Genomic DNA, 57,553 nt, shown 5'->3' on the forward strand with positions numbered 1-57,553 from the left:
ATTAGCTATCGCCAGTATTTTATTAGCAGGATGCGGAATGAACCTCGGCAAGCATGCAGTGACTCCAGTGACCGCTGAAGACCTACAGCACCATAACTTTGTATTGCTCAGCGTGGATGGCCAGACACCGAAAAATCAGCAAGGCAATATGCCGAACATTGAGTTCGGAGAAAAAATGCATATTTCCGGTGCCATGTGTAACCGCTTTATGGGTCGCGGTGAGTTAAATGACGGCATACTGAGTGTAAAAGCGCTGGCTGGCACGCGTATGATTTGCGCTGATCCGCAACTGAACCAGTGGGACTCTCTGATTGGCGATGTTCTGAGTAGCGGCGCAAAAGTCACTCTGAATAAAGGCGAGTTGACGTTGAATAACGGCAAACATACGCTGGTTTATACTAGCCGGGACTGGGTTGGCTAATTAGCCGCTACCCTTATTCAGATTATATAGGATAATAATGACACGGCAGTGGTTAGCGCTGCCATAACCTTAACTGGCCGGACAGGCACCACGCATTAACGCCCATTCTTCGCAACGCTTGCCATCCGGTAACTGACACATCCCAATGGTTCCACCATCCAATTGTTTGGTCAAGGTTAATACCCCTCCTACATTGGCACAATTTACCGAAGCCGGATTGGCCATGCTGACCTGGTGAACATTGGCACTGGTGCCCTGCTGTTCGGGGATATTTTTGGAATTACTGCCACAGGCAGATAAAAATAATACGGTACCGGCGATCAGCCAAGATGATACTTTCATTGTAACGCTCCAAAGCAAAAAAACAGTGTGGCGATGACGAAGATGACGCGGCTATGCTATCTGAGCCATTCCATCCGCGTCGCGCGAATTAATCAAGATTGGGTATAATTCAAACTTAGCCAAATAAAATTAATGCCAAAAACAATTAAATGTAGCTGTTATTTACATAAACAGCCTAAAAAAATATCCAGTAGCGTATTAAGATAATTATTATGATGTTCCTCAATGGGATAATATCACACAAAAAATATAACAGGAAAAATGATGATTACAGACTTATTACTACGGATCGCGTTGGCTGGTGCCTTGGGTGGGTTAATTGGCATTGAACGTCAATTACGCTTCAAAGAAGCCGGTTTGCGCACGCATATTTTAGTCGGTATCGGCAGTGCCATGTTTATGATCGTCTCTAAATATGGCTTTGATGACTTACTGGCTCTAGGTCATGTCAGTTTCGACCCCAGCCGCGTGGCGGCGCAGGTGGTCAGCGGTATGGGTTTTCTCGGCGCCGGAACGATCATGATCCAAAAACAGATGGTAAAAGGGCTCACCACCGCCGCCGGAATGTGGGTGACGGCGGCCATCGGTTTGGTTATCGGTAGTGGTCTGTATGAGATTGGTATTTATGGCACCCTGATGACGCTGGTGGTGCTGGAAGTCTTTCGGCAACTCAGTAATCGACTGATGGGTCATCATCACTATGTATTGATTAAACTGTTGCCAGAATCAGTACCGCCGGTACTAGTGACATTACAGAAAATGCGGATTCGCCCGGTTAACCTTTCAGTGACGCAGAAAGACTCGGAAAATAATGACTGTGAATTAACGCTGGAAGTGACGTTGTCACCAAGAAGGACTCTGGATAAACTCTATGAACAATTACTCAGTATTCATGGCGTACATACACTGAATATTCGCTAAACGCCTCCCCCACGTTAATAGCGCTATGTGGGGGAAGGAAAAATGGATTAATGCAAGGTGGTTTTAGACAGGAGATTAATCACCAATACTCCAGAAATAATCAGTGTCATGCCAAGAATCGCTGCCCAATCCAGCTTTTGCTGATATAAAAATGCGGCGGCGATAGACACCAACACAATCCCCAAGCCAGACCAAATAGCGTAAGCAATCCCCAACGGCATGGTTTTTACTACTTGGGAAAGTCCCCAAAAAGCAATAGCGTAGCCAAGTACCACAAATATTGATGGTACCAGACGGGTAAAACCTTCCGATGCTTTCAACAATGTGGTGGCAATCACTTCGGCGACAATCGCCATAATCAAATAAATAAATCCAGTCATGATTCTATTCTCATTTCAATGTTCAGCATCAATGTTTATGCCAAGTATGCCACGGTTAAATCAACGCCGGTTAAATACGTATTTGAATTAACCATTATTTCACCTGAACCTTAGCCGTTAGACGAACCATTTTATCAGTCATAAAAAGTCATCTGTAATGAAAAGTTTTCTAAATGTAATAATTATTGTCACTCAGACATTAATCATTTGCCGTCTTTAATCATATAAGGCTATTGCTACAGTTAGATTATTTTCCCCATTTCTTTTAGACACACAAATACGATAAGAGGCTAAAAAGCTCTCTGCTAGACTTTCTCTAATAACAGAAGTCAGGGGTAGACCGTTATTTCCCCAGTCTCAGCAATACGAGCAATGTAAAGGTATCATTAATGGCCACAACTGATGTAATGATCACAACTGACGGCAACAGCGCAGTCGCCTCCGTGGCTTACCGCGCCAGTGAATTGATTGCCATCTACCCTATCACTCCCAGCTCGACAATGGCGGAACTGGCGGATGCTTGGTCGGGCAACGGCAAAACCAATATTTGGGGTGATATTCCCAGAGTCATAGAAATGCAGTCTGAAGGTGGCGCAATCGCCACGGTACACGGCGCGTTGCAAACCGGTGCCTTATCGACTTCATTCACTTCTTCCCAGGGTTTGCTGTTAATGATTCCAACCCTGTATAAATTAGCCGGTGAATTAACCCCCTTTGTCTTGCACGTCGCCGCCCGAACTGTCGCCACGCATGCTTTATCGATCTTTGGCGATCATTCCGATGTCATGGCCGTTCGTCAAACCGGCTGCGCCATGCTTTGCGCCAGTAACGTGCAGGAAGCTCAGGATTTTTCGCTGATCTCACATATGGCGACCCTGAATAGCCGCATTCCATTTATCCATTTTTTTGATGGTTTCCGCACCTCTCACGAAATCAACAAAATTGTCCCACTCAGTGATGACAAACTACGCCAATTGTTACCACAAAAAGGTATTGATCAACATCGTAGCCGGGCACTCACACCGGATCATCCGGTAATCCGTGGTACATCGGCCAATCCCGATACCTATTTCCAGTGCAGAGAAGCCAGCAATCCCTGGTATAACCAAACCTATCAGCATGTAGCTGATGCCATGCAGGCCTTTGCTGATGCCACTGGTCGCGAATATAAGCCATTTGAATACTATGGCCATCCACAGGCTGAACGGGTGATAGTTTTGATGGGTTCGGCCATCGGTACCTGTGAAGAAGTGATTGATACTCTGCTGACTCGCGGGGAAAAAGTCGGGATGGTAAAAGTTCGTCTTTTTCGGCCTTTTTCTGCTGAACACCTGCTCAGTGTATTACCGGTATCAGCCAGTAAAATCGCGGTGCTGGATCGCACTAAAGAACCGGGAGCCTTAGCCGAACCGCTCTATCTGGATGTGATGACCTCGCTGGCTGAAGCCTACAGTCGGGGAGCGCGTGCCAGTTTGCCAAAAGTCATTGGCGGACGTTATGGATTATCCTCCAAAGAGTTCGGCCCAGACTGCGCGCTGGCTATCTTTAAAGAGCTCAACCTTGCTATGCCACGGCCACGTTTTACCGTCGGTATTTTTGACGATGTCACCGGTCTTTCCCTGCCATTGTCCCATGAAAGCATCCCACAGCGCGCCACACTGGAAGCGCTTTTTTACGGGCTTGGTAGCGATGGATCGGTTTCTGCCACCAAAAACAACCTCAAAATCATCGGCAATAGTACCTCAATGTATGCTCAGGGTTATTTTGTCTATGACTCCAAAAAAGCCGGTGGTCTGACGGTTTCTCATTTACGCATCAGCCCTACGCCGATTAATTCCGCCTATCTGATTAATCAGGCCGATTTCGTCGGTTGCCATCAACTGCAATTTATCGATGTTTACCCCATGGCTGAACGCCTGAAGCCGGGAGGTATTTTCCTGCTGAATAGTCCATTTGATCGCGAAGAGATGTGGCAGCGCTTACCGCAGGAAGTTCAGGCCGTACTCCACCAGCGCCAAGCCCGTTTTTATGTGATTAATGCCGCAAAAATCGCCCGAGAATGTCAACTGGGCACCCGTATTAACACCGTCATGCAAATGGCATTCTTCCATTTAACCCAAATCCTGCCGACCGAAGTGGCCCGGCAGCAGTTACGCGATGCGATTGAACGCAGCTATAGCAGTAAAGGTCAGGATATCGTTGCACGCAACGGACGGGCGCTGGATGCCACGTTGAATGCTTTGATGGCAATCCCGCTGGAACCCATTGATGCCAATAGCCCGATGCGCCCATCGATCGTGTCTGATCAAGCACCTGATTTCGTGAAAACCGTCACCGCTGCGATGTTGGCCGGTTTGGGTGATGCGCTACCCGTCTCGGCCTTCCCGCCTGACGGTACCTGGCCGCTGGGAACGACTCAATGGGAAAAACGCAACATTGCGGAAAATATACCCATCTGGCAGCCAGATCTGTGTACCCAATGCAACCACTGCGTGGCGGCCTGCCCGCACTCAGCCATTCGTGCCAAAGTGGTGCCACCGAGCGCGATGACCGATGCACCCGCCAGTTTGCACGCTCTGGATGTCAAAGCGCGCGATATGCGTGGGCAAAAATATGTCCTGCAGGTGGCTCCCGAAGACTGCACCGGCTGCAATTTATGCTATGAGGTCTGCCCAGCCAAAGATCGGCAGAATCCCGCCATCAAAGCCATCAATATGCAGCCCCGGCTGGCACATCTGGTGGAGGAAAAAGCCCATTACAACTTCTTCCTACAGCTGCCGGAAATCGATAAAACCCAGCTTGAACGCATAGATATCCGCACTTCTCAGCTGATTTCTCCGCTGTTCGAGTACTCTGGTGCCTGCTCTGGCTGCGGTGAAACACCTTATATCAAATTGTTGACTCAGTTGTATGGTGACCGATTGCTGATTGCCAATGCCACTGGCTGTTCTTCTATCTATGGTGGCAATTTACCAACCACGCCTTACACCACCGATGCCGCAGGGCGTGGCCCGGCCTGGGCAAACTCGCTGTTTGAAGACAATGCTGAATTCGGTTTGGGCTTCCGTCTGACGGTAGATCAGCACCGCCAGCGTGTGCAGCGTCTGCTGACTACCCTGGCACCGCAGTTACCGCCAGAATTGGTAACACAATTAATGAGCGACGCCAGCACGGAGGTTCGCCGCGATCAGGTCACTCAATTGCGTCAACGGCTGGCAAACATGACGGGCCATGATGCGAAGCAGTTAGCCACCGACGCCGACTATCTGGTGGATAAATCCATCTGGCTGATTGGCGGGGATGGCTGGGCCTACGATATTGGTTTTGGCGGATTGGATCATGTACTTAGTCTGACTGAAAACGTCAATGTGCTGGTGCTAGATACCCAATGTTACTCCAATACCGGTGGCCAGCAGTCTAAAGCCACCCCATTGGGCGCGGTGACCAAGTTTGGTGAGCACGGCAAACGTAAGGCACGCAAAGATCTTGGCGTCAGTATGATGATGTACGGCCATGTTTATGTGGCTCAAATCTCACTGGGTGCGCAACTCAACCAAACGGTGAAAGCGATTCAGGAAGCCGAAGCCTATCCGGGACCATCGCTGATCATTGCCTACAGCCCTTGTGAAGAACATGGCTATGATTTGGCTTACAGTCATGAGCAAATGAAGCAACTGACCACCACCGGTTTTTGGCCGTTGTATCGTTTCGATCCTCGTCGTGCTGAAGAAGGCAAAGCGGCATTAGCGCTGGATTCTCGGCCTCCGGCTAGCGATCTCACCGCCACCTTGCTTAACGAACAGCGATTCCGTCGCCTGAATACTCAAGAACCGGAAATTGCAGCCAAGTTGTATGCCGATGCAGAGAAGGATCTGAAAAAACGCTACAACTTCCTCAGTCTCTTAGCCGGTAAAGCCGAAAAAGACACGGCGGAATAAGCCGCAAGCGGATAATAGCAGGCTAATTGCCTAGCAATTGCTGAGAATGATGTGCTGAAATCGATAAAGTGATCAGTCAGTGATTATTGATCACTTTATCTTTTTGGTACTAAAAACTAGAGATTAGTGACATCGATATACATCGACTTATCAATGTTGGTAGCAGAAACTGTTGCTTCGGCAAACAGGTATTCTTCCCTGTCACCTTCACGTTTTAAGGGAAGATTATTGAAATCGAAAAGATTTCTGTCAGCCAATTGGCTCGGGCTGACGTTCTGAATAGATTTAAACACGCTTTCCACGCGGCCTGGGTCTTTCTTATCCCACTCAATGAGCATTGACTTGATCGCCTGACGTTGCAAATTCTCCTGCGAACCACAAAGATTGCAAGGAATGATCGGGAAATCTTTATGTTCCGCATATTCAATCAGATCTTTTTCTCTGCAGTACGCCAGTGGTCTGATAACAACATTGCGACCATCATCAGAGCGCAATTTGGGTGGCATTGCCTTCAAGCGCGCACCATGAAATATATTGAGGAACAGCGTCTCAACGATATCATCAAGGTGATGACCTAACGCAATCTTGGTCGCGCCAATTTTTTCGGCAAAAGAGTACAGCGTACCGCGACGAAGTCGGGAGCATAGCCCACAGGTGGTTTTGCCTGCCGGAATTTTTTCCTTCACTACCGAGTAAGTATCCTTGTCTACGATATAGTAAGGAATGTTCAGACTCTCGAAATATTCGGGCAAGATATGCTCAGGGAAACCCGGCTGTTTCTGATCAAGATTGACCGCGACCACCTCGAATTTAATCGGTGCAACCTTCTTGAGACCCAATAGGATGTCTAACATAGCGAATGAATCTTTACCGCCACTCATACATGCCATGACCACATCATTTTCTTCAATCATGCTGTAATCGATAATGGCATTACCAACATTTCTTCTTAGGCGCTTTTGGAGTTTGTTGAACTCAAGGGATTCTTTTCTTGTATCAGTTTGATTCATGTCTATTTTCATACTGTCGATAGCACCGACTACTGATGCCCGAATTGGAGTCATATAAGGCGTCGGATTATACGGGTTTTTCTTGATGGTGGAAATGCGTTCATCCCTGCTTTCATCCAGCCCTCGTGGTGGAAAAGAAATCAGTTAATGCATCGCTATGCTGGAAAACAGGAATTTTTTATCGGCGGGTCGTTTGATGGATAAAAAAATGCCGGTGTCTATTCAACACCGGCATCGTAACAATTAATGTGCTATGCAGTAATTCAAAATTAAAAATCTTACAAATATGGAGCACAACGCCCATCGCTTGACGTTGCATTCACCTGCGAGAGAGATAATGCCTGAGCCGGTTAGTGCAAACGTTGATATGGCTCAATATTGGCGTCATTAGCACGCTTATTACCTACTTATTTAACTATCTCCATCTCACTGACTTACAACCACTTACTGCGTTTTAACGCCCAAGCAACACCTAACACCAGACCGACTAACATTATGCAAAAGAGCGCAAAACCGAAGCGCGCTTCATTGCCGGGGATCCCGCCAAGGTTGACACCAAACAGGCCAGTTAAAAAGGTGGTTGGCAAGAAAACCATCGCCAATAGCGACATAGTGTATGTTCGTCGGTTCATCGCGTCAGCCATCAACGAGCTGATTTCATCCGCCAATACCGCCGTGCGGGCAATACTGGAATCCAAGTCCTCCAGCCCTCGCCCCAGTCGCTCGGAGATTTCCTGCATCCGCCGCCGATCATCATCATGCATCCACGGCAATCGTTCACTGGCCAAGCGGGAAAACACGTCCCGCTGGGGTGCCATATAACGACGTAAGACAATAAGTTGCTTACGCAGTAGAGCCATTTGTCCACGGGGCGGAACTTGTTGTTCCAGTAAATTGTCTTCCAGATCAATGATCTTATCATGCAACTCTTCGATGAATTCGCTAGTGTGGTCGGTTAAACCATCAGCGATTTCTACCAGCCAACTACCGCTATCCGTAGGGCCGGTGCCGCTTTGCAAATCATTGAGTACATCATCAATAGAGTAAACCCGGCGATGGCGCGTAGACACAATCAGCTTATCGGTCATATAAACCCGAATCGTCACCAACTGATCCGGACGTGCATCGGCATTAAAGTTGATGCCCCGCAGCGTAATCATCGTGCCGTCACCTAAACGGATCACTTTGGGTCGTAGGCTGTCACCCGCTAAACCGGCCCTCACCACATCAGGCAATATCGGCGTATTACGCAGCCATTCGATGCTTTCCTGCCGGGTGTAATCCAGATGTAACCAGCATGGCTGCTGTGATGTGGCGACAGCATCAACGGCAATCGGCGTTACGCCCCCTTTCCCATCAAGTTGATACGCGTAAACCGCATCAGAAATCTGAAGCATTGTCCCTACGACCTCTTCCACGACAGCATCCTCATTTAATCACCGGTATTCAGTACTTGGCATTTTAATCAGCGCCCCGATGATCCGGAGCGAAATAAGCGACAGAGCTGGATTTTTCAGCCCTGTCATAACCGATTTAATGTTGGATAATATACATCGTCTGGCTATATGCCACGTCTTCCGGATTACTGATCGGATAACCTTTCACCCAAGGTTTAATTAAGCGGCCATTGGTATATTGATAAATAGGCGCAATCGGTGCCTGTTCGGCAATAATCTGTTCCGCTTTGTTATAATCTGCATTCAACGCTTTAGCATGAGTCTGTTTGCTGGTGTCAGCCATCAGTTTGTCGTAATCGGCATTATGGAATTTGGCAATATTGCCGCTGTGGCTTGAGGTTAATAGCGATAGGAAAGTTGAAGGTTCATTATAATCACCAACCCAAGAAGCCCGCACTACATCAAAATTACCGGTATTACGACTATCGATATAGGTTTTCCATTCCTGATTAACCAGCTTAACGTCTACACCCAGTTTTTTCTTCCACATTGACGCCACCGCAATCGCCAGTTTCTGGTGGTTTTCCGAGGTGTTATATAATAAAGACAATTTTAACGGATTGTTTGGCCCATAGCCCGCCGCTTGCATCATGGCTTTAGCCTGTGCATCCAATTCATCCTGATCGTGTTGTTGCAGGAAATTAGGCGTTGGCTGGTAGCCTGCGGTGACATCCGGCGTAAAGTGATAAGCCGGTTTCTCACCCGTACCCAATACTTTCTCTGCAATGATTTTACGGTCGATGGCATAAGACAAGGCCTGACGAACCCGCACATCATTGGTTGGCGCACGTTGGGTATTAAAGGCGTAATAATAGGTTCCCAATTGATCTGGGGTATAAACCTGATCGGGAATATCCTTTAATAGCTTCTGATACCTATTTTTGGGGAAAGATTCAGTAATATCGATATCACCAGCCTGATAGCGTTTGGTCGCATTAGATTCCTGATTAATCGGAATAAAGGTGACTTTGGTCAATACCGTGTGGGCGTGATCCCAATAGTTGGGGTTCGGTACCAACACCAGTTTTTCGTTAACGACACGTTCTTGTAATTTAAACGCACCGTTTCCCACTAAATTACCGACTTTAGTCCAATCATTACCATACTTTTCCACTGTCGCTTTATGGACTGGGAAAAGGCTGAAATTAGCCAATAAGCTGGCAAAATAAGGCACCGGTTTACTCAATTGAATTTTGAGGGTGTAATTATCGACTGCCGTGACACCTAATTGGTCGGTTGGCCGTTTACCGGCGATGATTGATTCGGCATTATTTAATCCGGCCAGTTGGGCAAACCAGGCAAACGGCGATAAATTATTCGGATCAACCAAACGCTGCCAGCTATACACAAAATCCTGCGCCGTGACCGGATCGCCATTTGACCAGCGAGCATTTTTACGCAAAGTAAACAACCAGGTCTGGTTATCGGCACTTTGCCACTTCTCTGCGACGCCAGGGATCACTTTACCGTTAGCGTCTTGATTAACCAGTCCTTCAAACAGATCCCGTGCCACTTGGGCTTCCGGCAGGCCAACCGCTTTAATCGGGTCAAGTGAAGCCGGTTCGTCTTTAATATGCCGAACAATTTCCTGTTTATCCGCTAATGGCGTGCCCAGCGGCACATCTGCAGCATTGGCTACGCCAAGGGATGCCGCGACCACGGCTGCACATAATGCATAACGAAAATATTGCATAATTGGTAACCTTATCGTTGTTTTTCCATGCTATGAATAGGCCACAATTTATGGGTTATGACCGGCCATCCACCTGCCAACTCGATGAAGGGAACCTGTCAGGCTGGCTATAGACTTAATAAACTTAACCGATCGTTATTTTCAAATCTATTAATTATTATATTTCAATAGCTAATAGCGAGCTGGCACAATATTATGGCGAAAAGCATCACGATGATTAATGTGCCAAACGCTCAGCCATGTTGATCACCCAATGGCAGGATTAGCCCGGTGCGCCATTTGTATCAGGTCGCGTTAAGTGCTAGTTTCGTCAAAGTCTCACTATAGAAACGTTACACGGAAAAGAGCCACCATGACACAGCTTCGCCCTCGCCCACAGCGCGGTCATTTACCGCCACTTGGAAAATTATACGGCAGTTCATTCTTAGGTGCGCCGCTCCTCTATTTTCCCGCTCAATCTCCAGGCGCAGACACCGGGCTGATTATCGCTGGCACCCATGGTGATGAAACCGCCGCTGTGATTACGCTGTCCTGCGCGCTGCGCAGTATCTCGCCTGCACAATTGCGCCACCACGTGATACTGGCGGTCAATCCAGATGGTTGTCAGTTAGGATTGCGAGCCAATGCGAATGGTGTCGATCTTAATCGTAATTTCCCTGCCAAAAACTGGCAATCGGGTGAGACGGTATACCGCTGGAACAGTGTAGCAACCGAGCGCGACGTATTGTTATCAACGGGAAATGAAGCCGGTTCAGAATCCGAAACCAAAGCCTTATGCCAGATCATTGAGGAATTGGCGCCCAACTGGGTGGTTTCTTTCCACGAACCCTTAGCCTGTATTGAAGATCCAGACAGTTCTCCACTCGGTCACTGGCTATCCGAACAATTTGACTTGCCACTATTAACCAGCGTCGGTTATGCCACGCCAGGGTCATTTGGCAGTTGGTGCGCCGATATTCAGTTACCTTGTATTACTGCTGAGCTCCCACCCATTTCCGCTGATGCCGCCAGCGAATGCTATCTGGCGGGAATGGTTGCTCTGCTAACCAAACCCTAGTTTTCCGTGATTAACTGGCCAGTTGATTGATTGCACCGCAGGAGAAGTTCAGCCCGTCCGCGACATCTCTGGTCAGCCAGGTGGGGCCATCCAGATCGATAAATCGAGCTGCGGGTGCCAACGGCAATGCCGCACGAATGGCGCGGGAAGTACACAGCATACAACCCAGCATGATATCAAAACCTAACTGGCGGGCTTCCTTCGCCAGCAGTAAAGCCTCGGTTAAACCACCGCTTTTATCCAGTTTGATATTCACCATTTCGTAACGGTTGACTAGCCTCGGTAAATCGGCGCGGGTATGGCAGCTTTCATCAGCACAGATCGGCAACGGATGGATAAAATTCAGTAAGGTTTCATCTTTACCCGCGGGTAACGGTTGTTCCAACATCGCCACACCGAGATCGGCCAACAGTTGACAACGCCCCGCCAAACCCTCTGGTTGCCAGGATTCATTAGCATCGACAATCAATGTGATCTCAGGCACCGCGGTACGAATAGCCACCAACCGCTCGGCGATCAGATGATCATCCAGCTTTATTTTCAGTAACTTGGCTCCCTGCTGCGCCAATAAGCACGCATGGTAAGCCATCGCTTCTGGTGTGCCGATACTGACGGTTTGAGCCATCGAAATGTCTGTTGGTTCATCGATCTCACTACGTTGCCACAAGCTCTGTCGTGCCATGGCACACTCGAGCTGCCACAAAGCAGAATCTAGCGCATTGCGGGCTGCACCCGCAGGCAGCAACACTTGTAACGCGTCACGCGAAAGACCGCCTTCAACGACTTTAGCCACCCATGCCAGTTGCGCCATCACCGAAGATTCACTTTCACCGTAACGAGGATAAGGCGTACATTCACCGATGCCACACACACCGTTTTCTTCCAATTCCACTACCACAACTTTGGCTTCGGTGCGACTGCCACGGGAAATGACAAAAGCGGTGTGCAATGGCCAGGATTCTGGGTAAAAATGCATCGTTCTCATAGTGGCTCCGTGGCAATGTGATCGCAGGAACTAAGGATTAACAAGCTAACTCATTAATATATACAATTGTTTAGACAATTTCTTATATCCAATGACCTATTGTTACCTTAAACTAAAAGCCGTGTTACATATCTGTAAAGGAATCTAAAATGACACAGACCGTACATTTTCAAGGCAACCCCGTTGCCGTAGCAGGTAAATTGCCACAAGCTGGTGAAAAAGCTCAAGTTTTCACTTTGGTTGCCAAAGATCTTTCTGCCGTTTCATTAAGTGACTTTGCGGGTAAACGCAAAGTTCTGAATATCTTCCCAAGTATCGATACTGGCGTATGTGCCACTTCGGTACGTAAATTCAACCAATTGGCTGGCGAGCTTGAAAACACCGTCGTGCTTTGTATCTCCGCCGATTTGCCATTTGCCCAGTCGCGCTTCTGCGGCGCAGAAGGCCTGAGCAACGTAGTCACCCTGTCTACTTTACGTAGTGGTGATTTCAAACAAGCCTATGGCGTTGAAATTGCCGAGGGCCCTCTGGCCGAATTGACAGCGCGTGCCGTGGTCGTGCTGGATGTTGATAACAACGTTATTTACAGCGAGTTGGTGAATGAAATCACCTCCGAGCCGAATTACGATGCCGCACTATCAGCGCTGAAATAATTGTGTTGTTGGTATAATGAAACGGCTGACATTGTCAGCCGTTATTGATTGACTCTCCTTTCCCACTTTCTTCACTCTCATCCGCGGCCGGACGGCGGTTACCGCTTAATCCATACTCACGCAGTTTGTTGGCTATCGCTGTATGAGAAACCCCCAAACGTTTGGCCAATTTTCGCGTGCTCGGATAATTACGGTATAAACGGGTCAATACTGAGCGTTCAAAACGCTTACTGATATCATCCAGCGAACCATCCAATACTTCATCGCCCAATGACATTTCCACCTCGAACTCAGGCAAAACAATATCCTGCGGGCGTAACTCCCCGCCCTCCAACTGGGTTAATGCCCGATAAATGGCATTTTTCAATTGGCGCACATTGCCCGGCCAGCCATAGCGCGTCAGGAATCCATTCAGTTCCGGCGACAACTTGGGTCGCGGCATACCCTGCTCGTCCGAGAAGCGGGCAACAAACAGCTCAACCAACGGCATAATATCCGCCGGCCGCTCACGCAATGGTGGCAACGTAATGGTCAATACATTCAAACGATAATAAAGATCTTCCCGGAATTCACCACGTTGCACTAACTCAATCAGGTTCTTTTGTGTCGCGCAGATCACTCGCACATCGACATGAACCTCGTGTTCTTCGCCGACCCGTCGGAAGGTACCGTCATTCAGGAAACGCAGCAGTTTGATCTGCATCCGTGGCGACATTTCACCGATCTCGTCCAACAACACCGACCCGCCGTTTGCCTGCTCAAAGAAGCCTTTTTTGCCTTCTACAGCATTGGGATATGCCCCTGGTGCATAGCCAAACAGTTCACTTTCTACCACATCGTCGGGCAATGAGGCACAATTCAGCCCGAGGAAAGGTTTTTTCCCGCGCGAGCTGCGCAGATGACAGGCTCTGGCCAACAAATCCTTGCCGGTTCCAGTATCGCCAATCAATAATAATGGGGCATCCAGCATCGCCACCTTACGCGCCAGCTCCAATACTTGGTGCATTTTGCTGCTCACCGCGACTATCTGCCTGAATTCGCTATCATCATTGACTGACAGTGTTTGTAGTTGCTGGCCCATACGCGCTGTTGACTTCAGCGTGACTACCGCGCCTACCGTCTGATTTTGCTGATTTTCATCCGCAAGTTGTACCGGGGTGACCTCCATCAGATAATCCTGACTCTGTATCAATATCCGTTCAGTGCGCGGCAGATTCTTTTCATTTTCGAACCCATGACCGAAATGATGCCCGCCGATTAATGTCCCCAGATTTTTAGTGCGGATCTTATCTTCGTTGAGGGAAAAAAGCTGACGGGCTGACGGATTAGAGAGTTCAATATTCCCTTTGAGATCAATCGAAAATACCGGCTCCGGCATTGATTCAAGCAACGCGCGCAACGCCCGATGCTCTCGCTCCGAAGGCATAAAGGAAACGGTGCGTACATCAATGACGCCAGTGATACGCCGAATTTCTGCCATCAGCGCTTGGAAAACGGTGAAATCTACATGAGTGAAATTCAGGTAAATACGGCCGATAGGATCAATTTCAATCCCCCGTAAATCAATGCCGCGTAACACCAGGAGATCAAGCAACTCTCTGGTAAGACCTATCCGGTCTTCGCAAAACACTTCCAAACGCATCAGTATTAACCTTATCTTTGCTGTGCGGGATGACAGAAAGTGATCATACCCTGTCCCTCGACACTGATGAAGTAATCTGTCAGTAAAAGTTGACAGGAATCGGCTTTTTTCGCGTATTTATCTTTTTACAATGTGCTTAAAAGGTATCATCTCCGCTATTTACTCGGATTCTCGGGGAGATATTACCCTAAAAGGCAATTATTCAGATGATTGTAATATATTGATAGCCGCTCAATCTTCGTCAAGCATAGGTGACACTTTGCAATCAATACGCCAATTGGCTATAGTGAAGGTAGCCAGATGACCGAGGAGGTCCCATGAGAACTTATCACCCAAGCCCGATGGCCAAAGTCAGCGCACTATGGCGTGAGATTGGTCTACCCGCCAGTCGTGGCACCGCTTTGGTGGACAGCATAAAACTGGGATTTACTGTGGATGTGATCGACACTATACATTTATGGGCTGATATGCCTAAATCTGAAATATTACGCGCTACGGGCATTCCGAGCCGCAGTCTGACGCGCCGTCGTACCCATGATGGGCGTTTTACCCCGGAAGAAAGCGAACGTATTGCACGGTTTGTCCGGGTTATGGATGCGGCGGTAGATTTGTTCGGTGGTGACCGCACCAAAGCAACCGCATGGATGTCGATGCCGGTCAAAGGGCTGGGTAATCGAACGCCCGATTCACTGCTGGAAACCGAAACCGGTGCGTTGGAAATCTGCGACCTGATTGGTCGTCTCGAACATGGGGTCTTTTCGTGACAGGATGTCATTTGTGATGCTCTACCGGATAGTTCACAACCGTTACCTGGCAACGGCCTGGACCGGATATGGCGCAGAAACCTATGGTGGCCGCTGGAATCATAAAGGCCATGCGGCGATTTATCTGGCCAGTAGCGTTTCTCTGGCGATGCTCGAAACACTGGTGCATGTAGAAGATAGCGCGACGCTGAACGATTTTAATCTATTTCAGATAACCATTCCCGATAATGCAATTATGGTACTGCAACAGCAAGATTGGCCACGTGGATGGCGAGATGACCCCACCCCCGTGGCCACCATGGACATCGGCACCGAATGGATTGGTTCAGTATCATCTGTCGGTCTGCTGGTACCATCCACGTTAGTCCCTTTGGAAAGAAATATGCTGGTGAATCCTAAACACCGCGATTTCGCCTCGTGCCTGAAAAGCATCAATCCACTGACGTTCAGTTTTGATCCTCGTCTAAAGTAAGACTCAGTTCATATTATCCTTCTTCGGTAGCGTGCTTTTCAATTGAGCAACCAACTGACGGCGAAAATCGCCAAGTTTTGGTTTATCATCACTCAGCCACGGTAATGGGCGGCACAACTCCATTGCTTTAATCCCTAACCGCGCAGTCAACAAACCTGCACCGATCCCCTGAGCGGCACGCGCCGACAACCGCGCGGCCAGATCCTGCGACAGCCAGTCCATTCCCACCTCTCGCACCAATTCGGATGCACCGGCAAAGGCAATATTCAGTAATACCAAACGGAACAGCCGCAAGCGGCTGAAATATCCCAGCTCAATGCCATACAATGCAGCGATTCGATTAATCAGGCGAATATTACGCCAAGCAATAAAGGCCATATCCACCAATGCTAACGGACTGACAGCGATCATTAACGCTGACTCTGCGGCATAGCGACTGATTTCCGCCCGTGCCTGATTATCCAAGGCTGGCTGAACCAATTTGGCATACAGCTCAACGACTTCACGGTCATTATGGGTTTCATGTAATGAAGCCTGCCAACGCTGTAAGGCCGGATGTCCGTGATCCAAACCTGCCTGTCGAGCCAGTTTTTCACAAAAATCTCGCCCTTGCCCCAAACCGTGGCTAACTAATAATTCGCGCGCCACATCACGCTCTTCAGCACGCTGACGCAGGCGATACAGGCGTCGCCATTCGGTGACAACCGATCCGACACCGGCAAACACGATCAAACCGCCAGCCACCGTGCTGCCCAACGCAATCCAGTCCTGTTGTTGCCATGCCTGATTAACCCACTGTACCGATTGCGCCACCACGCTAACGCCAAATAACATAAAACCAGCGATGACCATTTTACGCCATAGGCTGCGTTTCGGTTTGAGTGCCGCATTGATCATGCCTTCGGCACGCCCTTCTATATCATCAGCTTCCTGCACAGGGTCAACCGGTAGAAAATGCTCCGCCGCGGATCCACTAAAAGTCTGCGCGGCTTTTAGCGTTGGTTCTTCAATCGGCTGCAATGGCTTTTGAAAATCTATCCGTGGTTTCAATGACTCACTCATCGCAACTTATCTCCCAATAGAAACTCCATGGCCGCATCCAGACGAATATGAGGCAACGGACTGTCAATATGTACTGCCTGCGGACGGAATTGATCAAAATGAAAACCCTGTTGCTGCCAAAATGCAGGACCGGGCAAACGTGCCGGTACATCGCCAGGGAACACGGTCAAGGGCGCGCCATCTTCAAGACGATGCCCTTTCAGCGCCGGAATACGCTGACCGTGATGATCGACTATCCCACTCTCGGTTGCTTGCACCGAGGCCAGCCCAACACAATCCATACTAATGCCTTCAAAAGCCGCATTTTGCCAGGCTTCCTGCACCAGTTGCTGTAACAGCGACACCAAATTGGCATGCTGATCGGCGGTAACATGATCGGCTTTGGTTGCGGCAAACATCAACTTATCAATACATGGAGAGAATAATCGGCGAAACAGAGTGCGTTTACCATAATGAAAACTTTGCATCAGTTGGGTCAGTGCCAAACGCATATCATTGAACGCCTGTGGGCCGCTATTCAACGGTTGCAGGCAATCTACCAACACGATTTGCCGATCAAAACGAACAAAGTGTTCTTTATAGAATCCTTTCACGATCGACTGGCAGTAATAATTAAATCTAGCTCGCAGCATAGCAATATTGCTGTGTTTATCGGCCTGCGCCAAACGTGATTCACCCACGCCAGTGATGTCCGGCCATGGGAAAAACTGCAACGCTGGCGCACCGGCCATATCGCCTGGCAAAACAAAGCGACCCGGTTGTATAAAATGCAGCCCTTCTGCTTTGCATCGCAGCAAGTAATCGGTATAGGCCTGAGAAATAGCCGCCAACTGACTTTCGTCTGCCGGAGCCAGCGGATCACAATGTTTACATAGCGCTAACCACGGTTTAGCCCATTCAGCTCTGTTACCCTGTAACAAACCGCTCATCTGCCGCGACCATTCCAGATAATCCTGTTCTAGCATCGGCAAATCCAGCAGCCATTCACCGGGATAATCGACGATTTCCAGATATAGCGTCGAGGTTTCTTTAAAGTGGCGTAACACCGAATCGTTGGATCGATAACGTAGCGCCAAACGAATTTCACTGACGCCCCGGGTCGGTGTTGGCCAGCTTGGCGGCGAACCGTACAGCGCCGCCAAACCTTCATCATATCTGAAACGCTGAATACCGAGATCCCGCTGTGGAACCCGTTTTACGCCCAACAAACGCTCGTCACGCACAGCAGAAAACAGCGGTAAACGAGCCCCGCTGTGAACATGTAACAGTTGATTGACCAAGGCCGTAATAAACGCGGTTTTTCCGCTCCGGCTCAGACCTGTAACCGCCAGCCGCAGGTGACGATCAACCCCACGGTTAACTAAAGCGCTAATCTCATTTTGCAGTCGTTTCATGCTTTTCCTTCGCAAAGCGGCCAAAAACCACGCCGAAACCACGTCGTAGCAAAGGTTCCAGCAATATGGCTAATACCCAACGCAGTGGTTTACGACTTACACTTCTCAATAGCCAACTGATCACGCCTGCTGACCCGTAGTTTAAGGCGCTAGTGATAATCACTTTTATCAAGGTGCTAAATAGAGTACCTGACCGATGAGCGGCGATATTTTTTTTCATCATTTATGCCCTCCGGCAGGGGGTTTTTCGTCATGCCCCTATGTTGAACGGAGCGAGTCGAGCATGTTATAGCTGACGGAACCGGCTACGCACGCCAAAAGTTTCCGAGGTAACGTAACGCTCAATCTGCCGCACTCGCTGCTCACCGCGGCTTAATTCATCATTCAGTTTATCCAGCAATTGGCGCGGCGTTTCATGCTCGTCATCTATAAAACTGTTAGACGGTGCCGGCTCCAGCATATAGGTCAATACCACATAAGCCACAATAGTGAACACAAACAGCCCGAAAAACAGCGATAACACGGCAATAATTCGCACCAATTTAACCGGAATATCCAGATAATGCGCCAGACCGGCGCAGACGCCTTTCACCATCCCTTCTTCCGGCACCCGATACAATTTTTTACCACTGAACAGACTCGCCATTATGACTGCCTCCAGTTCGGGTGTTCTGCATCCAGAATGTCTTCCAATGCCTGAATCCGGTCACGCATCCGGCGGGCATCATCGGTCAATTGCACCAGACGTTGCATTTCCTGATGGCTGAGCTGCGTGCCTGTTTGCTGGCGATGACTGTAATGCAGCCACAGCCAGATCGGTGCAACAAACAGGACGAATATGGTTAGCGGGATGGCTAAAAACAGGATACTCATTCTTTTTCCTTATTTATTCTTGTTTGCGAGTTTCTTTTCGCCGTTATCGGCCGCTATCTCTAACGACAGCAGCCTATTGCCAATCACTGTGATGCATTCATTTTGGCTTTCATGGCGGCCAACTGACGGCTAATTTCATCATCGGTTTTCAATTCGGCAAACTCTTGTTCCAATGTTTTCTTTTTGCCAAAACTGACAGTTTCAGCTTCGGCTTCCATATGATCGATACGACGTTCAAACTGCTCGAACCGTGCCATAGCTTCATCAAGTTTACCGCTATCTAACTGACGGCGTACATCGCGAGAAGAAGCGGCGGCTTGATGGCGTAGAGTCAATGCCTGCTGGCGCGCTCGGGTTTCTGTCAGTTTGCTTTCCAACTCGCCAATTTCCTGCTTCATGCGATCCAGCGTTTCATCTACAGTGACCACTTCCTGTTTCAGTGTTTCGATCAATGACGCCACTTTTTGTTTTTCAATCAATGCGGCTCGAGCCAAATCTTCTTTATCTTTACGCAGTGCCAGTTCCGCTTTTTCTTGCCATTCGGCTACCTGACTTTCAACCAGTTCAACGCGACGCAGTAACTGTTTCTTTTCCGCCAACGCTCGAGCCGAAGTAGAACGAATCTCCACCAGCGTATCTTCCATTTCCTGAATCATCAGGCGCACCAGTTTTTGCGGATCTTCGGCTTTATCCAACAGTGTATTAATGTTGGCATTCACGATATCGGCAAAACGAGAAAAAATACCCATTATTCACATCCTCTTAATCATTTGGCGACGTTTGACGCCGGTTGCCAGGTGAGTCATCTCTCACCGGTACAGATACAGCTCAGGCTATAGATATATCAAAAGTCGTGCCAATGGTGTAAATATCGCTATCAGCATGAAAAATAAAACAAAAATACTTTATTGCTAATTCTGCCACAAAAGGTAAAGTGATGACTTTAACCAATTATTGGCGAATTTCATCATGAGCGAGCAACTTGAAAACCTGTTGGGTGAAGCAAACGCCTTTATCGAAGTGCTAGAACAAGTCTCTGGATTGGCCAAACTCAATAAACCCGTGTTGGTAATTGGCGAGCGCGGAACCGGTAAGGAACTGATTGCACACCGTTTGCATTATCTCTCTGACCGCTGGCAGGGTCCGTTTATTTCCCTTAATTGCGCCGCCCTTAACGAGAATTTGTTGGATTCTGAACTATTCGGTCACGAGGCGGGTGCCTTCACTGGCGCACAAAAACGCCATCTGGGCCGTTTTGAACGAGCCGATGGTGGAACCTTATTTCTCGATGAACTGGCTACTGCGCCGATGTTAGTACAAGAGAAATTGCTGCGGGTCATTGAGTACGGTCACCTTGAACGGGTCGGCGGCAGTCAGCCATTACAAGTAGATGTCCGATTAGTCTGCGCTACCAATGACAACCTGCCAGCCCTGGCCGCCGAGGGGAAATTCCGCGCCGATTTGCTCGATCGTTTGGCATTTGATGTGGTGCAATTGCCGCCGTTGCGTCACCGTCAACAAGATATCATGTTACTGGCCGAACATTTTGCCATGCAGATGTGCCGCGAATTAGGTCTGGCATTATTCCCCGGCTTCACCGCTCAGGCAAAAAACCAGCTTTTAGGTTATCACTGGCCGGGCAATGTCAGAGAACTTAAAAACGTGGTTGAACGCTCGGTCTATCGTCATGGGGATAATCAGTAACCGCTGGATAATATTATTATCAATCCCTTTAGCTCAGAGCAAAGCCAAGGGTTTGAGCATCCAGTTGAAACAGAGGCATCGGTCATGCCCACACTGCCCATTGATTTAAAACACTGGCTATATGATAGCGAAAATAAATTGATAAAAACGGCGCTGGCACAAGCGCGATTTAATCAACGCAAAGCCGCGGAATTATTAGGTCTAACTTACCATCAGTTGCGGGGAATGTTAAAAAAACACGCGATTTTATTTTCTGAATCAGATGAAAAATAACCCGCAAGAAGAGCAGCAATCATACACTATCCATCTGCACCTGATGATTTCAGATGCAGATGACATCCTGACGGTAACTCATTATTAAACGCCTTCGATTCCACGTAAATATTTACCTTTGACGCAGACATTAACCGGCATATTAATTAAATAAGCTGCCTGAGCAAAACTGGATAAACCCAAAGAAGAATTACCGTTACTGCCATCTTCAGCAAGCGTACCGTACCATGAATCATCAACATTTATATTTATTGAATTTTTTGGGTTACTGTTTGGTCGCCACATAATAGAAGCGTTGAAGTTTTTTATTTTACGATCATATAACATTTTGCCACCATCGATATTGCATTGTGACAATAAATCACCACTATTAGCGGCGACCGACTGACTCATTAATAACGTGAGTATCAAACTGATAATTTTCATGTATGCCTCATCGAATAGATAGAAATATTACATCAGAAAAATAACGAGTCGAAACATTCCATCAAGAATACCCGTGCTACTGAAAGGCGCGATACTGCGCCCGGAACGCCCGGCGGGATATAACTCATTACTGGTGACACGACGCGGATTGTTAATGCCAAAACAGGCACTGATCATGGGCCCTACGCCAGCTCTTAACATCCAGGTTTGCGCGGCACGGTAGTACGGATGCTCACGTAATACATTACGGTAAGGACCTGGATTTCCTTGCGTATTCTTACGAACAAACCGGCTGTTGGGTATGTGACCATCATTACGGATACCACCGCGAACGAAATGTACAGGTGTAGCAAACTCAATCTGTTCAGCCGCTATTCTACGGTGAGTCATCCATTCGGACAAATAAGGTGCGAAACGTAGGATTCGCCGGGCTTCATCATTATTCTCAGACACGTTACCATGTAGTAGATGCTCAAGTGATTGCTCCGCACTATACATATTATCCGTGGCACGAATTTGATAAATATAGACTGTTGTATCCGCAATCCCAGATTCATTAATTCGCCGAAGAACTCGCTCCGCATAATTCAGCGCAAACTCATAACTGGAGGTCGTAGATATAAATGCTGTATCCCCGTCGGCACTATCGGTGGAACGACAACTGCTACCGCTAAGATGTTCCAATACCGAATCATTATTCCCCAGCGAACTGAACCCGTAGCGAAATACTTCACCAAAGTCCCGGGTATCAACTCGCCACACCGTTTGTGGAGGGTTTGCCAGAGAAGCATTCATGTTTATTAAAAATAAATATACAACGCAGACAATCAATCTTCTAGTAAGAAAAAGCATCATTACCTCCCAGATATAATATTGCAACTCCCTTTATTTATAAGATCTCGGAGTCGAATGTCTTGTTTATTCACATAAAGAATACAACGGATTGGAAACATAGAAATAAATCATTTTTTGATGAAAGCCGAAAGCGAATGCTTAATATAAAGTGAGCGTATAACTAACGGGATTAAGTACAAAAGACAGGTTATAGACAAAAAAAAAGCCAGCACCCGAGCTGGCTTAAAAAAAACACTGGAAGCAATGTGAGCAATGTCGTGCCTTTCGTTCAGAAGCCCCTTACTGCCTAGCCTCTTCCTGAAGAGCGAAGCAATGATAATGGTTATCAGTAGCAGTTGTAAATACTTTTGTTGAGAATTTTTCTCATTCACCCAATAATTCCGTGACTATCTATTAATAGACTTGCATTATTTGCTGATCTTAGGTGAGTGCCTTAATCCTCCATACTCCCATTTTTTCTGCAGTGCGTAAGCTGTTTTCGCCCAATCAAGGCGACTGGGTAAATCTGTTATAAAGTATCAATGGCGTTAATTCTGCGTAGGCCTGCGCATTTTTCAGGCGATCTCTTCAACTAACGCACATAATTTCAGCAATGACGCGCATATAGCACAGATGTTTTGCTCAATGGATTGGGGGGATACCCAGATTACGGTACACTAAACCCATGGCTTACTTACTGCTGAAGCGTTTTATGCGTGATTCACTTATCTGGCTGCTGTCACTCATTTGCCTGGCGACTCCGGCGCTGGCCCAAACTCAGCTGGCACAACTCCCTGTTAAACCACCGTTGGATATCCGCCAGCGGGGTTTTGTCTACTGTGTCAGTGGCATACTGAATACATTCAATCCGCAAATGGCCAGTGGCGGTTTAACCGTCGATACTCTGGCGGCACAGTTGTATGATCGTTTGCTGGATGTTGATCCTTATACTTACCGTCTTATGCCCGAACTGGCTGAAAGCTGGCAGGTACTGGATAACGGAGCAACCTACCGTTTCCAACTGCGCAAGGATGTCCCTTTCCAGACCACTGGATGGTTTACACCGACGCGCATGATGAACGCTGACGATGTTATCTTCAGTTTTCAACGAGTTTTTGATCAAAAACATCCCTACCACAATGTCAATGGTGGGGATTATCCCTACTTTGACAGCCTGCAATTTGCCGATGCGGTACAAAGCGTCAAAAAACTGGACGACTACACCGTTGAATTCCGGTTGAAAGCACCCGATGCCTCTTTCCTCTGGCATATGGCAACCCATTATGCGCCGGTGCTTTCCGCTGAATACGCCGATAAACTCACGGCGACGGGCAAGCAGCAGCAAATTGACCGTGAACCCGTGGGTACCGGCCCATTTATGCTTAATGAGTATCGTTCTGGGCAATACATCCGTCTTTCGCGTAACAGCGATTACTGGAAAGGTTTACCACGCATGCCGCAGGTGGTCATCGATCTCGGCGCTGGTGGTACTGGTCGCTTGTCCAAGCTGCTTACCGGGGAATGTGACGTACTGGCCTACCCAGCGGCGAGTCAGCTATCGATTTTACGCGACGACCCACGTTTGCGGCTAACGCTGCGACCAGGTATGAACGTCGCCTATCTGGCCTTCAATACCCGTAAACCGCCGTTTAACGACGAACGCGTCCGTCAGGCCGTTGCGTTATCGATTAATAACCAGCGATTGATGCAATCTATTTATTATGGCACGGCAGAAACTGCGGCCTCGATTCTCCCTCGTGCATCATGGGCTTATGATAATCAGGCGCAGGTTTCTGAGTACAATCCGGCTAAAGCAAAAGAAATTCTCAGAAATCTTGGGCTTACCCAGTTGCAACTCAATCTGTGGGTACCCACAGCCTCGCAATCTTACAACCCGAGTCCATTAAAGACAGCCGAATTGATTCAGGCGGATTTGGCACAGGTCGGTATTACCGTGAATATTGTGCCAGTCGAGGGGCGCTTTCAGGAGGCTCGTTTGATGGAGATGAATCATGATTTGACGCTGACTGGCTGGTCCACCGACAGCAATGACCCCGACAGTTTCTTCCGGCCGTTATTGAGCTGCGCAGCCATCCGCTCTCAAACCAACTATGCTCACTGGTGTGACCCGGCGTTTGATGCCCTATTGCAAAGAGCGCTACGTTCCCAACAGCTTTCGGAACGCATTGAATACTACCAACAAGCACAGCGTATTTTGGAACAACAACTCCCCTTGCTACCGTTAGCGTCTTCTTTGCGCTTGCAGGCCTACCGCTACGATATTAAAGGCTTGGTGCTCAGTCCCTTCGGCAACGCCTCCTTTGCCGGAGTCTTCCGTGAAAACGATGAAGGTAAAAAACCATGATCATCTTTACGCTGCGCCGCCTGCTATTACTGCTTATCACGCTGGTTATGCTGTCATTGGTCAGTTTTAGCCTAAGTTATTTCACGCCCCATGGTCCGTTAAGTGGTGCCGCGCTATTTGACGCCTATCGTTTCTATCTTAATAGCCTGATGCAATGGGATTTTGGCGTTTCCAGCATTAACGGCCAGCCCATTAGCGAACAACTACGGGAAGCATTCCCCGCCACCATGGAACTGTGCGTTCTGGCATTCAGTATGGCTTTAGTCGTCGGAATTCCTCTGGGGATTATCGCTGGAGTGATGCGGGGCAAATGGCCTGATATCGCTATCAGTACTCTGGCATTACTCGGTTTCTCCATCCCGGTCTTCTGGCTGGCACTACTGTTGATGCTGTTCTTTTCGCTACACCTTGGCTGGTTGCCAGTTTCCGGGCGTTTCGACCTACTTTATCAGGTCAAACCCATTACCGGGCTGGCGCTGGTGGATGCCTGGCTGTCAGATTCACCTTATCGCCATGAAATGATTATTAGCGCGTTGCAGCATATGATATTACCGATTACAGCACTGGCCGTGGCTCCAACCACCGAAGTCATCCGCCTGATGCGCATCAGTACTGATGATGTGATCAGTCAGAATTATATTAAGGCTGCGGCCACCCGTGGTCTGTCACGTTTGATGATTATTCGCCGCCACGTTCTACATAATGCGCTGCCACCCATTATTCCCAAACTGGGCTTGCAATTCTCCACCATGTTGACGCTGGCGATGATTACCGAAGTGGTATTCAGCTGGCCGGGTCTGGGCCGCTGGTTGATTAATGCCATACGCCAACAGGACTACGCCGCGATTTCTGCCGGTGTCATGGTGGTCGGTACACTGGTGATCGTCATTAACGTATTGTCGGATATATTGGGCGCGATGATGAGCCCGCTAAAGCATAAGGAATGGTATGCCCTTCGATAATGTCTATCGTGAAAAGAAAATGCCAAGTCCACTGCTGTATACCTGGCGAATTTTTTACTCAGATGCCTTAGCCATGACCGGCTTTTATGGGGTTATCGCCCTGATACTGTTGTGTCTGTTTGGCAATATGCTGGCACCCTATGCGTTGGATCAGCAATTTCTCGGCTACCAACTGTTGCCACCATCTTGGTCGCGCTACGGCAATGTCTCCTTCTTTCTCGGCACTGATGATCTGGGGCGTGATATCCTCAGCCGTTTATTGACCGGCACGGCGTCAACCTTCGGTTCCGCCCTGCTGGTTACCGTTGTTGCCGCTTTATGTGGGTTGGTGCTTGGCGTATTTGCCGGAATTACCCACGGTTTACGTTCGGCCATTCTGAATCATATTTTAGATACCTTACTGTCTATTCCGTCATTATTATTGGCCATCATTGTCGTGGCTTTTGTCGGCCCCAGTCTGCAACACGCCATGTTTGCGGTGTGGCTGGCGTTACTACCGCGCATGGTGCGTACCATTTATAGCGCAGTACATGATGAACTGGATAAAGAGTATGTGGTGGCGGCGCGTCTGGACGGTGCCTCAACGCTGCATATTCTGGTTTATGCCATTTTGCCAAATATTGCAGCAGTGCTGGTGACTGAGTTCACCCGCGCATTGTCCATGGCAATTCTGGATATTGCCGCTCTGGGTTTTCTCGATCTCGGCGCACAACTGCCGTCCCCCGAATGGGGTGCCATGTTGGGGGATTCGCTGGATTTGGTGTATGTCGCCCCTTGGACCGTGATGTTACCGGGATCGGCTATTCTGGTTAGCGTGCTATTGGTCAATCTGTTGGGGGACGGTATGCGTCGGGCGATTATTGAGGGAGTGGAATAATGCCACTATTAGATATCCGCAATCTCACTATTGAATTTATGACTGCCGAAGGTCTGGTGAAAGCCGTGGACCGCGTCAGTATGACCCTGACAGAAGGTGAAGTGCGCGGGTTGGTCGGTGAATCCGGTTCTGGCAAGAGTTTGATTGCCAAAGCTATCTGTGGTGTGAGTAAAGACAACTGGCGGATTACTGCTGACCGTTTCCGTTTCGATGATATCGATCTACTACAACTAACCCCACGCCAGAGACGTAAAGTGATTGGCCACAATATCTCAATGATATTTCAGGAACCCCAGTCGTGCCTGGATCCTTCGGAAAGCATTGGGAAACAACTAGTTCAGTCCATTCCAGGCTGGACCTATAAAGGGCGCTGGTGGCAGCGTTTCCACTGGCGTAAACGGCGAGCGATCGAGCTATTACACCGAGTCGGCATCAAAGACCATAAAGATATTATGGGTAGCTATCCCTATGAGCTGACCGAAGGTGAGTGTCAGAAAGTGATGATTGCCATCGCATTAGCCAATCAGCCACGCCTGCTGATTGCCGATGAACCCACCAACGCGATGGAACCGACTACCCAGGCGCAAATTTTTCGCCTATTGGCACGATTGAACCAAAACAATAACACCACAATTTTGTTGATCAGCCATGATTTACAAATGATGAGTAAATGGGCCGATCGGGTTAATGTATTGTATTGCGGTCAAACGGTAGAAAGCGCGGTGTGTGAAGAACTGCTGACCACACCCCATCATCCTTATACTCAAGCGTTGATTCGTGCCATGCCGGATTTTGGTCGCTCCCTGCCCCATAAAAGTCGCCTGAACACTTTACCGGGGGCGATTCCATCACTGGAACACCTGCCGGTAGGTTGCCGTCTGGGGCCTCGCTGCCCTTATGCACAGAAAACCTGCATTGAAACGCCGCGCCTACGAATCACCAAAACCCATGCCTATGCTTGCCACTTCCCGCTGAATCTGGAGGAACAGTAATGCCAGAAACATTGCTTGAAGTGCATAACCTGAGTAAAACCTTTCGTTATCGTACCGGCCTATTTCGCCGCCAACACGTTGAAGCCGTGAAATCCGTCAGTTTTACCCTGCGGGAAGGCCAAACGCTGGCCGTTATTGGCGAGAATGGCTCGGGAAAATCGACGCTAGCAAAAATGTTGTCAGGAATGGTTGAACCGACTGAAGGTGAATTACTGATCGATAATCACCGTTTAACCTATGGTGACTATGCCTATCGTAGTCAGCGGATTCGCATGATATTTCAGGATCCCAGCACCTCACTTAATCCGCGCCAACGTATCGGGCAATTATTGGATGCTCCACTGAAACTCAATACCGATCTCGATGCCAATGCGCGCGAGCATCGTATTTATCAGACATTACGCCAGGTTGGGTTGTTACCCGATCACGCCAATTATTACCCTCATATGCTTGCCTCTGGGCAAAAACAGCGTATCGCCTTGGCTCGCGCCCTCATTTTACAGCCGAAAGTGATTGTTGCCGATGAAGCCCTGGCATCGTTGGATATGTCAATGCGCTCACAAATTATCAATCTGATGCTGGAATTACAGGACAAACATGGCATCGCGTATATTTACGTTACCCAGCATTTGGGGATGATGAAGCATATTAGCGATCAGGTTATCGTGATGCATGAAGGTCAAGTCGTTGAACGTGGTAGCACGGCTGAAGTGTTAGCGGCTCCACTGCACGATTTAACCAAGCGGCTGATCGCCAGTCATTTTGGCGAAGCGCTTACCGCCGACGCATGGCGGCGAGACGGTGGACGTTTTTAGCCAAACCTACTGCTCGGAGCAGTGGAAAAGCACCATATTCTGTCCGGGCGTGCTAGAATCGCCCGGTTTATTAACGCAAAACGCGCGCTGGTATCAATCGATGTTTTAACGAATGTTTTAATCGTCGCCACCCGCGTAAGCACGCAACAATGACCACAAGGATTACTGCTATGGGTTTTCTAACCGGCAAACGCATTCTGATTACTGGCGTAGCCAGCAAACTGTCTATTGCCTACGGTATTGCACAAGCAATGCATCGTGAAGGGGCTGAACTGGCTTTCACCTATCAGAACGAAAAATTAAAATCCCGCGTTGAAGGCTTTGCGGCCGAGTTGGGTTCCAACCTGATTCTGCCTTGCGATGTGGCTGAAGATGCCAGCATCGAGGCCATGTTTGCTGAACTGGGAAAAACCTGGCCGAAGTTTGATGGTTTCGTTCACTCAATTGGTTTTGCCCCGGCTGACCAGTTAGATGGTGATTACGTCAATGCGGTGACCCGTGAAGGCTTCAATATCGCCCACGACATCAGCTCTTATAGCTTTGTTGCCATGGCTAAAGTCTGCCGTTCAATGTTGAACCCTAATTCTGCCCTGCTGACGCTGTCTTACTTGGGTGCAGAACGTGCGATCCCTAACTACAACGTTATGGGTCTGGCTAAAGCCTCTCTGGAAGCCAACGTGCGCTACATGGCGAACGCGATGGGTCCAGAAGGTGTGCGTGTTAACGGGATATCTGCCGGTCCAATCCGGACTCTGGCCGCTTCTGGTATCAAAGATTTCCGTAAAATGCTGGCACACTGTGAAGCCGTTACCCCAATTCGCCGTACCGTGACCACTGAAGACGTCGGTAACTCCGCAGCCTTCCTGTGCTCCGATCTGGCTGCGGGTGTTTCCGGTGAAATCCTGCATGTTGACGGCGGCTTCAGCATTGCAGCCATGAATGAACTGGAATTGAAATAATCTTTCACGTGTGCTAAGCATCGTCAGATGTTCAGCAGCGCCTTAACGGTTAACCAAAGATTATTCGAATCCGCTGTGGTCATCGCAGCGGATTTATCATTTCTCACGCGATGGGATGGTGGCACCGCCGCGACGCGTAAGTAAAGTGTTGTGCAAACTCTGTTTAAGAGATTCACTCTCCTATTGGAACCTTTGTTGACATACAAGGGAGTCTCTCCCCAGCCTGATGGCCGAGTTTTTACAGTACACTAAACAAACAGAAACTCGCGCACTGTTCCACCCCCGTATCCGCTCACCTTCAGTGATCAATCCTGCGAAATTATTTCTCTGCTTAATCAAAGATCCCCCCCAATTCAGGCTCCAGATTTTTCCAACGTGTTGACCAGATTGGCTGGCTGACAAAGCAGGCCGCTATAACTCAGCTAAACAGGAGACGAGCGGGTACCGGGTAAAAATTGCCACAATGTTTCGAGTCTTTCTCTGACCTTCAGCAACATGAATCCGATAAAAAATAAGATTTAACCTATTTTTTATCTTGTTGTGCTTTGCAAGACAAAAATTCACCTAATTTTGCTAAATAGATCACACTTCATTATCAAGTACAGGTGTTGCGATTGCATAACAATTCACTCCATTTTGGATAATTATGGAAATGTCTTTATATGCACAATAATTAACGGGTCATTTACTCCATGGCAAACTGATGAACCATTCATTAAGCAAATAGCAGAATATATCACTAAATAAAATACGCTCAGCTTTTAATCAAAATAAAAAATCGGGAAACAGCAAAAACATAAACGTTAATACTGCATAACATTTGTAACATCGGTTTATTCCCCTGCCATAGTTATATGTAACAGAGTATTACAAAGCGCTTGTCTCATTGACAAAGATAGTGAACATTAACCGCCGCCATTCATCTTATAACAACGCAAAAGGATGTCGTTCCGCACATCACATTTTGCCATTTCCTGTCATTTCATGGCCGGTAGTAAAAATTAGAGGTCCCTGTGACAACTGCAAACAACAACAGCAACGAACCTGAAAGCATCAGTATGAATGCTTTCAAACAACCGAAAGCGTTTTACCTGATCTTCTCTATCGAACTTTGGGAACGTTTCGGTTACTACGGCCTGCAAGGGATCATGGCCGTTTATCTGGTAAAAATGCTCGGGATGAGCGAAGCCGATTCTATCACCTTGTTCTCATCATTCAGCGCATTGGTTTATGGCTTTGTTGCCATCGGCGGCTGGTTGGGAGATAAAGTACTCGGCGCAAAACGTGTGATCGTCTTGGGTGCGCTGACGCTGGCTGTGGGTTACACCATGGTGGCTTATTCAGGGCACGATATTACCTGGGTATATATTGGTATGGCGACCATTGCAGTCGGTAACGGTCTATTTAAAGCCAATCCATCATCCCTGCTGTCGACTTGCTACAATAAAGATGACCCACGTTTGGACGGTGCATTTACCATGTACTATATGTCCGTCAACATCGGTTCATTCTTCTCTATGTTGGCAACACCGTGGCTGGCAGCAAAATACGGTTGGAGCGTCGCATTCTCCCTGAGTGTAGTGGGTATGTTGATCACACTGGTCAACTTCTGGTTCTGCCGTAAGTGGGTGAAAAACCAAGGTTCCAAACCTGATTTTGCTCCGCTTCAGTTTAAAAAGTTGCTGATGGTCTTGGTCGGTGTCGTGTTGCTGGTCACCCTGTCTACCTGGCTGTTGCATAACCAGATTGTTGCTCGCTGGGCACTGGCGCTGGTCTCTGCTGGTATCATCTTTATCTTTGCCAAAGAAACCTTCTCTCTGCACGGTACTGCCCGTCGCAAGATGATCGTGGCTTTTCTGTTAATGCTAGAAGCCGTAGTGTTCTTCGTGCTGTATAGCCAGATGCCTACCTCACTGAACTTCTTCGCGATTCATAATGTTGAACACAGCATCTTTGGTCTGGCATTCGAGCCAGAACAGTATCAGGCATTGAACCCATTCTGGATTATGGTTGCCAGCCCGATTCTGGCCGCAATCTATAACAAGATGGGCGACAAGCTACCAATGCCGCATAAGTTCGCTTTCGGTATGATTCTGTGTTCCGCCGCTTTCCTGGTTCTGCCGTGGGGCGCAAGTTTCGCCAATGAACACGGCATTGTGTCAGTCAACTGGTTGATCTTGAGCTACGCGCTGCAAAGTATCGGTGAATTGATGATTTCCGGTCTGGGTCTGGCCATGGTGGCGCAATTGGTTCCTCAGCGTCTGATGGGCTTTATCATGGGTTCATGGTTCCTGACCACCGCCGCTGCAGCACTGATTGCCGGTAAAGTAGCCGCCTTGACTGCGGTACCTAGCGATCTCAATGATGCCCATGCTTCACTGGCTATCTATAGCCATGTGTTTATGCAAATCGGTATCGTCACCGCCATCATCGCCATTCTGATGATGCTGACGGCACCCAAACTGCACCGCATGACATTGGATCTAGGTAGCAATAAACAAGACATCCCCCCGGTAACGACAGCTTAAATCAAACCTAAAGTTTATCGTTAATCACCAAAGGCACCAACCTGACCGGTGCCTTTGGTTTTACGATTAAACGCTGATAGCCGATGGTGATCATCCTATTGTCTAATGATGATAACAGCTTGATAATAATGAAAATTACAACGCTTTTTTGACTGTTCATCCAGCCTGACAAACCAATGCCTCGCCGATATCACCGCCAAAGTCACGATAGGTGTAAGAAGCGTTCAAGCCGGCAACGCAACTGTTCATTCTCTTTTTTTAACTGCTGAACCTGCTCAAGTAGCGTCAATGTCATCGCGACACCGGACCAATCCAGATCCAGTTCATTACGCAGCCGCCAGGCACGTTGCAGATCACGCAAAGCATCAGCATCAAACACCCATAATGTATTAGAGGGTTCTAACGGCGCGATCACCCCTAGCCCAACCACTTCAATTAACTCATCCTGCAAAATGCCCGTGGTCTGACACAATTCAGTGACGCTGTAGGTCATTTCTATTTCAGTCATACACCATTACTCCCATCCCGTTCGCGGATTAAAGGCGGTCTGCTCGGACAGTTGTCGCCACAGCGCACCGGCTTTCTCATCAGGTTTCGGCGGCATCACGACTTTAAGGATGGCATACAAATCTCCAGTGCCTTTTTTGCCGACCAACCCCTTACCTTTAATGCGCAACTTCTGACCACTTTGGCTGCCTGGTGGAAGAGTCAAAGTGATTTTACCCGTCAGCGTTGGCATCTCAATGCTAGCGCCTAACGCCGCTTCCCACGGTGCCACCGGCACCACGATTTGCAAATTGTGGCCATCAATATCAAATAACGGATGTGGGGCAATACGAATAATCAGGTACAAATCGCCGTTAGCACCACCAGCCATCCCCGGAGCGCCTTGCCCTTTCAAACGAATACGTTCGCCATCTCCCACGCCTGCGGGAATTTTCACTTTCAGGGTTTTGCTGGTTTCTGCAACCGGACGCCCGACGTCATCGTAAGTCGGTATTTTGTAGGAAATCGAGCGCGTTTGTTCGGTCAGCGTTTCTTCTAAAAAGATCGGCATCTCCATCTCTAAATCCTGGCCACGCACACCGTGAGATGATTGATAAGATGAATGGTGCGTAGCGTTGCCGCGGCGTGCAAAAAAGGATTCGAAGAAATCAGAAAAGTCGTGGGCATCGCCACCGGTACTGCTCCACGACTGGCCGCCGCTATCATCATAAGCTGCACGGCGTTGACCAAAGTTCGGATCATTGCGATGTAATCTTAGTTGGTCGTATTCGTCGCGCCGTTCAGTGTCTTTTAATACTTCGTAAGCCTCGGCAACTTCCTTGAATTTGCTTTCGGCATCGGGTTCGGTACTGACATCAGGATGGTACTTACGCGCCAGCCGACGGTAGGCCGTTTTGATTTCTTTCTGGGAGGCCGTTGGTTCTACCTCCATCGTGGCATAGTAGTCTTTGAACTCCATACGGCAATATCCTTAATTTAAGTGTGCCATAGAGATAAGATATCCCCATTTGGCCCATATAAAACAATTTTATGCCTATTTCTATACTTCAGGCTCAACTCTGCGGTGCAAGGCTAAAGCTAAACTATAGCCGCCTATCAGTTTTATGCTGATTTTAAAGTGATTATTATTACCGCCGTGGCTAGAAGAACGGGTTTCACTCCGTAGCGCTGAACGACAAAATCAACTTCTTGCATTAATGACCCGGTCAGATTATTTTCATATAACGTATTAACTTCGGATGATTTCCCAGGCAAATATTATTTAGTTATATATTTATTATATTAATTTAAAAATCAGATAAAAACTCAGGTGATTATTTCGCCCATAAGAAATGCCAAGAGTCAATAAGGATATATCAGCATAACTGCCATTAATAACGCACCATATGGAGATGGATGAATAATGAAAAAAATCATGTTCTCTTTACTACTTCTGCTCGGCATGACTGAAGCGCCCTCAGCCACAATTGATCTATGGCGAGAACCTATTCCTGAGGTTAAGGCGGGTCAATATTATAGTCTGATTGTCGATCGCGGCGAGTTACAGAAAGCAATTAAAGATTCTAATAATGAATATGTTTTTTCCGAGAAATGTGCTGGAACCAAACCCCTCGTACTGATTGGCACTTCGGTCGAAATCACTGAGTTTCTATTGAATAACGAAACCAGTGGCATCGAAAATCATATTACCGAACTACCCGATATCTATATGGGAATCACCAAATACGTGGCAAAAGAACGTTTTACTGGCTTATTCCCGCTCAATTATTTGTTAATCTCAACGGTAGAACAGACACAGAAATTTTTACCCTTTGGCACCCTCATTACCGATGCGGCCGGTATCCCCGATGATCTTAAAGCACTGTATCAGTCTTTACATAAGTTAGACCGTAAACAGAAAGAAAGTGGGCAGGTGTTATATGTTAAGTTCAGTTATTTACCCGAAAAAGGGATGCGGAAAGTGGGGAAAAAAACCATTAGCTTCGGCAAGATACTGAAAATCATGCAAAGCAGAACTTAAATCAGCAAAGAAATACGCTCAAAAATAAGCATAACATCGCTTATTCACTACCGATTATCGTCAATATCTTTTCTGTCGCTCTGGCGAAAACGCCGGTGCAGAAAGAATACTCTATACTGTGATCATGACCGCAGAATGAGCAGTTTGGTTGAAAGATAGGGTAGCGCGGTTTAACCCGTCCGTAACGGACGGTCATTGACGGGCAAGGAGATATCTCATGGTCAATCATGTTTGGGGACTTCTGGTTCATCCCAGCCAGGAAATGAAACAAATCAAAAGTGAAAGTGAGAGTATGACTCATTTTTACTCCCACCACGTGCTGTTGATGGCAGCCATTCCGGTGATTTGCGCCTATATTGGCACCACACGCATTGGCTGGACGTTCAGTGAGGGGCTGGCGGTCAAGCTGTCGCCCATGACTGCGCTGTTTTCCGCCATCATTTTCTATCTACTGATTCTCGGTGCCGTGGCATTAATGGGGCAAGTGATTCACTGGATGGCGCGCCGTTATGATAGTCGCCCTAGCTGGCAAAGTTGTACCTTGTTTGCTGGCTATGCGGCAACACCGATGTTTCTCAGCGGCATTGTTGCGGTCTATCCCCTACTGTGGCTTTGCCTACTCGCCGGTATCATCGGTCTTTGTTACGCCGCTTATCTGATGTATATCGGTATTCCAACTTTCCTGAATATCGAGCGTAGTGAAGGCTTTATCTTCTCCAGCTCCACACTGGCCATCGGCGTATTGGTGCTAGAGTTGTTACTGGGTCTGACCGTGGTACTTTGGGGCTACGGTATCTGGTTTAGCTAATCAATCCTTAAAACCCTTACCTCAACACCGTTCTCCGTAGATATTCTACGGGGCGCGGTGTATCTCTATTTCATCTTGTATGTCACTGAAATAGGGAGCTTACCGCTATGATTAGCCATCGTTCATTTGTTATTTTGCTACTTTCTACCGCCACGTTGTGCTGGATATCCCCCGCCATGAGCCTGAGTCCTCCAGGGGAGGAATGTAGTGAGCAAACACTGATATTTATCCGCCACGCAGAAAAATCAGCCGAAGGTTTTGGACAAATAAACTGTCAGGGCTTAAATCGTTCTCTGGCATTGCCCAGCGTGATTAAAGAAAAATTTGGCAAACCTGACGTTATTTTCGCCCCGAATCCCACCCGAAAAAAAGCCGACTTAGGTAATTATTACTATTACCTCCGCCCACTGGCGACCATTGAACCGACCGCCATTCATTTCAATATGCCCATTAACACCCGCTTTGGTCAGTCTGAAACCGAATGGTTTATTCATCGCCTGAGCAGTGAAAGATATGCCAATGCCAAGATACTGATTTCCTGGGCGCACCGCGAAATAATAAATATAGCGCGGACATTGATGACCACCTTTAATGGCGATCTCTCGCAGATACCTCATTGGGAAAATGACGATTTTGACAGTATCTACATTCTGAAGATCACCCGGGGTGATGGTGCGCCCAAGATAACTTTTACCCACGATCATCAAGGATTGAATGAATTATCGACCTCTTGCCCCGAACCAGCGAGCCATCCAACGAGTGAATTATTGCCCGAGCAAAATCTACGGTAATCGTTCATGACTGGTTCTGCACTGATTCAGTTTGCGCGCTGAACGACAAATTCAACCATTATTTGGCTATTAGCAGCCTTTGATTGAGATTAATGTCGATGAGATCGCAATCTCTTACATCGCCCTGATGAATAAGGTTGTACACTAATTGAGAAAATGAAAATAAGGCGACGAAAATGAAAAAGCTGACCGTGAAAGAAATGACCGCAAGTGAACAACGCGATGTTAAAACCCAATTAGACAGAGCCAGAATCAACATGGGTCGCGCGTTAACCAATTCAGAACAGAACAAAATTAAAGACGAAGCCATCGAAAAAATCATGCAAGCCCGCGCGCTGGTGGCAAAAGCCAACCGCCCTGAGAAAAAAACCAAAAAAACCGCTCCGAGCACTACCACTTTTAGCTGGTCTTCTTCAATCAGCAGCCGTCCACCACGTTAAATTTATCTCCCGATCAGGTTGTTACGGATTGGGCGCATTTATCAGGCAGCGGAGGATATCCTCCGCTACTATAACTATTATCATGACCATGATTATCGGAACATTATAATTCCCACCGCAAAAGATGCTGATTTTCCTTCACAACTGTCCTAGTATGACTCAGGATAAATTCCGTTAGTCTCCCTCTAGCACTGTTAAGGAGTCCGTTGATGAAACTGTTTTATAAGCCCGGCGCCTGTTCCCTTTCACCTCATATCGTTCTACGTGAAACCGGATTGGATTTCAGCGTTGAACGCGTTGATTTGGCGACAAAGAAAACTGAACACGGCGATGACTTCTTAGCCATCAATCCGAAAGGCCAGGTTCCAGCATTGGTGCTGGATGATGGTAGCCTGTTAACTGAAGGCGTAGCCATTGTGCAATATTTGGCAGACCAGGTTCCATCCCGTAATCTGATTGCCCCCGCCGGTACACTGGCACGTTATCACGCTATTGAATGGTTGAACTATATTGCCACCGAGTTACATAAAGGGTTCAGCCCATTATTCAACCCGAAAACTCCCGACGAATATAAAATCATCGCCCGTGAACGTTTAGACCAGCAATTTATGTATGTCGATGGTGTGTTAAGCCAACAACACTTCCTGCTAGGTGACAAATTCAGCGTAGCCGATGCCTATCTGTTTACTATTCTTGGTTGGGCCAAAGCCATGCAGTTCGATCTACCACAATATAAAAACCTGACGGCCTACATAAATCGAGTTGCGGCGCGTCCTGCGGTAGATGGCGCATTGGTTGCGGAAGGTTTGAAATAAATATTCTGACTGAAGACTGCCCGGCAATCGGCCACTGTCGCGATTGCCGGGAAAAGAGTATTACAGTTTTACTGCGGTGAAATGACAGGTCGGATTGACGATCTTGTCCTGCGCAGCAACCACTTGCAGTTCATACTCGCCCATACGCTGGGTTGCCAGCATCACTTCATACACCGCCGCCGTCACATGTTCTAGCGCTTTATCCAACGCCTTGCCCTTCAGCAAATTCACTAATAACAGACCGCTGGTCAAATCACCCACACCAACCGGTTGGCGTGCACCAAAATCAACTAACGGACGGCTGATATGCCAAGCATCTTCAGCGGTAACCAGTAACATCTCAAAACAATCAGCATGATAACCGGCGCGGCTTAAATGCTTCACCAAGACCACTTTCGGCCCTTTGGCACACAACTCACGCGCCACAGTTACCGCTTGCTCAACCGTCTCGACCCGAGTTCCACCCAGTTCTTCCAGCTCCAGCAAATTTGGCGCGATAATATCGCTGGCTGGTAATGCCTGTTGGCAGAAAAATTCCGCCACACCCGGTGCGACAATGCAGCCTTTTTCCGGATGTCCCATCACCGGATCGCAGAAATACCAAGCGTCAGGATTGGCTTCTTTCACACGTTTTACCGCAGCAAGAATATGCCCACCCTGCTCGGGTGAGCCAATATAGCCACTCAGCACCGCATCGCAGTCTTTCAGACGGTCAATATCAGCGATCCCTTGCACAATCTCGGTAAGATGACTGGCTGGCATAACGCAACCCGTCCAATGGCCATATTGCGTGTGATTGGAAAACTGAACGGTATTCAGCGGCCAAACATTGACGCCCATACGACGCATCGGAAATTCTGCAGCGCTATTGCCTGCGTGACCAAAAACAACGTGGGACTGAATGGAAAGAATATTTTTCATCGCTACGGCCTAAAAGTTAGGGGCTGCTCAGCCCTTTCAGTAACACCATCATCACTGCGTAGGTTATTCGCAGTTTATCTTGACCATTAAATAAGGGACCTAATGTCCCTTATTTAATACACCGTTTTAGATCCAACTGACCAGGCAATAATGTTTTTTACCCCGACGCAATAGACTAAAGCGACCAAACAGGCGATCCGCATCGGTAAAGCTATATTCCGGATCAGCCTGTTTTTCACCGTTGATGGTGACTGCATTAGAAGCTATCAGTTTGCGCGCCTGACCACGCGATGGAGCCAACTCGGCATTGACCAGCGCCTGTTGTAAATCAGCATCGCGGGTTAACTCAATGGTAGGCATACCATCTTGTGCCAATTGGGCAAAATCGGTTTCAGTCATCTCGTGCAAATGGCCGGAAAACAGGCTATCGGTAATACGTTTGGCCGCAGCCAAACCCGCCTCACCATGTACCATACCGGTAACTTTTTCCGCCAAGACATACTGCGCACGTGGTGCTTTACCGCTGTTCTGGTCTTCTTCTTCCAGCGCGTTGATATCTTCCAGACTCATAAAGGTGAAGAATTTCAGGAAGCGATACACATCGGCGTCGGCGGTATTAATCCAGAACTGATAGAACTTGTACGGGCTGGTTTTTTTCGGATCCAACCATACGGCTCCACCTTCGGTTTTACCGAATTTGGTACCGTCAGCCTTGGTGATCAGCGGAACGGTCAGACCAAACACTTGCTGCTGGTGTAAACGACGGGTCAGATCGATACCCGAGGTAATGTTGCCCCACTGATCGGAACCACCGATTTGCAACTCAACGCCGTGCTCTTTATTCAGACAGGCGAAATCATAACCCTGCAATAGGTTGTATGAAAATTCAGTGAAGGAAATCCCGCTGTCATCACGATTCAGACGCTGCTTCACCGCTTCTTTGTTGATCATTTGATTAACGGAGAAGTGCTTACCAATATCACGTAGGAATGTCAGCACATTCATGTTGCCAAACCAATCGTAGTTGTTGGCGGTAATGGCACTGTTATTTCTGCAGTCAAAATCGAGGAAAGGTGAAACCTGATGGCGGATTTTTTCCACCCACTCATTGACCGTATCAGCGGTATTCAGTTTCCGCTCAGTGGCTTTGAAGCTCGGATCGCCGATCAACCCGGTTGCGCCGCCCACCAGCGCGACCGGACGGTGACCCTGTAACTGAAAACGTTTCAGGCACAGCAACGGAACCAAATGACCCAAATGCAAGCTGTCTGCGGTAGGATCGAAACCGCAATACAGTGAAATTGGCCCTTGCGCCAGTCTCTCTGCTAACGCGTCTTCATCCGTAACCTGGGCAACGAGGCCCCGCTCTTGCAATTGTTTAATCAGGTTGCTGCTAGTCATTAACGACTCCATTGTCTTGTACAATCTATTTATCTGGTTAACGTTAAACGGAAACACCCCAGTTGCGAAATGCTGACGTTTATGCGGCTTAATGCCTGCGCGCTAAGCGACACCCTTGCGGATGCCTTCAAGGAAAGGTATAGAATAAAGCGCCCGCCGCACGAGCGCTAGGTTTAACCTCAATATTTCATTGATATCACGGCGCTAAACGGTCAATTTTCCACGCATTAGCTTCACGCTGATAAATAAAGCGGTCATGCAAACGATGTTCACCGCCCTGCCAAAACTCAACCGAATCGAAACGTACACGGAATCCCCCCCAAAAACTCGGCAGCGGCACTTCGCCCTGTTGGAATTTTTGTTTGAGCTCTAGAAACTTGCTTTCCAGAATGCCGCGCGCGGATATACGAGAGGATTGCTGGGAAACCCAGGCACCAATTTGGCTATCTTTCGGTCGACTATTGAAATACTTGAGCACCTCAAAAGTAGAAAGACGTTCAGCTTGACCCAGGAATATCACCTGACGATCCAGCATATGCCAAGGGAACAATAGGCTGATCCGGGGATTTTCTGCTAACTGTTGTGCTTTACGGCTACCAAGATTGGTATAGAACACCATGCCTTCATCATCAAAATGTTTCAACAACACAATGCGTTGGAAGGGTTGGCCATCAGCATCAACGGTGGCGACACACATGGCTGTCGGATCGGCAAGTCGGGCTTCACAGGCTTGTTTTAACCAGCGTTCGAACAAATCCAGCGGATTGACCGTCAGATCTTGGCGGCGCAGCCCCCCGCGGGTATATTCTCGTCGTAAATCTGCAACATCAAATTCATTATTTTCAGTCATATACACTCTGTAACGCGCTGAAACTCTATGGGTTATTATTGTGCCTTTGCGGCCTCAGGATCTCAATGACTCCGGTTTAGCCTTTTTAACAGCGGCAACCGCAGTCATCACCGATTTCATCGTCTTTTCCCGGTTATCGGATTTTCTGACAGCATACCACCCTCACTGCGGCGAGACGGGATAAACTGCGCCCAAAACCGTCTCACAACAGGCTCCGGTGACCGATGGCAGATTCCCCGGCAGGCCGGAGAGCGTGCGGAATGCCAGCCAGGCAAAGGCTAAGGCTTCCATATCGTCGCCACTGACGCCAAAACTGTCGGTGGTCGAAACTTCGGTTCCCGGCAACATGGCAGACATGCGAGCCATCAACAGCGGGTTACGTGCCCCACCGCCACACACTAACAAACGCTCACAACCCCCCGCCAACTGTACCTGTTCGGCGATGGACACGGCAGTCAACTCCGCCAATGTCGCCTGCACATCCTGCGGTGCAATCGGCGGTAAACCTTTTAGCTGCTGTTCCAGCCAACCGGCGTTGAAATATTCGCGCCCGGTGCTTTTCGGCGCGGGCAAAGCAAAGTAGCCATCAGAGAGCATCTGCCGCAGCAACGGTTTATTTACCTTGCCGGTTAACGCCCATGCGGCATCACGATCATAGGGCAACGAGCAATGACGCCAGATCCAGGCATCCATCAGCATATTACCGGGGCCGGTGTCAAAACCTCTCACTGGTGCATCGGGAATCAACATGGACAAATTGGCGATACCACCAATATTCAGCACCATACGACGCTCGGTGGCGTGAGCCAATAACGCCTGATGAAATGCCGGAACCAACGGCGCACCTTGCCCGCCGTAGGCCATATCCCGGCGACGGAAATCACCCACCGTGGTGATATTCGTCATAGCCGCGATACGGTTGTTATCACCCAGTTGCATAGTAAAACCCGGTTCGCCCTGCGGTTCATGCCATACCGTTTGGCCGTGGCAACCGATGGCCGTCACATCCTCAGCAGAGATGCCGGTTTTCTTCATCAAACCCAAGACCGCTTCGGCGAATAACGTGCCTAATTGCGCATCCAGTTTGCCAACGGCAGACAACGTGGTTGTTTGGCCTTGGCACATGCCGAGAATATCTTTTTTTAACTGCAAAGGTATCGGATAACTGAACGAGGCCTGCTGCGCCACTATCCGTTCATTAATCGCAGCCAGAACCACATCGATCCCATCCAGACTGGTACCCGACATCACTCCAATAAAACGGCCTGATTTCATAGCGATAACCTTATCTCCCTCCGGGGAGTGCAATAGAAAAAAACAATGCAGTGACTACACCAGAATACTAGAATTAACACCATGAAAAGATGTACTTTTTCAATTGTATCTTGCGACCGGTTCAGTTCTTGTTTACTCCCTGAGTTTTGCCAGACCGATCACAGAAAAATGGATATTACTTTCTTTTACCAATGGGTTCTTTTAGAAACTTAAACCACCGTTTAATATTGGTTGAACAAAAACACGTTAGGCTGCCCTCTAACTTACCGAAGCGTGTTGAATAACTGTCGGAGTCAGCCATACTTTTAGTTATGCTCATAACCATTTATTAAAATTTGGCTGTGTTGGGTATCGTGAACCGTTTAACGGTTTTGCACTTTAAATAGGAGTTTTTATGATCAAGCCTTTACTCGTCATTGCTATCGCGGCGGTTACATTGACAGGCTGTGCCAACAACAGCACGCTGTCAGGTGATGTTTTCAGCGCGTCACAAGCCAAGCAAGTGCAGACTGTGACTTACGGTACTCTGGTTTCTGTGCGTCCAGTGACTATTCAAGGCGGTGATGAATCCAACGTAATGGGTGCTATTGGTGGTGCCGTTCTGGGTGGATTCCTGGGGAATACCGTCGGTGGTGGCAGCGGCCGCAGCCTGGCAACCGCAGCGGGTGCAGTCGCCGGTGGCGTTGCCGGTCAGAGCGTTCAGGGCGCAATGAATCGTACCGATGGCGTGCAATTGGAAGTCCGTAAAGACGATGGCACCACTATCTTGGTGGTTCAGAAACAAGGCCCAACCCGCTTCAGTGTTGGTCAGCGCGTCATGCTGGCCAGCAGCGGTAGCACCGTCACCGTCAGCCCACGTTAATTTAAGTTGCGGACGTAAAAAAACCGAGGCTCACACGACGAGCCTCGGTTTGTTTTCTTTTGCTGTGAATAGATAATAGAACTTTATTATTTTTACTTACTTTGTAATTGAATAATATTCTGTTCAAGTTTACCGATCAAACCTGATAACAAAATAATCTCCTCCTCTGAGATACCCCCCAAGATTTCCTTTCGGGTTGCTTTAATGACGTCATCAACTTCTTTGATAATAGGACACGACTCATTGGTTAATTTTATCCGCTTAGCGCGGCGGTCATTAGCACAAGTATGCCGTGTGATTAATCCCTTATCCTCAAGTTGGTCTAACGTACGAACCAATGATGGCTGCTCGATACCAATCGCTTTTGCCAGTTGAATCTGCGATTGCTCCGGTGGTAACCGACTAATGTTATGGAGCGTAACCCAATGTGTTTGGGTCAGTTCCAACGGTTTTAATCGATGGTCGATTAAAGCGCGCCAAACGCGAACTAATCGTGCTAAATCAGATCCTAATGTCGATTCCAATTGCCCCTCCTTTTAATTAGCGTGCTAGCATAACTCCCAGAGTCCAGTCTATTTTGGGTAATTAACATTAAAAATACAAATGTATATATACCGCCGATAGCGGGTTAATAGCAATAATTACCAGAAATCCTTTAGAATTAGTTAACTTTAACCCAAAAGGATTAACCCTATGCGAGTAACATCATTAACGACTTCGTTACCGTCAACCGACCGGATTCTGGGTGCCTCGATCAATTCCCCGCCCATGTTCAAGGCGGCTATGCTAGATATGATATTTGGCTATTGATCCATCATTTACTACGGAATTGGATCTACTCTGACGAGATCTGCCATCCAATGTTAATGGATTTGTCTATTTTTGTCATTGCTGTCAGCATTTCTTTGTAGATTTTGAGCCCTGGGTAAATTGAGATGAAATATCAATCGATGGAATATTTTTCTACCGTCAACGTTTTTACTATTGTGCTCTTTGCCGATCGGCGGATATGGAATGATTATATGCCCTCCTCTCGACACCAGACGATAAAGTGCGTGGCTAATGAGTTAGCATTACACCGGAAGTCACTATCCGTCTGATTCAAATTACGATATACGACAATCAATCAATGACAGCGGATGGCCTATTATTTTCTCTCATCCCAGAGCCTTTTCAACCGGCGCAGGATAATGCTCAGGTCACGCACGATAAGGCGTATGCCGATTTTTACAAGACCCATAGTGAAGCTGAATAGCGCTATCATTTACCGAAAAATAACCTATCAGGGGAAGACCTGAATAGGGTTAATTTACCCACTCAAGCGATAAAAGCCAACGTGCAAAATACATTGGTTAATCTAGAGCAGGCTAACAGGAACCAAAGTAAAAACCGTATTTATGCGCCGACCGATAGAGAGATAACCCATTAACAAACTGATGTGGATAATTACGGCACAACAAGAACAGCATCAGTGATTTTGGTTAATACTCATGCTTTTTACATGATGGCTTATTTCGAAGAAACGCAATCACGACATATCAGGGAAGGTAATCGGGCAAATATTATTTTATATATTCGAAATATACCTCTTCAGAGGGAAATAGAGCCGATTGACCGCGCTCTATATCATCAGAATATCAATACCCATAATAATTTATCCGGTACGCCATAAACCCGATCCTCCTGAACGGCACCTTACTCGATTGATTATCCAATTTTTGGGGTGCATTCCATTGAAGACGGGTCGATATCAAGGCACGTCATAACCCAAGGCGGCGCGGCGAATGCGGAACCACTGCTGGCGATTGAGCGTTAGTGACACCGATTTCCAGGCAGAGGCCACCCGTTCGATTTTGCCAGAGCCCATAATTGGTAGCGGTGAAGACGGTAGGCGCATTACCCAGGCATAAACCACCTGTTCAATATTATCTGCGCCAATTTCTTCGGCTATAATCTGTAATTCATCACGTAACGGCTGAAATTCTGGATCGTTAAATAAGCGACCGCCCCCTAGGCAAGACCAGGCCATGGGTTTGATCCGCTGTTGCTGGCACATATCCAGAGTGCCATCCAAAATAGCGGACTGATGTAACGGTGAAATCTCCACCTGATTAGTCACCAGTAAAAATGGCAAACGGGATTGCAGCAGGCTGAACTGAGCGGGAGTGAAGTTGGACACGCCAAAATGCTTCACTTTGCCACTTTGATGTAATTGGATGAAGGCTTCAGCAACCTCATCAGCCTCCATCAAAGGGTCCGGACGGTGAATCAGCAATAGATCCAGATAATCAGTATGCAGATTAATCAGCGATTGTTCTGTGCTATGCACAATGTGATCGCGCCCGGTATTGTAATGACCGAGCACATGCTCTGCTTTAGCCGTGGTAGCAATACCGCACTTGCTGACAATTTCCATTTTTTGCCGCAGCGACGGTTGCAGACGCATCGCCTGGCCAAATGCCTGTTCACATTGATAGCCGCCGTAGATATCCGCGTGATCGGCGGTAGTGATGCCCATGTCCAGGTGTTGTTGGATAAAACCTTGTAACTGGGTGGGCGTCATATTCCATTCCATCAAACGCCAGTAACCGCAAATCATACGGGAAAACTCAGGGCCTTGCGGGGCTAATTGACTACGTGTATGCATTCTGACCACCTTATATATTGAGTGGCCTTCAGCATACACAAGCAGCGGCAAGGTTAAATCATCCTGATGCAAGAAAATGGCCGTTAATCACGCTCAACCGGTGAGAATCAAAACAGTGAGGGTTGCTCTGGCAAAGGCTCTTCCGGTTTTTTATTGGCGCGCAGTTGACGCAATAAACGCTGGCGGCACAACCGCAGTACATCGTGTTTTTGCCTATCTGTCATTTGCATCCAGCCAAAGCGTTCTTCTCGGCTACGAAAACAACCACGACAAAAACCACGGTCATCTGCCTGACAGATACCGCGGCATGGGCTGGGGATGTCAAAAAACTCCAGTTGCTGAGCCACACAATCTCCTCAATCTACCCTTTCATTGAAGACGGCTTAACGGCGGCTGGCAAGTGCCGTGACGATGAAAATAATCGCGCAGATACTGTAACGCGCCGTATCCTGCTGATTCAATCCAGTGAATTCACCTTGCCAAACGCTAAGGTTATCTTAAGTTTATTGCTGTAGCTTGGCGTTCATCAATGATTAATAGGTTCACCTTAGCAATGAATGGACGATTTAAGTTACAGTGTAACGCAATGACTTTTATCCTTAGCTGCGCGCTGTTTTTCACCCTATTCCAAAACGCTCTGTTCATATACAAAGCTTGGTCACTGATCGTTTTTGACAGTCTGGATAGCTATCTTTTTGCCGCCACAGTTCCGCTGGTGGTGTTCTGCGCGTTAAATATCATTTTCAGCGTATTGGTGATCCCCTACTTACGCAAACCGATTATTATCACTTTGCTATTGGGTAGCGCGGCGGCCAACTACTTTATGTTCAGCTATGGCGTAGTGATCGATGGCAACATGATGCAAAATGCCTTTGAAACCAATGCACAGGAAGCCAGTGCATTACTGACGCCACGGATGTTCTGGTGGTTATTGATGTTGGGCATAGTGCCAGCCATCGGAATAGGCTTGGTACGAATTCAAACCACCAAACCCTGGTGGTATATGCTGGGACTGCGCGTGAGCAATATCCTGCTGTCTATTCTGATTATTTTGCTGGTCGCGGCATTATTCTACAAAGATTACGCTTCGCTGATTCGCAACAACAAAAGCATGGTAAAAATGCTGACGCCCTCCAACTATGTTAGTGGCGTGATTCAATATACCAAACACAAATACTTCACCAGTAATCTACCGCTGATCCGTATTGGTGAGGATGCACAAAAAGGCCCGCTAATATTGGCACAGCAGAAAAAAACGCTGGTGGTATTGGTCGTGGGCGAAACGGCGCGGGCAGAAAATTTTTCTCTTGGCGGCTACGCCCGGGAAACCAACCCGCGCCTGAAACAAGACAAAGTGATTTATTTTAAAAATGCCTCATCGTGCGGCACCGAAACCGCTATTTCCGTGCCTTGCATGTTCTCCAATATGTCGCGCAAAGACTATGACGCCACGCAGGCCAGTCATCAGGAAGGCCTGATGGATATCATCGCTCACGCTGGCGTTAATGTTTTGTGGCGGGAAAATGACGGCGGCTGTAAAGGTGCCTGTGATCGGATTCCGCATCAAGACGTGACGCAACTGAATCTGACTGATTATTGCGCTGGCGATGTTTGTATGGATAACGCCCTGCTGCATAATCTGGATAACTATATCAATGGGCTGAAAGGCGATGGCGTCATTGTCTTACACCAAATGGGCAGTCACGGCCCGGCTTATTACCGCCGAACCAACGCTGAATTACGCCAATTCACGCCAACCTGTGACAGCAACCAGATTCAGGATTGCAGCCCACAAGAATTGGTCAATACCTACGATAATTCGCTGCTGTACACCGATGCTATGCTGGATAACACCATCAAAATTCTACAACAGCACCGTGAAAAATTTAATACGGCGCTGGTCTATCTCTCCGACCACGGCGAATCGCTGGGGGAAAATGGCATCTATCTGCACGGCACCCCTTACGTATTTGCACCCAGCCAACAAACCCATGTTCCGATGTTACTGTGGATGTCTGCTGAATATGAGAAGAATTTCGCGGTGAATCGCGGTTGTCTAAATGAGATTGCGCAAAATGCCGAGGTATCTCAAGACAACCTATTCCACTCAATTTTGGGAATGATGAATATTCAAACCAAAGAATATCAGCCGACGCTGGATATACTGCAACGTTGCCGTAATAACGGCTAACGGGCTGAATCCGTTCAAGAGTTTAGTCAGTTAACGATATCTATTTAAGACAAAAATGGAGTATTAACTGATTTATTTACCACCTTTGCTCTTGACCTAGACCGATCGGTCTATTACGCTTCTTGGCATGAATAAGATATTGCATACTCATACTGATACTCGAGAACATCTGTTAGCCACCGGCGAGCACCTAAGCTTACGTCTGGGATTTAACGGGATGGGATTAAGCTTGCTACTCACTAGCGCAGGAGTACCAAAAGGCTCTTTTTATCATTACTTTAAATCGAAAGAGGCCTTTGGCGAAGCCATGTTGCAACGCTATTTTGATCGCTACGATGCGCAAATGCACAATCTGTTCTCGAATCCTCAAGGGGATCAGCGTCATCATTTGTTGAGTTACTATGCGCAGGCGATTAGCAACTATTGTAACAGTGAATGCCATAATTCTTGCTTGGCAGTGAAGCTATCAGCGGAGGTCAGCGACCTGTCCGAACCCATGCGTCATGCGCTGGATACCGGTACAGCGCGGGTCATTCGTCGGTTACAGAATGCGATTGAACAGGGTATTGCAGAAAAATCGTTACGGACGATTTTATCGCCAGACGCCACGGCGGAAACGCTGTATGCCTTGTGGTTGGGCGCATCAGTGCGAGCCAAAGTTAAACGTTCTCTCGCGCCACTGACCTGCGCGTTAGAAAGTATCGAATTATTATTACCCCCAGCGAGTTAATTTCATAACGGCTGACCATGCCATTAGGCGGTTAGCGGTTTATACAAACACTAGACGACTGGTCTATTAATACAGGAATTACCATGAAGACAGCAAAATTGTTCTCTCCCCTGAAAGTCGGTGCATTTACGCTACCTAACCGCGTATTTATGGCTCCTCTGACTCGCTTACGCAGCATTGAGCCAGGAGATATTCCTACACCATTAATGGCCGAATATTATGCCCAGCGCGCCAGCGCCGGTTTGATCATCACCGAAGCGACGCAGGTTTCTTTTCAGGCCAAAGGCTACGCCGGTGCTCCGGGTTTACACACTCAGGAACAGTTGGAAGGATGGAAAAAAATCACTCAAGCGGTACATGAAAAACAAGGACATATCGCCGTACAACTTTGGCATGTCGGTCGTATTTCTCACCATAGTTTGCAGCCAAACCAACAGGCTCCGGTAGCCCCTTCGGCCATTGCCGCCGACACCCGCACCACCATTCGTGATGAAAATGGTGATTGGGTTCGTGTTCCTTGCTCTACACCACGCGCGCTGGAATTACAGGAAATCCCAGCGATTGTTGATGATTTTAGGAACGCGACGGCCAATGCCCGCGAAGCCGGTTTTGATTTCATTGAAATCCATGCGGCACACGGCTATTTATTACACCAATTCATGTCTCCGGCATCCAACCAGCGCACCGATGCTTACGGCGGTAGCATTGAAAACCGCACTCGCCTGACGTTGGAAGTGGTTGATGCGACCGCCGCAGAATGGGGCGCGGAACACATTGGTATCCGTATTTCACCACTTGGCCCATTCAATGGCCTGGATAACGGTGAAGATCAGGAAGATGCGGCGCTGTATCTGATTGATGAACTCAACAAACGTAAAATTGCTTATTTACATATCTCTGAGCCAGATTGGGCGGGTGGAAAACCTTACACCGACGCTTTCCGCGATGCCGTACGGGCGCGCTTCAATGGCATTATCGTCGGAGCCGGTGCCTATACGGCCGAAAAAGCCGAAACCCTGATTGAAAAAGGCTTTATTGATGCGGTTGCCTTTGGCCGCAGCTATATTGCCAACCCAGATCTGGTCGAACGCCTGCAACAACAAGCGCCACTGAATACACCAGACGGCGACACGTTCTATGGTGGTGGAGCAAAAGGCTATACCGACTACCCGACTTTATCGTGAGTCAGTAAACGCACAATTGCGTGAAAGCGATGCTTTGCATCAGGCCGGTTAGCCATTGCCTAATCGGCTTTTTTATATTTTTCAGTATGATTAATCCGTATCGCCCATATTTATCCGCCATTGAACTCCATTAATTGGCAGGGCTATACTAGCCAGAATTGCACTTATTCCGCCATCTGGCATGGCAAGAGAATTAACCAGAGGAAATTATGCGCTTACTTCATACCATGATCCGCGTCGGTGACTTATCACGATCCATTGATTTCTACACCAAGGTGTTAGGCATGCGTTTGCTGCGTACCAGCGAAAATACCGACTATAAATACTCTTTGGCCTTTGTCGGTTATAGCGATGAAAGCGAAGGCTCAGTGATTGAACTGACCTATAACTGGGGTGTGGACAGCTACGATATGGGCAATGCATTTGGCCATTTGGCGTTGGGTGTAGACGATGTGGCAGCAACCTGCGACCACATCCGTCAGGCCGGCGGCAAAGTCACCCGAGAAGCCGGCCCAGTGAAAGGCGGTAACACCATTATTGCTTTTGTCGACGATCCCGACGGCTATAAAATCGAATTGATCGAAAACAAAAGTGCCAGCCTGGGCTTGGGTCACTAAGACGACAAAACACCGATCTGATAGCCATATTCAAAGGTTAAGGAAGTGATTTCAGGCTCTGGCACCGATCGCTTCCTTTCTTCTGATGATTCCCCCTGCATCACACGAAAAAATTTGACATAATGCGCGCTATATTCGAATGAAGATAAGAAACTGATGGCAGAAAAAAGTGATGTTAACGCCCTGAGTGGTCGTTTTCGTGGGTATTATCCGGTAGTGATTGACGTTGAAACCGCCGGATTTAATGCCAAAACAGATGCATTGTTAGAAATCGCCGCTGTTACCCTCAAAATGGATGAAAACGGTTGGCTGCAACGAGATGAAACCCTGCACTTCCATGTTGAACCTTTTGAAGGTGCCAACCTGCAACCGGAGGCACTGGCGTTTAATGGCATCGATCCTAGCAATCCGTTGCGCGGTGCGGTAAGTGAATACGATGCCCTGCACGCCATATTCAAAGCGGTACGCAAAGGGATTAAAGATAGAGGCTGTAATCGCGCGATTATTGTGGCGCATAATGCCAATTTCGATCACAGCTTTGTGATGGAAGCCGCCGAACGCGCCTGCCTGAAACGCAACCCTTTCCACCCTTTTGCCACTTTTGATACTGCCGCACTCAGCGGTTTGGTATTAGGGCAAACGGTATTGGCGAAAGCCTGCCTGACCGCCGGTATTCCCTTCGACAGCACACAGGCGCATTCAGCACTGTATGACACCGAGCAAACTGCCGAACTGTTCTGCGAGTTGGTTAACCGCTGGAAACGCTTAGGCGGCTGGCCACTGCCCATACCGGCTGAATCAGCGTCCTGATGTCGCTGGGTGCGTCATTGCGGCGTCTATCGCCGCATAATCGCCAAGGATAGATTGCCCGTGATAAAAATAGGTGGCCGGAGCCACCTATTTTATTGTATCCACACCAAAAAGACCGCGATTATTCAGCGGCTTGATCTTCCTGTGAGCGATATTTATCAGCGGTTTCTTTCAACAGCTGTTGCAATTCGCCACGCTGATACATTTCGATCAGAATGTCACAACCGCCAACCAATTCGCCATCTACCCATAACTGCGGGAAAGTCGGCCAGTTGGCATATTTAGGCAATTCAGCACGGATGTCTGGATTTTGCAGAATATCCACATAGGCAAAACGTTCGCCACAGGCAGACAACGCCTGCACAGCCTGAGCGGAGAAACCGCAGCTAGGCAACTTCGGTGAGCCTTTCATATACAGCAGGATGGGGTTTTCTGCTACCTGGCGCTGAATTTTTTCAATTGTCGTCATTTGTTGCTTCCTCAAGCCATTAGATGGCTAAAACCTACGTCATTTCGCTTAGCCGTCATCGCGTTCTATTTGTTGCAATCAGGTTATTGTACCGATTGTGATGCTCTCAATAAAACGCCATTTTTTGCAGGGGTTTATCTCACCACCGTGATCGGGATAGGCTTCGCTACATAAACACCGATTAAGAATAACATTTTTATCCGCGGTAATTCAGGAATATCTTTAACCTTTTCCTGAGGAAAATATTTAGCTAACACACTGACAAACGGTTATTTTAAATCCAGATTGCGCATAAAAAACCAGCAATTCAAACGCCATTAACGTTTTCTCACAAAATCAATTAGAATCAAATAGCTCTCTGCTGTTTAATCCGCTGAGTTTCAGCAATACTGTCACTCTTCGATATCTATTTCAGGGCCAAGGTTGGTAGCGACGTTATGCGTTTAATATTCACGCTGTTTGTGCTGTTGTTTACCCAGCTATATTTAAATCTGGCGCATGCCTCTCCGCAGGCTCGTGTCTCAGCCGAACAGAAAAAAAGCCATGTTAGCCAGGCAAGCCCTGACGATCGTAAAAAACGGAAAGCAGACAAGAACGCAAAAAAAACAAAGTCGGCCGCGCCAGTTAAACAGTCCGCCACTGTGGTTAAAAAGAAGACCAAGACAAAAACCGTAGAGAGTAAAAAGCCCCGTGCCGCAAATAAATCCACTCAATCTACCGTGGCAGCAAATAAGAAAATGGGGGCAGAAAAGAAAAAGGTTACTGCAAATAAAACGGCAGTGAAGAAAGTTAATGCCAAAAAAGAAACCCACGTTGCCTATGGCCGACACCGAAATAAAAATGATAAGAAAGCCGCAACTGCATTAGTCGCCAATAATAAACTTAAACTCAGCCCTGCCCATAAAAAGCGCTATCAACACGCCAAACAAACTGCGATGACCAAACTGATGAAACAGGTCGGTAAACCTTATCGTTGGGGAGGAACCTCACCGATTACAGGGTTTGATTGCAGCGGACTCATTTATTATGCCTACAAAGATGTGGTCAGAATAAAAATGCCGCGTACCGCCAATGAAATGTATCATCTACGCGATGCCGCGCCGGTTAAACGAGCTGAATTAGAAAGTGGTGATCTGGTGTTCTTTAATATTGCCAACCGTGGCGTGGCCGATCACGTTGGGGTTTACCTCGGTAACGGTAAATTTATTCAGTCGCCGCGAACCGGTGAAGAAATTCGCATCAGTATGCTGAATAATGATTACTGGCAAGACCATTATGTCGGTGCCCGCCGCGTAGTGACACCCAAAACCATTCGCTAGCGTTATCGCCCTGCCGGTTTATCCACCGTCGGGGCAGAATTACCCACCAGCCCATCGCCAAGATCTGCGCGCTGAATAGCTTCTCGCTAATCACTTAAACTCTGCGTGGTTAAGTCTGTTTTTCCGCGTGAAAGTTGTTAAGATTAATACCTATAACAAATATATGACAATTATTTATCCGCCCGTCGCCACCGCCTAGTGGGTGATTTGATGGGCAACACCCTGAGTAACCTGAAAGGAGAGAGCCATGTCTTTTGAATTACCTGCACTGCCTTATGCAAAAAATGCCCTTGAACCGCATATCTCGGCAGAAACGCTGGAATACCATTACGGTAAACACCACAACACCTACGTGGTTAACCTGAACAATCTGATTAAAGACACCGAGTTTGCCGGTAAAACGCTGGAAGACATCGTGAAAAGTGCCAACGGCGGTATTTTCAATAACGCCGCTCAGGTCTGGAACCATACGTTCTATTGGAACTGCCTGGCACCTAACGCCGGAGGTGAACCTAGCGGTAAAGTAGCTGAAGCTATCGTGGCTGCATTCGGTTCATTCGCCGATTTCAAGCAACAATTTACCGATGCTGCCGTGAAAAACTTTGGCGCGGGTTGGACTTGGCTGGTGAAAAAGGCTGATGGCAGCCTGGCGATTGTCAGTACATCCAACGCGGGAACACCGTTAACCACCACAGATAAACCCCTGTTGACCGTTGATGTGTGGGAACACGCATACTATATCGATTACCGCAATGCGCGTCCGGTATACCTGGATCACTTCTGGGCGCTGGTTAACTGGGCGTTCGTCGAGAAAAATCTGGCCTGATTGCTGAATCACCAAGATAAAGGGCGGATAGATTCTCCGCCCTTCTCACTTATCGTCGCTCATCTGGACAGTGAGAATTTAATTCATTACCGCGGTCAAGCTGAAGATAATAATCACAGCCAGCGATCCAATGGTAGTAATCAATGACATTTTCAGATTCGTATCCATATAAACTCCTCAGTCGGCTAATGGGGTAGTAAAAGACACATTGTTTGTGTGTTAAATGATTTTCCCACAGTTTGAGAATAAAATCTTGTTATCATTACTCACAGTATAACGTTGATTAGATCTTTCACTTTTCCTCCAGATCAGCCAAAATCCGCAGTTCATTACTGCGTACCGAACCATAACGCCTAAAAACTCCTCTCAGACAGCGCGCTGACGAAAATAACCAGTGGAATGATGATATTCGTCTGAAAGGGTTTAGATCAACGCAGGCAAACGATTAACATAATACTGACCTGCTGTAACAGGTCAGTTTAGGAGTCATTCTTTTTATGGCAACGATTAAAGATGTGGCCAAACGCGCGGGCGTTTCTACCACTACCGTTTCCCATGTCATCAATAAGACACGTTTCGTCGCCGAAGACACCAAAGCTGCCGTTTGGGCAGCCATCAAAGATCTGCACTATTCACCGAGCGCCGTAGCACGCAGTTTGAAAGTCAATCACACCAAATCCATTGGGTTGCTGGCGACCTCCAGCGAAGCCCCCTATTTTGCTGAAGTGATCGAAGCGGTAGAAAATAGCTGCTATAGCAAAGGCTATACCCTGATTCTATGTAATTCACATAATAATCTTGATAAGCAAAAAGCCTATTTAGCCATGTTGGCACAAAAGCGCGTGGACGGATTATTGGTGATGTGCTCCGAATATCCGGAACAACTATTGGGCATGCTGGAAGACTACCGCAATATTCCCATGGTGGTGATGGACTGGGGAACCGCGCGCGGTGACTTTACCGACTCTATTATTGATAACGCCTTTGAAGGCGGTTACCTGGCGGGTCGCTATCTGATTGAACGCGGTCACCGCGATATCGGTGCCATCCCAGGGCAGCTGGCGCGTAACACTGGCGGTGGACGCCATCAAGGCTTTATTAAGGCACTGGAAGAAGCCAATATCACCCTGCGTGATGAATGGGTAGTGCAAGGGGATTTCGAACCCGAGTCCGGTTATAAGGCGATGCATCAAATTCTGACGCAAAAACATCGCCCGACAGCGGTATTCTGCGGCGGCGATATTATGGCCATGGGCGCAATTTGTGCCGCCGACGAACTTGGCCTACGCGTACCCCAGGATATTTCGGTGATCGGTTATGATAATGTGCGCAACGCGCGATATTTTTCGCCCGCATTAACCACCATTCATCAACCGAAAGAACGTTTGGGCGAAAGCGCCTTCGCCATGTTATTGGATCGGATCGTCAGTAAGCGCGAAGATCCGCAGACTATTGAAGTGCATCCAAAACTGGTTGAGCGACGTTCGGTCGCCGATGGCCCATTCCGCGACTATCGCCGTTAAGCCATCAGACAGAAGTCGGAAAACGACTCCGCTGACTTCTGTCTTGACGACTTACGCCTCTCACCGTAGCCATTCGGCGTTTAGCGTCTCAGTATCCCCCAGATAGTCCAGCAACCAAGCCAAGGCTGGCGAGTGGTTATTCTGCTCCCAGGTCAGGCAACATGGACTATCTGGCAACGGCTGAGCCAGAGTGATCACCGCCAACTTCCCCTCGCGGGTCAAAGCCGCTGCTCGATGGGCTGGAACCATCCCGATACACAAACCGTCACACAAACAATCAATTCCGGTTTGCCAATCTGGTGCCACTAAGCGCCGTTGGTTATCCAGCGTCCAAGTATCTCTTTTGGGTAAATTGCGTGCTGTGTCTTCAATACATAATGACGGATAGGGTCGTAATTGATCGTCATTCAACGGGCCACTGAGTGCAGCCAGCGGGTGATTGATGCTGACCACACAGTGCCAGCTCATAAATCCCATATCGCGGAAGGCAAAACGACCGCCCACCGGAATGGCGCGAGTTGCACCAATGGCGATATCGGCTCGTCCATCGGCCAACGCATCCCAAACGCCGTTAAACACTTCAAAACGCACCTTCAACTCGATATCCGGGAAATGTCGGTAGAAATCCAGCACCAATTGGCGGCTACGTAATGGTTTCACGATAATATCAATGGCGATATCCAACTGCCCTCGCCAACCATTAGCCACCTGCTGGCACTGACGGCGAGTGTCAATCATTTTTTTGATAACAGTTCGTGCTTCTTTAATAAACAGCACACCGGCTTCGGTCAGTTCCACATCGCGATGACGACGTTCAAATAAAGGGACTGCAAGCCATGTCTCCAATTGTCGAACCGTATAGCTGACAGCAGAAGGTACACGGTGCAATTCTTGTGCTGCCGCGCTAAAGCTGCCAGTTCTGGCAACCGCATCAACCACTTCCAGTGAATATTCAGACCACATAAACTTGCCTTCAATTTTTTTCACACCAGTATGCAAATATTACCGTTTCACAACGGAATAGCTAGCCGGATAGAATGCTCCCCGCAATAATTCTCCTGCAAAATAACCTACCCACAAGATTTCGCGTCGCAGCAAACCCGTGAGTGTGCAGAAAATACAACGGTCATCCGATCTATTTCGGCGGCGACCAATGCCGCGGCGACGCGCAAAATGAAGGGTAAATAACGAGATAGATATAAACAAATGAAAACATCTGCCAGTTTTATGTTCTACCTGGCCGGGTTGAGCATGTTGGGATATTTGGCCACGGACATGTACTTACCCGCCTTTGGCGCAATGCAGCAAGACCTACAAGCTTCTGCCAGCGCCATCAGTGCCAGTTTAAGTATTTTCCTCGCTGGGTTTGCGATTGCACAACTGATTTGGGGGCCACTGTCGGACAAATTAGGCCGTAAACCCGTGCTATTACTTGGCCTGAGCCTGTTTGCCTTGGGTTGTCTGGGGATGGTTTGGGTTGAAACCCCGGCACAATTACTGATACTGCGGTTGGTACAGGCTATTGGGGTTTGCTCCGCCGCCGTGACTTGGCAGGCGCTGGTGATTGACCGCTATCGCGACGGTAAGGCCAACCGCGTATTTGCCACTATTATGCCACTGGTGGCACTTTCTCCAGCATTAGCTCCGCTGCTGGGCGCATGGTTACTTAACCACTTTAGCTGGCGCGCCATTTTTGTGGTACTGCTGGCGATTACCCTACTATTACTGATTCCAACCGCCTTATTGAGAGAAAAGAAAAAAGCCACGGAAACCGGTGTTGCTAAAGATAATCTGAATTTTTGGCAGATCATCAAATCGCCGTTATTCAGTGGCAATGTGATGATTTTCGCCGCTTGTAGCGCCGGTTTCTTTGCCTGGCTGACCGGCTCACCCTTTATTTTGGGTGATATGGGCTACAACCCGAATGTCATTGGTTTAAGCTATGTGCCGCAGACACTGGCATTTTTGCTCGGTGGCTATGGTTGTCGCAGTGCGCTGAATTATATGAAAGGCAATACCCTACTGCCGTGGTTGTTGTTAGGTTACGGTTTAAGCATGGTTGCTCTGTATTTGATTGCGACGCTGACCGAGCCGACATTACTGACACTATTGATTCCATTCTGTGTCATGGCGCTGGTTAATGGTGCCTGTTATCCCATCGTGGTATCGAATGCCTTAATACCTTTCCCCAATAACAGCGGGAAAGCGGCAGCACTGCAAAATACCCTGCAATTGGGCACCTGCTTTATTGCCAGCATGCTGGTTTCGACCTTTATTCACCAACCATTATTGGCGACCGTCACCGTCATGGTATTAACCGTTCTGGTGGCAATATTAGGCTATATCATCCACCTGTACGGTATGAAAAAAATGAAATCCTTCAATAATCAAAACGAATTAGTCGCTGAGGGGCATAGTCCTCAAGGGAAATAATCGCGGAGTGTACGGGTGACCCAGGGCAGATTTAATATTGAGAAAGCTGCCCTGCGCGCCTATACTCGATCCAGCCTTATATAAAGTGGGTTAATATAACAAGTACTGTTAGTCATATTTTCTGTGCGCGTGGATTGCGTCACATTTTTCTTATGGATGAGTCCCCTTGGTGCCAAGCGCACCAAGGCTTATTCTTAATCTTCCTCTGTCCGTGTTGGGATATTAGACACTAAGGTATTCAACACCTTATGGGTATGCTGCCGCAAATTTATCTTTATATTGCGGGACATCAGTCAGAAGAAAGAATGACGGAGA

At 48.0% G+C, this 57,553-nt stretch carries 56 protein-coding genes and 3 pseudogenes (1 of these 59 running past the window's edge); 32 read left to right on the forward strand and 27 right to left on the reverse strand.

What is annotated here, in order from left to right:
- Positions 1-421, forward strand: the 3' portion of a protein-coding gene (gene hslJ, locus DJ39_RS11675) for a heat shock protein HslJ (RefSeq protein ID WP_004717528.1). It extends 17 nt beyond the left edge of the window; only the last 421 of its 438 coding nucleotides appear in the window; the start codon falls outside the window, past its left edge; it ends in the stop codon at positions 419-421.
- A 69-nt stretch (positions 422-490) separates the two neighbouring features.
- Here the strand turns inward: hslJ and DJ39_RS11680 are convergent, their stop codons facing one another.
- Positions 491-763 carry a putative hemolysin gene (locus DJ39_RS11680; protein WP_004717529.1) on the reverse strand — a complete coding sequence of 91 codons (273 nt, stop codon included), beginning with the start codon at positions 761-763 and terminating at the stop codon, positions 491-493.
- 264 nt (positions 764-1,027) lie between these two features.
- On the opposite strand from DJ39_RS11680, the gene DJ39_RS11685 reads away from it, so the two are divergent.
- The gene (locus DJ39_RS11685; RefSeq protein WP_038242626.1) at positions 1,028-1,684 is read left to right on the forward strand and encodes an MgtC/SapB family protein; all 657 of its coding nucleotides are present in this window, start codon (positions 1,028-1,030) and stop codon (positions 1,682-1,684) included.
- A 47-nt stretch (positions 1,685-1,731) separates the two neighbouring features.
- Here DJ39_RS11685 and DJ39_RS11690 read toward each other — a convergent pair whose 3' ends face one another.
- The gene (locus DJ39_RS11690; protein ID WP_004717533.1) at positions 1,732-2,064 is read right to left on the reverse strand and encodes a DMT family transporter; all 333 of its coding nucleotides are present in this window, start codon (positions 2,062-2,064) and stop codon (positions 1,732-1,734) included.
- A 407-nt stretch (positions 2,065-2,471) separates the two neighbouring features.
- Here DJ39_RS11690 and nifJ point away from each other — a divergent pair, with 407 nt between their 5' ends.
- A complete protein-coding gene (gene nifJ / locus DJ39_RS11695) occupies positions 2,472-6,002 on the forward strand; it encodes a pyruvate:ferredoxin (flavodoxin) oxidoreductase (RefSeq protein ID WP_004717535.1) in 3,531 nt (1,176 codons plus the stop codon).
- A 116-nt stretch (positions 6,003-6,118) separates the two neighbouring features.
- Here the strand turns inward: nifJ and ttcA are convergent, their stop codons facing one another.
- From ttcA to DJ39_RS11710, 3 genes are all read right to left on the reverse strand, one after another.
- A complete protein-coding gene (gene ttcA, locus DJ39_RS11700) occupies positions 6,119-7,012 on the reverse strand; it encodes a tRNA 2-thiocytidine(32) synthetase TtcA (RefSeq protein WP_038242765.1) in 894 nt (297 codons plus the stop codon).
- 434 nt (positions 7,013-7,446) lie between these two features.
- A complete protein-coding gene (zntB, locus tag DJ39_RS11705) occupies positions 7,447-8,430 on the reverse strand; it encodes a zinc transporter ZntB (protein WP_038242627.1) in 984 nt (327 codons plus the stop codon).
- A gap of 115 nt (positions 8,431-8,545) precedes the next feature.
- Complete coding sequence (locus DJ39_RS11710; RefSeq protein WP_004717540.1) at positions 8,546-10,162, reverse strand: ABC transporter substrate-binding protein; 1,617 nt, start codon at positions 10,160-10,162, stop codon at positions 8,546-8,548.
- A 352-nt stretch (positions 10,163-10,514) separates the two neighbouring features.
- Here DJ39_RS11710 and mpaA point away from each other — a divergent pair, with 352 nt between their 5' ends.
- Positions 10,515-11,219 carry a murein tripeptide amidase MpaA gene (gene mpaA / locus DJ39_RS11715; RefSeq protein ID WP_004717543.1) on the forward strand — a complete coding sequence of 235 codons (705 nt, stop codon included), beginning with the start codon at positions 10,515-10,517 and terminating at the stop codon, positions 11,217-11,219.
- Positions 11,220-11,229: 10 nt separating this feature from the next.
- On the opposite strand, the gene ycjG is transcribed toward mpaA, so the two are convergent.
- Entirely contained in the window at positions 11,230-12,204 is a 975-nt protein-coding gene (gene ycjG / locus DJ39_RS11720) for an L-Ala-D/L-Glu epimerase (protein WP_038251389.1), read from the reverse strand.
- 149 nt (positions 12,205-12,353) lie between these two features.
- On the opposite strand from ycjG, the gene tpx reads away from it, so the two are divergent.
- Complete coding sequence (gene tpx / locus DJ39_RS11725) at positions 12,354-12,857, forward strand: thiol peroxidase (protein WP_004717547.1); 504 nt, start codon at positions 12,354-12,356, stop codon at positions 12,855-12,857.
- Between the two features lie 34 nt (positions 12,858-12,891).
- Here the strand turns inward: tpx and tyrR are convergent, their stop codons facing one another.
- On the reverse strand, positions 12,892-14,499 hold the full coding sequence (tyrR, locus tag DJ39_RS11730; RefSeq protein WP_038251390.1) for a transcriptional regulator TyrR: 1,608 nt from the start codon (positions 14,497-14,499) through the stop codon (positions 12,892-12,894).
- Between the two features lie 317 nt (positions 14,500-14,816).
- On the opposite strand from tyrR, the gene DJ39_RS11735 reads away from it, so the two are divergent.
- Positions 14,817-15,263: a DUF2384 domain-containing protein gene (locus tag DJ39_RS11735; protein WP_038242631.1), complete on the forward strand. Its 447-nt coding sequence runs from the start codon at positions 14,817-14,819 to the stop codon at positions 15,261-15,263.
- A gap of 13 nt (positions 15,264-15,276) precedes the next feature.
- Positions 15,277-15,735 (forward strand): RES family NAD+ phosphorylase, encoded by a 459-nt coding sequence (locus DJ39_RS11740; protein WP_038242633.1) that lies wholly within the window; start codon positions 15,277-15,279, stop codon positions 15,733-15,735.
- A 3-nt stretch (positions 15,736-15,738) separates the two neighbouring features.
- On the opposite strand, the gene DJ39_RS11745 is transcribed toward DJ39_RS11740, so the two are convergent.
- From DJ39_RS11745 to pspA, 6 genes are all read right to left on the reverse strand, one after another.
- Positions 15,739-16,797: a YcjF family protein gene (locus tag DJ39_RS11745; protein ID WP_038242635.1), complete on the reverse strand. Its 1,059-nt coding sequence runs from the start codon at positions 16,795-16,797 to the stop codon at positions 15,739-15,741.
- Entirely contained in the window at positions 16,794-18,191 is a 1,398-nt protein-coding gene (locus DJ39_RS11750; RefSeq protein WP_004717556.1) for a YcjX family GTP-binding protein, read from the reverse strand. The genes DJ39_RS11745 and DJ39_RS11750 overlap by 4 nt, the downstream gene beginning before the upstream one ends.
- Positions 18,172-18,414, reverse strand: coding sequence for a phage shock protein PspD (gene pspD / locus DJ39_RS11755; protein ID WP_099511574.1), 243 nt, complete (start codon positions 18,412-18,414; stop codon positions 18,172-18,174). Before pspD ends, DJ39_RS11750 begins: the two co-directional genes overlap by 20 nt.
- Before the next feature lie 63 nt (positions 18,415-18,477).
- Positions 18,478-18,837 (reverse strand): envelope stress response membrane protein PspC, encoded by a 360-nt coding sequence (gene pspC, locus DJ39_RS11760; RefSeq protein WP_004717559.1) that lies wholly within the window; start codon positions 18,835-18,837, stop codon positions 18,478-18,480.
- Complete coding sequence (gene pspB / locus DJ39_RS11765) at positions 18,837-19,064, reverse strand: envelope stress response membrane protein PspB (protein ID WP_038242637.1); 228 nt, start codon at positions 19,062-19,064, stop codon at positions 18,837-18,839. The genes pspC and pspB overlap by 1 nt, the downstream gene beginning before the upstream one ends.
- 83 nt (positions 19,065-19,147) lie before the next feature.
- Positions 19,148-19,813: a phage shock protein PspA gene (gene pspA, locus DJ39_RS11770; RefSeq protein ID WP_004717561.1), complete on the reverse strand. Its 666-nt coding sequence runs from the start codon at positions 19,811-19,813 to the stop codon at positions 19,148-19,150.
- Positions 19,814-20,033: 220 nt separating this feature from the next.
- On the opposite strand from pspA, the pseudogene pspF reads away from it, so the two are divergent.
- Positions 20,034-21,041, forward strand: a pseudogene (gene pspF / locus DJ39_RS11775) (phage shock protein operon transcriptional activator).
- Positions 21,042-21,125: 84 nt separating this feature from the next.
- On the opposite strand, the gene ytxB reads toward pspF, so the two are convergent.
- Both ytxB and DJ39_RS11785 read right to left on the reverse strand, forming a co-directional pair.
- Positions 21,126-21,467, reverse strand: a complete 342-nt coding sequence (ytxB, locus tag DJ39_RS11780) for a putative AB5 enterotoxin binding subunit YtxB (RefSeq protein ID WP_004717569.1) — start codon at positions 21,465-21,467, stop codon at positions 21,126-21,128.
- A gap of 27 nt (positions 21,468-21,494) precedes the next feature.
- Positions 21,495-22,262 (reverse strand): hypothetical protein, encoded by a 768-nt coding sequence (locus DJ39_RS11785; RefSeq protein ID WP_049687867.1) that lies wholly within the window; start codon positions 22,260-22,262, stop codon positions 21,495-21,497.
- 751 nt (positions 22,263-23,013) lie between these two features.
- Here DJ39_RS11785 and sapA point away from each other — a divergent pair.
- The 7 genes from sapA (at position 23,014) to dtpA (ending at position 31,799) form a co-directional block, all read left to right on the forward strand.
- Positions 23,014-24,666, forward strand: a complete 1,653-nt coding sequence (gene sapA / locus DJ39_RS11795) for an ABC transporter substrate-binding protein SapA (RefSeq protein WP_038242769.1) — start codon at positions 23,014-23,016, stop codon at positions 24,664-24,666.
- On the forward strand, positions 24,663-25,628 hold the full coding sequence (gene sapB / locus DJ39_RS11800; RefSeq protein ID WP_038242642.1) for a putrescine export ABC transporter permease SapB: 966 nt from the start codon (positions 24,663-24,665) through the stop codon (positions 25,626-25,628). The genes sapA and sapB overlap by 4 nt, the downstream gene beginning before the upstream one ends.
- Positions 25,615-26,505 carry a putrescine export ABC transporter permease SapC gene (sapC, locus tag DJ39_RS11805; protein WP_038242644.1) on the forward strand — a complete coding sequence of 297 codons (891 nt, stop codon included), beginning with the start codon at positions 25,615-25,617 and terminating at the stop codon, positions 26,503-26,505. Before sapB ends, sapC begins: the two co-directional genes overlap by 14 nt.
- Positions 26,505-27,497 carry a putrescine export ABC transporter ATP-binding protein SapD gene (gene sapD, locus DJ39_RS11810; protein WP_004717576.1) on the forward strand — a complete coding sequence of 331 codons (993 nt, stop codon included), beginning with the start codon at positions 26,505-26,507 and terminating at the stop codon, positions 27,495-27,497. Before sapC ends, sapD begins: the two co-directional genes overlap by 1 nt.
- Positions 27,497-28,312 (forward strand): putrescine export ABC transporter ATP-binding protein SapF, encoded by an 816-nt coding sequence (gene sapF / locus DJ39_RS11815; protein ID WP_038242648.1) that lies wholly within the window; start codon positions 27,497-27,499, stop codon positions 28,310-28,312. Before sapD ends, sapF begins: the two co-directional genes overlap by 1 nt.
- Before the next feature lie 170 nt (positions 28,313-28,482).
- Positions 28,483-29,271, forward strand: a complete 789-nt coding sequence (fabI, locus tag DJ39_RS11820) for an enoyl-ACP reductase FabI (RefSeq protein ID WP_004717578.1) — start codon at positions 28,483-28,485, stop codon at positions 29,269-29,271.
- 1,013 nt (positions 29,272-30,284) lie between these two features.
- Positions 30,285-31,799, forward strand: a complete 1,515-nt coding sequence (dtpA, locus tag DJ39_RS11825) for a dipeptide/tripeptide permease DtpA (RefSeq protein WP_004717581.1) — start codon at positions 30,285-30,287, stop codon at positions 31,797-31,799.
- 202 nt (positions 31,800-32,001) lie between these two features.
- Here the strand turns inward: dtpA and cbpM are convergent, their stop codons facing one another.
- Positions 32,002-32,307: a chaperone modulator CbpM gene (cbpM, locus tag DJ39_RS11830; RefSeq protein ID WP_004717585.1), complete on the reverse strand. Its 306-nt coding sequence runs from the start codon at positions 32,305-32,307 to the stop codon at positions 32,002-32,004.
- A gap of 6 nt (positions 32,308-32,313) precedes the next feature.
- Positions 32,314-33,264: a curved DNA-binding protein gene (gene cbpA / locus DJ39_RS11835; protein WP_004717587.1), complete on the reverse strand. Its 951-nt coding sequence runs from the start codon at positions 33,262-33,264 to the stop codon at positions 32,314-32,316.
- 444 nt (positions 33,265-33,708) lie between these two features.
- Here cbpA and DJ39_RS11840 point away from each other — a divergent pair, with 444 nt between their 5' ends.
- From DJ39_RS11840 to gstA, 5 genes are all read left to right on the forward strand, one after another.
- A complete protein-coding gene (locus DJ39_RS11840; RefSeq protein ID WP_004717591.1) occupies positions 33,709-34,326 on the forward strand; it encodes a hypothetical protein in 618 nt (205 codons plus the stop codon).
- 217 nt (positions 34,327-34,543) lie between these two features.
- Positions 34,544-35,134 (forward strand): Yip1 family protein, encoded by a 591-nt coding sequence (locus DJ39_RS11845; RefSeq protein WP_004717593.1) that lies wholly within the window; start codon positions 34,544-34,546, stop codon positions 35,132-35,134.
- Positions 35,135-35,241: 107 nt separating this feature from the next.
- Positions 35,242-35,925 carry a hypothetical protein gene (locus tag DJ39_RS11850; protein ID WP_004717595.1) on the forward strand — a complete coding sequence of 228 codons (684 nt, stop codon included), beginning with the start codon at positions 35,242-35,244 and terminating at the stop codon, positions 35,923-35,925.
- 176 nt (positions 35,926-36,101) lie between these two features.
- Positions 36,102-36,365: a DUF3811 domain-containing protein gene (yjbD, locus tag DJ39_RS11855; protein WP_004717598.1), complete on the forward strand. Its 264-nt coding sequence runs from the start codon at positions 36,102-36,104 to the stop codon at positions 36,363-36,365.
- Positions 36,366-36,574: 209 nt separating this feature from the next.
- The gene (gstA, locus tag DJ39_RS11860) at positions 36,575-37,180 is read left to right on the forward strand and encodes a glutathione transferase GstA (RefSeq protein ID WP_004717599.1); all 606 of its coding nucleotides are present in this window, start codon (positions 36,575-36,577) and stop codon (positions 37,178-37,180) included.
- 60 nt (positions 37,181-37,240) lie between these two features.
- Here the strand turns inward: gstA and pdxY are convergent, their stop codons facing one another.
- The 4 genes from pdxY to anmK form a co-directional block, all read right to left on the reverse strand.
- Positions 37,241-38,101 carry a pyridoxal kinase PdxY gene (gene pdxY, locus DJ39_RS11865; protein WP_004717601.1) on the reverse strand — a complete coding sequence of 287 codons (861 nt, stop codon included), beginning with the start codon at positions 38,099-38,101 and terminating at the stop codon, positions 37,241-37,243.
- Between the two features lie 126 nt (positions 38,102-38,227).
- Positions 38,228-39,502: a tyrosine--tRNA ligase gene (tyrS, locus tag DJ39_RS11870; RefSeq protein WP_038251393.1), complete on the reverse strand. Its 1,275-nt coding sequence runs from the start codon at positions 39,500-39,502 to the stop codon at positions 38,228-38,230.
- Between the two features lie 196 nt (positions 39,503-39,698).
- On the reverse strand, positions 39,699-40,352 hold the full coding sequence (gene pdxH / locus DJ39_RS11875; protein WP_004717604.1) for a pyridoxamine 5'-phosphate oxidase: 654 nt from the start codon (positions 40,350-40,352) through the stop codon (positions 39,699-39,701).
- Positions 40,353-40,514: 162 nt separating this feature from the next.
- On the reverse strand, positions 40,515-41,627 hold the full coding sequence (gene anmK, locus DJ39_RS11880) for an anhydro-N-acetylmuramic acid kinase (RefSeq protein ID WP_004717607.1): 1,113 nt from the start codon (positions 41,625-41,627) through the stop codon (positions 40,515-40,517).
- A gap of 394 nt (positions 41,628-42,021) precedes the next feature.
- Between anmK and DJ39_RS11885 the strand changes: the two genes are divergently transcribed.
- Positions 42,022-42,489: an outer membrane lipoprotein gene (locus DJ39_RS11885; RefSeq protein ID WP_004717609.1), complete on the forward strand. Its 468-nt coding sequence runs from the start codon at positions 42,022-42,024 to the stop codon at positions 42,487-42,489.
- Between the two features lie 92 nt (positions 42,490-42,581).
- On the opposite strand, the gene slyA is transcribed toward DJ39_RS11885, so the two are convergent.
- Positions 42,582-43,013: a transcriptional regulator SlyA gene (slyA, locus tag DJ39_RS11890; protein WP_038242656.1), complete on the reverse strand. Its 432-nt coding sequence runs from the start codon at positions 43,011-43,013 to the stop codon at positions 42,582-42,584.
- 169 nt (positions 43,014-43,182) lie between these two features.
- On the opposite strand from slyA, the pseudogene DJ39_RS17965 reads away from it, so the two are divergent.
- Together DJ39_RS17965 and DJ39_RS18520 are read left to right on the forward strand one after the other, a co-directional pair.
- A pseudogene (locus DJ39_RS17965) lies at positions 43,183-43,400 on the forward strand (DUF1656 domain-containing protein).
- Between the two features lie 593 nt (positions 43,401-43,993).
- Entirely contained in the window at positions 43,994-44,161 is a 168-nt protein-coding gene (locus tag DJ39_RS18520; protein ID WP_464825948.1) for a hypothetical protein, read from the forward strand.
- 78 nt (positions 44,162-44,239) lie between these two features.
- Here the strand turns inward: DJ39_RS18520 and DJ39_RS11895 are convergent, their stop codons facing one another.
- Entirely contained in the window at positions 44,240-45,136 is an 897-nt protein-coding gene (locus DJ39_RS11895) for an aldo/keto reductase (RefSeq protein ID WP_038251395.1), read from the reverse strand.
- Positions 45,137-45,243: 107 nt separating this feature from the next.
- Complete coding sequence (locus DJ39_RS11900; protein ID WP_004717619.1) at positions 45,244-45,483, reverse strand: DUF1289 domain-containing protein; 240 nt, start codon at positions 45,481-45,483, stop codon at positions 45,244-45,246.
- A gap of 206 nt (positions 45,484-45,689) precedes the next feature.
- Here DJ39_RS11900 and eptA point away from each other — a divergent pair, with 206 nt between their 5' ends.
- From eptA to rnt, 5 genes and pseudogenes are all read left to right on the forward strand, one after another.
- Positions 45,690-47,327 carry a phosphoethanolamine transferase EptA gene (gene eptA / locus DJ39_RS11905; RefSeq protein ID WP_038251397.1) on the forward strand — a complete coding sequence of 546 codons (1,638 nt, stop codon included), beginning with the start codon at positions 45,690-45,692 and terminating at the stop codon, positions 47,325-47,327.
- A gap of 127 nt (positions 47,328-47,454) precedes the next feature.
- A complete protein-coding gene (locus DJ39_RS11910) occupies positions 47,455-48,057 on the forward strand; it encodes a TetR/AcrR family transcriptional regulator (RefSeq protein WP_004717623.1) in 603 nt (200 codons plus the stop codon).
- A gap of 83 nt (positions 48,058-48,140) precedes the next feature.
- Positions 48,141-49,241: an alkene reductase gene (gene nemA, locus DJ39_RS11915; RefSeq protein WP_004717625.1), complete on the forward strand. Its 1,101-nt coding sequence runs from the start codon at positions 48,141-48,143 to the stop codon at positions 49,239-49,241.
- Between the two features lie 209 nt (positions 49,242-49,450).
- A complete protein-coding gene (gene gloA / locus DJ39_RS11920) occupies positions 49,451-49,858 on the forward strand; it encodes a lactoylglutathione lyase (protein WP_038242659.1) in 408 nt (135 codons plus the stop codon).
- A 122-nt stretch (positions 49,859-49,980) separates the two neighbouring features.
- Positions 49,981-50,668, forward strand: a pseudogene (rnt, locus tag DJ39_RS11925) (ribonuclease T).
- Positions 50,669-50,789: 121 nt separating this feature from the next.
- On the opposite strand, the gene DJ39_RS11930 reads toward rnt, so the two are convergent.
- On the reverse strand, positions 50,790-51,137 hold the full coding sequence (locus tag DJ39_RS11930; protein WP_004717631.1) for a Grx4 family monothiol glutaredoxin: 348 nt from the start codon (positions 51,135-51,137) through the stop codon (positions 50,790-50,792).
- Positions 51,138-51,574: 437 nt separating this feature from the next.
- Between DJ39_RS11930 and DJ39_RS11935 the strand changes: the two genes are divergently transcribed.
- Both DJ39_RS11935 and sodB read left to right on the forward strand, forming a co-directional pair.
- Positions 51,575-52,456, forward strand: coding sequence for a C40 family peptidase (locus DJ39_RS11935; RefSeq protein ID WP_004717635.1), 882 nt, complete (start codon positions 51,575-51,577; stop codon positions 52,454-52,456).
- 247 nt (positions 52,457-52,703) lie between these two features.
- Complete coding sequence (sodB, locus tag DJ39_RS11940; RefSeq protein ID WP_004717636.1) at positions 52,704-53,282, forward strand: superoxide dismutase [Fe]; 579 nt, start codon at positions 52,704-52,706, stop codon at positions 53,280-53,282.
- A 78-nt stretch (positions 53,283-53,360) separates the two neighbouring features.
- On the opposite strand, the gene cydH is transcribed toward sodB, so the two are convergent.
- The gene (cydH, locus tag DJ39_RS17970) at positions 53,361-53,450 is read right to left on the reverse strand and encodes a cytochrome bd-I oxidase subunit CydH (RefSeq protein ID WP_096823419.1); all 90 of its coding nucleotides are present in this window, start codon (positions 53,448-53,450) and stop codon (positions 53,361-53,363) included.
- A gap of 329 nt (positions 53,451-53,779) precedes the next feature.
- On the opposite strand from cydH, the gene purR reads away from it, so the two are divergent.
- The gene (purR, locus tag DJ39_RS11945; protein ID WP_004717637.1) at positions 53,780-54,805 is read left to right on the forward strand and encodes an HTH-type transcriptional repressor PurR; all 1,026 of its coding nucleotides are present in this window, start codon (positions 53,780-53,782) and stop codon (positions 54,803-54,805) included.
- Positions 54,806-54,865: 60 nt separating this feature from the next.
- Here purR and punR read toward each other — a convergent pair whose 3' ends face one another.
- A complete protein-coding gene (punR, locus tag DJ39_RS11950; protein WP_038251399.1) occupies positions 54,866-55,768 on the reverse strand; it encodes a DNA-binding transcriptional activator PunR in 903 nt (300 codons plus the stop codon).
- Between the two features lie 243 nt (positions 55,769-56,011).
- On the opposite strand from punR, the gene punC reads away from it, so the two are divergent.
- On the forward strand, positions 56,012-57,238 hold the full coding sequence (punC, locus tag DJ39_RS11955; RefSeq protein ID WP_004717640.1) for a purine nucleoside transporter PunC: 1,227 nt from the start codon (positions 56,012-56,014) through the stop codon (positions 57,236-57,238).
- Positions 57,239-57,553: the final 315 nt, after the last annotated feature.

It is taken from the genome of Yersinia ruckeri ATCC 29473 (assembly GCF_000754815.1).
GTDB classification, from domain to species: domain Bacteria; phylum Pseudomonadota; class Gammaproteobacteria; order Enterobacterales; family Enterobacteriaceae; genus Yersinia; species Yersinia ruckeri.

Bases quoted from the DNA above. Each gene is read 5' to 3' on its own strand.
- DJ39_RS11680 (WP_004717529.1), bottom strand. From the start codon at position 763: ATGAAAGTATCATCTTGGCTGATCGCCGGTACCGTATTATTTTTATCT.
- DJ39_RS11685 (WP_038242626.1), top strand. From the start codon at position 1,028: ATGATTACAGACTTATTACTACGGATCGCGTTGGCTGGTGCCTTGGGT.
- DJ39_RS11690 (WP_004717533.1), bottom strand. From the start codon at position 2,064: ATGACTGGATTTATTTATTTGATTATGGCGATTGTCGCCGAAGTGATT.
- nifJ (WP_004717535.1), top strand. From the start codon at position 2,472: ATGATCACAACTGACGGCAACAGCGCAGTCGCCTCCGTGGCTTACCGC.
- ttcA (WP_038242765.1), bottom strand. From the start codon at position 7,012: ATGAATCAAACTGATACAAGAAAAGAATCCCTTGAGTTCAACAAACTC.
- DJ39_RS11710 (WP_004717540.1), bottom strand. From the start codon at position 10,162: ATGCAATATTTTCGTTATGCATTATGTGCAGCCGTGGTCGCGGCATCC.
- mpaA (WP_004717543.1), top strand. From the start codon at position 10,515: ATGACACAGCTTCGCCCTCGCCCACAGCGCGGTCATTTACCGCCACTT.
- ycjG (WP_038251389.1), bottom strand. From the start codon at position 12,204: ATGAGAACGATGCATTTTTACCCAGAATCCTGGCCATTGCACACCGCT.
- tpx (WP_004717547.1), top strand. From the start codon at position 12,354: ATGACACAGACCGTACATTTTCAAGGCAACCCCGTTGCCGTAGCAGGT.
- tyrR (WP_038251390.1), bottom strand. From the start codon at position 14,499: ATGCGTTTGGAAGTGTTTTGCGAAGACCGGATAGGTCTTACCAGAGAG.
- DJ39_RS11735 (WP_038242631.1), top strand. From the start codon at position 14,817: ATGAGAACTTATCACCCAAGCCCGATGGCCAAAGTCAGCGCACTATGG.
- DJ39_RS11745 (WP_038242635.1), bottom strand. From the start codon at position 16,797: ATGAGTGAGTCATTGAAACCACGGATAGATTTTCAAAAGCCATTGCAG.
- DJ39_RS11750 (WP_004717556.1), bottom strand. From the start codon at position 18,191: ATGAAACGACTGCAAAATGAGATTAGCGCTTTAGTTAACCGTGGGGTT.
- pspD (WP_099511574.1), bottom strand. From the start codon at position 18,414: ATGATGAAAAAAAATATCGCCGCTCATCGGTCAGGTACTCTATTTAGC.
- pspC (WP_004717559.1), bottom strand. From the start codon at position 18,837: ATGGCGAGTCTGTTCAGTGGTAAAAAATTGTATCGGGTGCCGGAAGAA.
- pspB (WP_038242637.1), bottom strand. From the start codon at position 19,064: ATGAGTATCCTGTTTTTAGCCATCCCGCTAACCATATTCGTCCTGTTT.
- pspA (WP_004717561.1), bottom strand. From the start codon at position 19,813: ATGGGTATTTTTTCTCGTTTTGCCGATATCGTGAATGCCAACATTAAT.
- ytxB (WP_004717569.1), bottom strand. From the start codon at position 21,467: ATGAAAATTATCAGTTTGATACTCACGTTATTAATGAGTCAGTCGGTC.
- DJ39_RS11785 (WP_049687867.1), bottom strand. From the start codon at position 22,262: ATGAATGCTTCTCTGGCAAACCCTCCACAAACGGTGTGGCGAGTTGAT.
- sapA (WP_038242769.1), top strand. From the start codon at position 23,014: ATGCGTGATTCACTTATCTGGCTGCTGTCACTCATTTGCCTGGCGACT.
- sapB (WP_038242642.1), top strand. From the start codon at position 24,663: ATGATCATCTTTACGCTGCGCCGCCTGCTATTACTGCTTATCACGCTG.
- sapC (WP_038242644.1), top strand. From the start codon at position 25,615: ATGCCCTTCGATAATGTCTATCGTGAAAAGAAAATGCCAAGTCCACTG.
- sapD (WP_004717576.1), top strand. From the start codon at position 26,505: ATGCCACTATTAGATATCCGCAATCTCACTATTGAATTTATGACTGCC.
- sapF (WP_038242648.1), top strand. From the start codon at position 27,497: ATGCCAGAAACATTGCTTGAAGTGCATAACCTGAGTAAAACCTTTCGT.
- fabI (WP_004717578.1), top strand. From the start codon at position 28,483: ATGGGTTTTCTAACCGGCAAACGCATTCTGATTACTGGCGTAGCCAGC.
- cbpM (WP_004717585.1), bottom strand. From the start codon at position 32,307: ATGACTGAAATAGAAATGACCTACAGCGTCACTGAATTGTGTCAGACC.
- cbpA (WP_004717587.1), bottom strand. From the start codon at position 33,264: ATGGAGTTCAAAGACTACTATGCCACGATGGAGGTAGAACCAACGGCC.
- DJ39_RS11840 (WP_004717591.1), top strand. From the start codon at position 33,709: ATGAAAAAAATCATGTTCTCTTTACTACTTCTGCTCGGCATGACTGAA.
- DJ39_RS11845 (WP_004717593.1), top strand. From the start codon at position 34,544: ATGGTCAATCATGTTTGGGGACTTCTGGTTCATCCCAGCCAGGAAATG.
- DJ39_RS11850 (WP_004717595.1), top strand. From the start codon at position 35,242: ATGATTAGCCATCGTTCATTTGTTATTTTGCTACTTTCTACCGCCACG.
- yjbD (WP_004717598.1), top strand. From the start codon at position 36,102: ATGAAAAAGCTGACCGTGAAAGAAATGACCGCAAGTGAACAACGCGAT.
- gstA (WP_004717599.1), top strand. From the start codon at position 36,575: ATGAAACTGTTTTATAAGCCCGGCGCCTGTTCCCTTTCACCTCATATC.
- pdxY (WP_004717601.1), bottom strand. From the start codon at position 38,101: ATGAAAAATATTCTTTCCATTCAGTCCCACGTTGTTTTTGGTCACGCA.
- tyrS (WP_038251393.1), bottom strand. From the start codon at position 39,502: ATGACTAGCAGCAACCTGATTAAACAATTGCAAGAGCGGGGCCTCGTT.
- pdxH (WP_004717604.1), bottom strand. From the start codon at position 40,352: ATGACTGAAAATAATGAATTTGATGTTGCAGATTTACGACGAGAATAT.
- anmK (WP_004717607.1), bottom strand. From the start codon at position 41,627: ATGAAATCAGGCCGTTTTATTGGAGTGATGTCGGGTACCAGTCTGGAT.
- DJ39_RS11885 (WP_004717609.1), top strand. From the start codon at position 42,022: ATGATCAAGCCTTTACTCGTCATTGCTATCGCGGCGGTTACATTGACA.
- DJ39_RS18520 (WP_464825948.1), top strand. From the start codon at position 43,994: ATGGCTTATTTCGAAGAAACGCAATCACGACATATCAGGGAAGGTAAT.
- DJ39_RS11895 (WP_038251395.1), bottom strand. From the start codon at position 45,136: ATGCATACACGTAGTCAATTAGCCCCGCAAGGCCCTGAGTTTTCCCGT.
- eptA (WP_038251397.1), top strand. From the start codon at position 45,690: ATGAATGGACGATTTAAGTTACAGTGTAACGCAATGACTTTTATCCTT.
- DJ39_RS11910 (WP_004717623.1), top strand. From the start codon at position 47,455: ATGAATAAGATATTGCATACTCATACTGATACTCGAGAACATCTGTTA.
- nemA (WP_004717625.1), top strand. From the start codon at position 48,141: ATGAAGACAGCAAAATTGTTCTCTCCCCTGAAAGTCGGTGCATTTACG.
- gloA (WP_038242659.1), top strand. From the start codon at position 49,451: ATGCGCTTACTTCATACCATGATCCGCGTCGGTGACTTATCACGATCC.
- DJ39_RS11930 (WP_004717631.1), bottom strand. From the start codon at position 51,137: ATGACGACAATTGAAAAAATTCAGCGCCAGGTAGCAGAAAACCCCATC.
- DJ39_RS11935 (WP_004717635.1), top strand. From the start codon at position 51,575: ATGCGTTTAATATTCACGCTGTTTGTGCTGTTGTTTACCCAGCTATAT.
- sodB (WP_004717636.1), top strand. From the start codon at position 52,704: ATGTCTTTTGAATTACCTGCACTGCCTTATGCAAAAAATGCCCTTGAA.
- cydH (WP_096823419.1), bottom strand. From the start codon at position 53,450: ATGGATACGAATCTGAAAATGTCATTGATTACTACCATTGGATCGCTG.
- purR (WP_004717637.1), top strand. From the start codon at position 53,780: ATGGCAACGATTAAAGATGTGGCCAAACGCGCGGGCGTTTCTACCACT.
- punR (WP_038251399.1), bottom strand. From the start codon at position 55,768: ATGTGGTCTGAATATTCACTGGAAGTGGTTGATGCGGTTGCCAGAACT.
- punC (WP_004717640.1), top strand. From the start codon at position 56,012: ATGAAAACATCTGCCAGTTTTATGTTCTACCTGGCCGGGTTGAGCATG.